At 35.7% G+C, this 57,671-nt stretch carries 51 protein-coding genes (1 of these 51 only partly in view); 25 read left to right on the top strand and 26 right to left on the bottom strand.

Going from position 1 to position 57,671, the window contains the following annotated elements:
- The 5 genes from ACP5P5_RS10310 to gldN form a co-directional block, all read left to right on the top strand.
- Positions 1-1,307 carry the 3' portion of a thioredoxin domain-containing protein gene (locus ACP5P5_RS10310; protein ID WP_428286026.1) on the top strand. The gene continues 736 nt to the left of window position 1, outside the view, so the window shows 1,307 of its 2,043 coding nt (coding positions 737-2,043); its start codon lies off the left edge, out of view; its stop codon occupies positions 1,305-1,307.
- Positions 1,308-1,474: 167 nt separating this feature from the next.
- Entirely contained in the window at positions 1,475-2,767 is a 1,293-nt protein-coding gene (locus ACP5P5_RS10305) for an SUMF1/EgtB/PvdO family nonheme iron enzyme (RefSeq protein WP_428286025.1), read from the top strand.
- A 126-nt stretch (positions 2,768-2,893) separates the two neighbouring features.
- Positions 2,894-3,661, top strand: coding sequence for a gliding motility protein GldL (gene gldL, locus ACP5P5_RS10300; protein ID WP_428286024.1), 768 nt, complete (start codon positions 2,894-2,896; stop codon positions 3,659-3,661).
- 56 nt (positions 3,662-3,717) lie between these two features.
- Positions 3,718-5,253: a gliding motility protein GldM gene (gldM, locus tag ACP5P5_RS10295; protein ID WP_428286023.1), complete on the top strand. Its 1,536-nt coding sequence runs from the start codon at positions 3,718-3,720 to the stop codon at positions 5,251-5,253.
- 11 nt (positions 5,254-5,264) lie between these two features.
- The gene (gldN, locus tag ACP5P5_RS10290; protein WP_428286022.1) at positions 5,265-6,416 is read left to right on the top strand and encodes a gliding motility protein GldN; all 1,152 of its coding nucleotides are present in this window, start codon (positions 5,265-5,267) and stop codon (positions 6,414-6,416) included.
- A 207-nt stretch (positions 6,417-6,623) separates the two neighbouring features.
- On the opposite strand, the gene uvrC is transcribed toward gldN, so the two are convergent.
- From uvrC to ACP5P5_RS10270, 4 genes are all read right to left on the bottom strand, one after another.
- Positions 6,624-8,447 (bottom strand): excinuclease ABC subunit UvrC, encoded by a 1,824-nt coding sequence (uvrC, locus tag ACP5P5_RS10285; protein ID WP_428286021.1) that lies wholly within the window; start codon positions 8,445-8,447, stop codon positions 6,624-6,626.
- A 1-nt stretch (position 8,448) separates the two neighbouring features.
- Entirely contained in the window at positions 8,449-9,039 is a 591-nt protein-coding gene (locus tag ACP5P5_RS10280) for a hypothetical protein (RefSeq protein WP_428286020.1), read from the bottom strand.
- 61 nt (positions 9,040-9,100) lie between these two features.
- The gene (locus ACP5P5_RS10275) at positions 9,101-10,561 is read right to left on the bottom strand and encodes an outer membrane beta-barrel protein (RefSeq protein WP_428286019.1); all 1,461 of its coding nucleotides are present in this window, start codon (positions 10,559-10,561) and stop codon (positions 9,101-9,103) included.
- Between the two features lie 11 nt (positions 10,562-10,572).
- Positions 10,573-11,121: an RNA polymerase sigma factor gene (locus tag ACP5P5_RS10270; protein WP_245898024.1), complete on the bottom strand. Its 549-nt coding sequence runs from the start codon at positions 11,119-11,121 to the stop codon at positions 10,573-10,575.
- Between the two features lie 216 nt (positions 11,122-11,337).
- Between ACP5P5_RS10270 and ACP5P5_RS10265 the strand changes: the two genes are divergently transcribed.
- Entirely contained in the window at positions 11,338-11,673 is a 336-nt protein-coding gene (locus tag ACP5P5_RS10265; RefSeq protein WP_428286018.1) for a hypothetical protein, read from the top strand.
- Between the two features lie 63 nt (positions 11,674-11,736).
- Positions 11,737-14,253, top strand: a complete 2,517-nt coding sequence (locus ACP5P5_RS10260; protein ID WP_428286017.1) for a TonB-dependent receptor — start codon at positions 11,737-11,739, stop codon at positions 14,251-14,253.
- Positions 14,254-14,330: 77 nt separating this feature from the next.
- Here ACP5P5_RS10260 and ACP5P5_RS10255 read toward each other — a convergent pair whose 3' ends face one another.
- The 9 genes from ACP5P5_RS10255 to ACP5P5_RS10215 form a co-directional block, all read right to left on the bottom strand.
- Positions 14,331-16,118, bottom strand: coding sequence for an ABC transporter ATP-binding protein (locus ACP5P5_RS10255; RefSeq protein ID WP_428286016.1), 1,788 nt, complete (start codon positions 16,116-16,118; stop codon positions 14,331-14,333).
- 115 nt (positions 16,119-16,233) lie between these two features.
- Positions 16,234-17,523, bottom strand: coding sequence for an amidohydrolase family protein (locus ACP5P5_RS10250; protein ID WP_428286015.1), 1,290 nt, complete (start codon positions 17,521-17,523; stop codon positions 16,234-16,236).
- A 94-nt stretch (positions 17,524-17,617) separates the two neighbouring features.
- Positions 17,618-18,538, bottom strand: a complete 921-nt coding sequence (locus ACP5P5_RS10245) for a transporter (RefSeq protein ID WP_428286014.1) — start codon at positions 18,536-18,538, stop codon at positions 17,618-17,620.
- Between the two features lie 11 nt (positions 18,539-18,549).
- Positions 18,550-19,572 carry a cytochrome-c peroxidase gene (locus ACP5P5_RS10240; protein WP_428286013.1) on the bottom strand — a complete coding sequence of 341 codons (1,023 nt, stop codon included), beginning with the start codon at positions 19,570-19,572 and terminating at the stop codon, positions 18,550-18,552.
- A 5-nt stretch (positions 19,573-19,577) separates the two neighbouring features.
- Entirely contained in the window at positions 19,578-20,372 is a 795-nt protein-coding gene (locus tag ACP5P5_RS10235; RefSeq protein ID WP_428286012.1) for an MbnP family protein, read from the bottom strand.
- A gap of 201 nt (positions 20,373-20,573) precedes the next feature.
- Complete coding sequence (locus ACP5P5_RS10230; protein ID WP_428286011.1) at positions 20,574-20,882, bottom strand: hypothetical protein; 309 nt, start codon at positions 20,880-20,882, stop codon at positions 20,574-20,576.
- Positions 20,883-21,027: 145 nt separating this feature from the next.
- Positions 21,028-22,578, bottom strand: coding sequence for a YifB family Mg chelatase-like AAA ATPase (locus tag ACP5P5_RS10225; RefSeq protein ID WP_428286010.1), 1,551 nt, complete (start codon positions 22,576-22,578; stop codon positions 21,028-21,030).
- 112 nt (positions 22,579-22,690) lie between these two features.
- Entirely contained in the window at positions 22,691-24,004 is a 1,314-nt protein-coding gene (locus ACP5P5_RS10220; protein ID WP_428286009.1) for a MutS-related protein, read from the bottom strand.
- A 39-nt stretch (positions 24,005-24,043) separates the two neighbouring features.
- On the bottom strand, positions 24,044-25,423 hold the full coding sequence (locus ACP5P5_RS10215) for a dihydroorotase (RefSeq protein ID WP_428286008.1): 1,380 nt from the start codon (positions 25,421-25,423) through the stop codon (positions 24,044-24,046).
- A 37-nt stretch (positions 25,424-25,460) separates the two neighbouring features.
- On the opposite strand from ACP5P5_RS10215, the gene ACP5P5_RS10210 reads away from it, so the two are divergent.
- Entirely contained in the window at positions 25,461-27,143 is a 1,683-nt protein-coding gene (locus ACP5P5_RS10210) for a hypothetical protein (protein WP_428286007.1), read from the top strand.
- Here the strand turns inward: ACP5P5_RS10210 and ACP5P5_RS10205 are convergent.
- Positions 27,140-27,859, bottom strand: coding sequence for an outer membrane beta-barrel protein (locus ACP5P5_RS10205; protein WP_428286006.1), 720 nt, complete (start codon positions 27,857-27,859; stop codon positions 27,140-27,142). The two genes, ACP5P5_RS10210 and ACP5P5_RS10205, sit on opposite strands and share 4 nt — an antisense overlap.
- The gene (gene ubiE, locus ACP5P5_RS10200; RefSeq protein WP_428286005.1) at positions 27,832-28,578 is read right to left on the bottom strand and encodes a bifunctional demethylmenaquinone methyltransferase/2-methoxy-6-polyprenyl-1,4-benzoquinol methylase UbiE; all 747 of its coding nucleotides are present in this window, start codon (positions 28,576-28,578) and stop codon (positions 27,832-27,834) included. The genes ACP5P5_RS10205 and ubiE overlap by 28 nt, the downstream gene beginning before the upstream one ends.
- 205 nt (positions 28,579-28,783) lie before the next feature.
- Here ubiE and ACP5P5_RS10195 point away from each other — a divergent pair, with 205 nt between their 5' ends.
- Genes ACP5P5_RS10195 through ACP5P5_RS10180 form a run of 4 tightly spaced genes read left to right on the top strand, consistent with a single transcriptional unit; the run spans position 28,784 to position 32,662 of the window.
- Positions 28,784-29,782 carry an AAA family ATPase gene (locus tag ACP5P5_RS10195; protein ID WP_428286004.1) on the top strand — a complete coding sequence of 333 codons (999 nt, stop codon included), beginning with the start codon at positions 28,784-28,786 and terminating at the stop codon, positions 29,780-29,782.
- A gap of 35 nt (positions 29,783-29,817) precedes the next feature.
- Positions 29,818-30,684, top strand: coding sequence for a DUF58 domain-containing protein (locus ACP5P5_RS10190; protein WP_428286003.1), 867 nt, complete (start codon positions 29,818-29,820; stop codon positions 30,682-30,684).
- Positions 30,681-31,655, top strand: coding sequence for a hypothetical protein (locus tag ACP5P5_RS10185; RefSeq protein WP_428286002.1), 975 nt, complete (start codon positions 30,681-30,683; stop codon positions 31,653-31,655). The genes ACP5P5_RS10190 and ACP5P5_RS10185 overlap by 4 nt, the downstream gene beginning before the upstream one ends.
- Before the next feature lie 2 nt (positions 31,656-31,657).
- Positions 31,658-32,662, top strand: a complete 1,005-nt coding sequence (locus ACP5P5_RS10180) for a vWA domain-containing protein (RefSeq protein ID WP_428286001.1) — start codon at positions 31,658-31,660, stop codon at positions 32,660-32,662.
- A 13-nt stretch (positions 32,663-32,675) separates the two neighbouring features.
- On the opposite strand, the gene ACP5P5_RS10175 is transcribed toward ACP5P5_RS10180, so the two are convergent.
- The 3 genes from ACP5P5_RS10175 to ACP5P5_RS10165 form a co-directional block, all read right to left on the bottom strand.
- The gene (locus ACP5P5_RS10175; protein ID WP_428286000.1) at positions 32,676-35,276 is read right to left on the bottom strand and encodes a hypothetical protein; all 2,601 of its coding nucleotides are present in this window, start codon (positions 35,274-35,276) and stop codon (positions 32,676-32,678) included.
- 70 nt (positions 35,277-35,346) lie between these two features.
- A complete protein-coding gene (locus ACP5P5_RS10170; RefSeq protein ID WP_428285999.1) occupies positions 35,347-36,162 on the bottom strand; it encodes a GLPGLI family protein in 816 nt (271 codons plus the stop codon).
- A 68-nt stretch (positions 36,163-36,230) separates the two neighbouring features.
- On the bottom strand, positions 36,231-36,548 hold the full coding sequence (locus ACP5P5_RS10165; RefSeq protein WP_428285998.1) for a hypothetical protein: 318 nt from the start codon (positions 36,546-36,548) through the stop codon (positions 36,231-36,233).
- Positions 36,549-37,015: 467 nt separating this feature from the next.
- Between ACP5P5_RS10165 and ACP5P5_RS10160 the strand changes: the two genes are divergently transcribed.
- Positions 37,016-37,579, top strand: a complete 564-nt coding sequence (locus ACP5P5_RS10160) for a response regulator (protein WP_428285997.1) — start codon at positions 37,016-37,018, stop codon at positions 37,577-37,579.
- A gap of 270 nt (positions 37,580-37,849) precedes the next feature.
- Complete coding sequence (gene rsgA, locus ACP5P5_RS10155) at positions 37,850-38,779, top strand: ribosome small subunit-dependent GTPase A (protein ID WP_428285996.1); 930 nt, start codon at positions 37,850-37,852, stop codon at positions 38,777-38,779.
- 1 nt (position 38,780) lies between these two features.
- Here rsgA and ACP5P5_RS10150 read toward each other — a convergent pair whose 3' ends face one another.
- Together ACP5P5_RS10150 and ACP5P5_RS10145 are read right to left on the bottom strand one after the other, a co-directional pair.
- Positions 38,781-38,990: a hypothetical protein gene (locus tag ACP5P5_RS10150; protein ID WP_428285995.1), complete on the bottom strand. Its 210-nt coding sequence runs from the start codon at positions 38,988-38,990 to the stop codon at positions 38,781-38,783.
- A 30-nt stretch (positions 38,991-39,020) separates the two neighbouring features.
- Positions 39,021-39,557: a gamma carbonic anhydrase family protein gene (locus ACP5P5_RS10145; RefSeq protein WP_428285994.1), complete on the bottom strand. Its 537-nt coding sequence runs from the start codon at positions 39,555-39,557 to the stop codon at positions 39,021-39,023.
- Positions 39,558-39,649: 92 nt separating this feature from the next.
- Here ACP5P5_RS10145 and ACP5P5_RS10140 point away from each other — a divergent pair, with 92 nt between their 5' ends.
- Positions 39,650-40,843, top strand: a complete 1,194-nt coding sequence (locus ACP5P5_RS10140) for an aspartate aminotransferase family protein (protein WP_428285993.1) — start codon at positions 39,650-39,652, stop codon at positions 40,841-40,843.
- Between the two features lie 120 nt (positions 40,844-40,963).
- Here the strand turns inward: ACP5P5_RS10140 and bshA are convergent, their stop codons facing one another.
- On the bottom strand, positions 40,964-42,130 hold the full coding sequence (bshA, locus tag ACP5P5_RS10135) for an N-acetyl-alpha-D-glucosaminyl L-malate synthase BshA (protein ID WP_428285992.1): 1,167 nt from the start codon (positions 42,128-42,130) through the stop codon (positions 40,964-40,966).
- A 344-nt stretch (positions 42,131-42,474) separates the two neighbouring features.
- Here bshA and ACP5P5_RS10130 point away from each other — a divergent pair, with 344 nt between their 5' ends.
- The 4 genes from ACP5P5_RS10130 (at position 42,475) to ACP5P5_RS10115 (ending at position 47,525) form a co-directional block, all read left to right on the top strand.
- The gene (locus ACP5P5_RS10130) at positions 42,475-43,845 is read left to right on the top strand and encodes a M20/M25/M40 family metallo-hydrolase (protein ID WP_428285991.1); all 1,371 of its coding nucleotides are present in this window, start codon (positions 42,475-42,477) and stop codon (positions 43,843-43,845) included.
- A 1-nt stretch (position 43,846) separates the two neighbouring features.
- Positions 43,847-44,239 (top strand): hypothetical protein, encoded by a 393-nt coding sequence (locus ACP5P5_RS10125; RefSeq protein ID WP_428285990.1) that lies wholly within the window; start codon positions 43,847-43,849, stop codon positions 44,237-44,239.
- 166 nt (positions 44,240-44,405) lie between these two features.
- Positions 44,406-46,748, top strand: a complete 2,343-nt coding sequence (locus ACP5P5_RS10120; protein ID WP_428285989.1) for a TonB-dependent receptor — start codon at positions 44,406-44,408, stop codon at positions 46,746-46,748.
- Positions 46,749-46,751: 3 nt separating this feature from the next.
- Positions 46,752-47,525, top strand: coding sequence for a DUF4249 domain-containing protein (locus ACP5P5_RS10115; protein WP_428285988.1), 774 nt, complete (start codon positions 46,752-46,754; stop codon positions 47,523-47,525).
- A 9-nt stretch (positions 47,526-47,534) separates the two neighbouring features.
- Here the strand turns inward: ACP5P5_RS10115 and ACP5P5_RS10110 are convergent, their stop codons facing one another.
- Both ACP5P5_RS10110 and ACP5P5_RS10105 read right to left on the bottom strand, forming a co-directional pair.
- The gene (locus ACP5P5_RS10110) at positions 47,535-48,236 is read right to left on the bottom strand and encodes an SAM-dependent methyltransferase (protein ID WP_428285987.1); all 702 of its coding nucleotides are present in this window, start codon (positions 48,234-48,236) and stop codon (positions 47,535-47,537) included.
- Positions 48,237-48,259: 23 nt separating this feature from the next.
- Complete coding sequence (locus ACP5P5_RS10105; protein ID WP_428285986.1) at positions 48,260-49,072, bottom strand: EI24 domain-containing protein; 813 nt, start codon at positions 49,070-49,072, stop codon at positions 48,260-48,262.
- Positions 49,073-49,191: 119 nt separating this feature from the next.
- Here ACP5P5_RS10105 and ACP5P5_RS10100 point away from each other — a divergent pair, with 119 nt between their 5' ends.
- Complete coding sequence (locus ACP5P5_RS10100; RefSeq protein WP_428285985.1) at positions 49,192-49,803, top strand: DNA-3-methyladenine glycosylase; 612 nt, start codon at positions 49,192-49,194, stop codon at positions 49,801-49,803.
- 21 nt (positions 49,804-49,824) lie between these two features.
- On the opposite strand, the gene ACP5P5_RS10095 is transcribed toward ACP5P5_RS10100, so the two are convergent.
- The 3 genes from ACP5P5_RS10095 to ACP5P5_RS10085 all read right to left on the bottom strand — a co-directional run bounded on the left by ACP5P5_RS10095 (position 49,825) and on the right by ACP5P5_RS10085 (position 52,510).
- Positions 49,825-50,829 (bottom strand): PorP/SprF family type IX secretion system membrane protein, encoded by a 1,005-nt coding sequence (locus tag ACP5P5_RS10095; RefSeq protein WP_428285984.1) that lies wholly within the window; start codon positions 50,827-50,829, stop codon positions 49,825-49,827.
- Positions 50,830-50,984: 155 nt separating this feature from the next.
- On the bottom strand, positions 50,985-51,638 hold the full coding sequence (gene upp, locus ACP5P5_RS10090; protein ID WP_428285983.1) for a uracil phosphoribosyltransferase: 654 nt from the start codon (positions 51,636-51,638) through the stop codon (positions 50,985-50,987).
- Between the two features lie 188 nt (positions 51,639-51,826).
- Positions 51,827-52,510 (bottom strand): response regulator, encoded by a 684-nt coding sequence (locus ACP5P5_RS10085; protein ID WP_428285982.1) that lies wholly within the window; start codon positions 52,508-52,510, stop codon positions 51,827-51,829.
- Between the two features lie 324 nt (positions 52,511-52,834).
- Here ACP5P5_RS10085 and ACP5P5_RS10080 point away from each other — a divergent pair, with 324 nt between their 5' ends.
- The 5 genes from ACP5P5_RS10080 to ACP5P5_RS10060 all read left to right on the top strand — a co-directional run.
- The gene (locus ACP5P5_RS10080; RefSeq protein ID WP_428285981.1) at positions 52,835-53,056 is read left to right on the top strand and encodes a hypothetical protein; all 222 of its coding nucleotides are present in this window, start codon (positions 52,835-52,837) and stop codon (positions 53,054-53,056) included.
- A gap of 68 nt (positions 53,057-53,124) precedes the next feature.
- Positions 53,125-53,358: a hypothetical protein gene (locus ACP5P5_RS10075; protein ID WP_428285980.1), complete on the top strand. Its 234-nt coding sequence runs from the start codon at positions 53,125-53,127 to the stop codon at positions 53,356-53,358.
- A 20-nt stretch (positions 53,359-53,378) separates the two neighbouring features.
- Positions 53,379-54,686 carry a radical SAM protein gene (locus ACP5P5_RS10070; protein ID WP_428285979.1) on the top strand — a complete coding sequence of 436 codons (1,308 nt, stop codon included), beginning with the start codon at positions 53,379-53,381 and terminating at the stop codon, positions 54,684-54,686.
- The gene (locus ACP5P5_RS10065; protein WP_428286061.1) at positions 54,664-56,880 is read left to right on the top strand and encodes a peptidase domain-containing ABC transporter; all 2,217 of its coding nucleotides are present in this window, start codon (positions 54,664-54,666) and stop codon (positions 56,878-56,880) included. The genes ACP5P5_RS10070 and ACP5P5_RS10065 overlap by 23 nt, the downstream gene beginning before the upstream one ends.
- A gap of 104 nt (positions 56,881-56,984) precedes the next feature.
- Positions 56,985-57,671 (top strand): carboxypeptidase regulatory-like domain-containing protein (locus tag ACP5P5_RS10060; protein ID WP_428285978.1); only part of this gene is annotated, 687 nt, incomplete at its 3' end.

Genomic DNA, 57,671 nt, shown 5'->3' with positions numbered 1-57,671 from the left:
GAATTTACGATCAAATTGCGGGTGGCTTTGCCAGATATAGTACCGATACGGAATGGTTAGTGCCCCATTTTGAAAAAATGTTATACGATAATGCTTTATTGGTTGAATTGCTGGCAGAAGCTTATCAAATTACACATAAATCAACCTATCGGCAGGCAATGGTCAATACCATTGAATGGATGGCAGAGAATTTAATGGATGCCAAAGGCGGTTTTTATAGTGCCTGGGATGCCGATAGTGAAGGGGTTGAGGGTAAATATTATGTTTGGAAAAAAGCGGAAATAGAAGCCTTATTAGGAGAAGATGCACCCATTTTCTGTCAATTTTATGGTGTAACACAGTCCGGAAACTGGGAATATGGTCACAATATTTTATGGATAAAAGAACCTATTGAAGTATTTGCAGAAAAAAATAACTTATCGGTTGAGGTTTTAGCCCCAATTTTGGAAAAAGGAAAGCAAAAATTATTAGCTGCCCGTTCCAAAAGGGTAAAACCAGGTTTGGACAATAAAATATTACCGGGCTGGAATGCTTTAATGATACAGGCTTTGGCAAAAGCATATGCTGCAACAGGTATGGAAGCCTTCAAAAAAAGAGCAATTGAAACCATGCAAGTTTTGGAAAATAAGTTTAAACAGGAACAACAATGGCTGCACCAATCCAATAACCACCGCCAGTCATTACCTGCTTTTTTGGATGATATTGCATTTATCATTCAGGCCTACATTGCATTACAAGAAATTACGGGAGATGCTACTTATTTAAATAAGGCAGAATCCTTAACCGAACAGGCAATACAAAATTATTCGGATGAAGAAAATTTGTTTTTTTACTTTACTTCAAAACAGCAACCGAATGTCCTTGTTCGTAAAAAAGAACTATATGATGGTGCTACCCCTAGTGGAAATGCTGTAATGGCGTTTAATCTGCTCTATTTAGACACAATATTAGATAAGCCCGAATGGGGGCAACGCAGCAGGAAGATGATAGCTTCGTTGATGAAGCCCATTGTCAATTATCCCACATCATTTGGCTATTGGACACTTGTTATTTTGCAACAAAGTTTTCCCATAAAAGAAGTAGTTTTTACAGGCGAGGAGGCTCAAAACTTTATCGCTCCCTTTCTAAAAAACTATATTCCGGACAAAATTTTTCAGGTTTCTCAAAATTTTAAGGAAGGTTTTCCATTATTAGAAGGGAAAGATTTTAATTGTAAATCAACCTTTTACGTTTGTGAGAACTACAGTTGCCAGAAACCGGAAACAAATTTTGGAAATTTTTTTTCTCAATTTCAATTAAACCATTAATTTGCATGCTCCCTGTTTATCCCTCCTGGAAAATAAATTAGTAAAAAGAACGTTAAGTAAATGCATCATTGAACTTTACTCAAAAAAAATTTAAAGTAAAACTAATTTAACAAAGTAGCATGATAGCTATTGAATGCTATATATTTGTCAAATTCTATTGAGCAATTATGAAGAAGTACCATTATAGTATCTTGTTGGTGTCGCTGGTTACTGTGGGTTTTACTGCTTGTTTTAAAGGAAAAAGCAAAAACCCCCTAGACGATGGCCAGTTACACGGAGTGGCCCCCGGTGGAGGTAAAAGCATGGGCAAACCTCGCGGCATGGTGTATATTCCCCCCGGAACCTTTCATATGGGTCCAAGTGATGAAGACATTAATTATAACTATACCGCCCGTAATCGTCAGGTATCCATAGCCGGTTTTTGGATGGATGCCACTGAAATTACCAATAACGATTATCGTCAGTTTGTTTACTGGGTGCGCGATTCTTTGGCTGCCAAGGAATTGGGGTATTACAAATCATCAGCCGGTGCTACAGGTGGCGATTCTGCCATTGCTATTGATTGGAATAAAGCTCGTACCATTAAATATGATGCTTCTAATTTAGAAAAGCTGGGTAATAAATTAATCTTGGCTCCGGATAATCGTTTATATGGCAAGCCCGATGTAGATCCTAACAAATTATTATATCAAGTAGAAACATTCAATCTATTTGAAGCTGCTAAACGCGAAAATGCAGGCCAACCTCGCAGTAAGTTTATTGTACGATACCAGGTTCCTATTTATCCCGATACATTAGTATGGATGCGAGATTTTTCTTATTCCTATAACGAACCAATGACCAAGCGCTATTTTGCTCATCCTGCTTTCGGTAATTATCCGGTAGTAGGGGTAAATTGGAAACAGGCTGTTGCATTCTGTCACTGGCGTACACATATTCAGAATGCTGCATTAGAAAGAAAGAAAATGGCAGTTGAAAGTGATTTTCGTTTACCAAGTGAGGCAGAATGGGAATATGCTGCAAGAGGTGGTAGAACCAATTCAATGTATCCTTGGGGTAACTATTATATTCGCAACAAGAAAGGATGTTTATTGGCTAACTTCAAACCTGGTCGTGGAAATTATGCGGAAGATGGTGGTTTTTATACAGTTCGTGTAGATGCTTATTGGCCTAATGATTACGGATTGTACAATATGTCTGGCAATGTGGCTGAATGGACTAATTCCTACTTCAATGAAAGTGCCTATAACTTTATGTCTGATATGAATCCAGATGTTCGCTATGAAGCCAAAGATTCTGATCCGCCTTTAATGCGCAGAAAGGTGGTGCGTGGCGGTAGTTGGAAAGATGTAGGTTATTTCTTACAAACCAGCACCCGTACATTTGAATACCAGGATAGTGCAAAATCTTACATTGGATTCAGATGTGTAATTGATTTAGCCCCTCGAATGAAAAAATAGAAAACCTAAACCTGCGAATTTCATTGATTAAAACTTTAATAAATTTTACGAATACTACCGGCGATAACCTTCGCAAGGCAGTATTTTATTAACCTAAACCCAGTAAAAATTTAAACTCACGTATTTATGGCAGCAAAAATTCCTCCTAAAGTTAGTAAATGGTTTGATGTTGGTGTATCTGTAGCAGCAGCAGTTGTTATTTTCGGTGCATTGCAGAAAATTTTGCATACTCCTATTGCAGATTTTATGTTGAAGGTAGGTTTAACTACTGAAGCTATCATTTTCTTAGGCTATGGTATTTTATATATTATTTACCCATATATGGATGATCATGAAGTGCATTTGCCAGGTCAAAAAGTACCTGCAGGCAACCCTGCTTTACAAACCATGGAAAAAATGTTATTAGAAGCAGATATTACACCTGCAAACTTGAGTAAGTTGAGTGCGGGTTTTCAAAAGTTAGGTTCTACTGTTGAAAAGATGGGTGAAATTGGTGATGTTGTTAAATCAACCGGCGATTTTAGCGCTAAAGCAAAAGAAGCTGCCGGTGCTTTAGGAACAGTAGCCGGAGCAGTAAATCAAACAACAGCTTCTTTATCTTCATTTAATGCTGCTGCTGAAAATACCAAGCAATTCCACACTCAGGTACAGGTATTAACTAAAAACCTAACTTCTTTAAATACTATTTACGAATTAGAGTTGCAGGAAAGCAATAATCATTTAAAAGTGTTGAATCAGTTTTATGGTAAGTTGGCTCAAACTTCTGAAGCTATGAATAATTCAGCAGGCGATGCATTAAAAGCGAAAGAACAAATTGCTTTATTGGCCAATAATTTGGGCAAATTAAATCAAGTTTATGGCAATATGTTAACTGCTATGCAGGGCCGTTCATAAAAAAATGGATAAAAACTTTCAACCCTAATTGTAAAAAAATAAACTGCACATAAACTATGGCATTACCTAAGGAGCCACGGCAGAAGATGATTAACCTGATGTACTTGGTGCTAACTGCATTGTTAGCGCTAAATGTATCGTCGGAAATTTTGAATGCCTTTAAAACGGTAAACAATAGCTTAGATACTTCCAATCAAATAATTGATCAAAAAAATCAAACGCTTTTTAAATCATTTCAGGAAAAACTGAATCAGGCAGACACAAAAGACAAAGCAGCGATTTGGTGGCCAAAAGCTCAAAAGGCACAACAGTTGGCTGATAATATGTACAATTACATTGAATCATTAAAGGAAGAATTAAAAAAAGCATCTGGTTATAATCCTCCTAAAGACACCACTTTTAAGGAAGATGATTTGGAAGCTACTTCCAGACTAATGGTAGAAGAGAAAAAAGGTAATGAGTTACAACAAAAATTAACTCAATTTAAAAATGATTTATTAGCCATTGATACAAGTTTTGCTGAACAATATGCATCAACGCTTCCGTTAGATGTATCAATACCTAAAACAGCTACTTCTGATGCTGCAAAAAAAGATTGGGCTTACGCTTATTTTAATATGACTCCCACCATTGCTGGTATTACCATATTAAGCAAGTTTCAAAATGATGTAAAAAACTCAGAAGCACGTGCGGTTGAATATTTTCACAGTAAAATTGGCGAGGTAAAAATGGTATTTGACACCTATGTACCTTTAATTGGACAAAGTGCTCAATATTTAATGCCGGGCCAAGAATTAGATGTTACTGCAGGTATTGGTGCATTTAATAAAGAATCGCGTCCTACCATTACTGTTGATGGTTCTTCTGTGCCTTTACAAGCAGATGGAACAGGGTTATATAAAACCACAGTTGGCGGTCCAGGTTCTTATGTAAAAAAATTACACATTAGTTACTTTAATCAGGCTACAGGTAAAGAAGAGTCTAAAGATATTGACATTAAATATACTGTTGGTTCTCCAACAGGTGCAAATGTTAGTGCTGATGCTACCCGTGTATTATACATTGGTGTTGCCAATCCTTTAACGGTTATCGGTGGAAGCGGAGTTGGTGATGAAAAGGTAAGTGTTTCTATCAGTCAGGGTTCATTAACTAAAACCGGCCCCGGCCACTATGAAGCACAGGTTACTACTCCCGGAGAAGCTACTATTTCTGTAAATGATGGTAAAAATGTTACACCATTTAAATTTAGGGTAAAAACAATTCCAGATCCGGTTGCCAAAGTGGGTAATAGTAAGGGAGGTAGAATGCCATTGAACGAGTTTAAGGCTATGGCAGGTGTTAGAGCAGATTTAGAAAACTTTATCTTCGAGAATTTAAAATACAATGTACTTAGTTATACCTTTATAGCAACAGGAAAGGCATTCTCAGAAAGACCAGGTATTTCTGTAAACAATGGAGCTGTATTTAGTGGTGAAACACGTGCTTTAATTGATAAATTAGGTCCTAATTCAACTGTGTTAATTGATATGATTAAAGTAGAAGGTCCAAACGGTGTAACTACTTTGCCACCCATCTCCTTCTATTTATACTAAAAATTTTAATTATGAAGAAAAACAGCATTCTATTAATTGTGTGTATGGTTGCCGCAGGCTTACTGCTGCTTGAAAGCAATGCTGCTTTAGCCCAGGCGAAAAAGCGCACTGCTCAAAGAAATACCAATACTACACCCGCCAAAACCTCGAATAATGCAAATAACCCTTATTTGCAGAATAGTGGCACTACTACTAGCGGATCAGGTAGTAATAGTTCTAACAATCCGTATTTGTCATCAGGTAATCAAACTAATACTAACACAACTGGAGCTAATGCTCAGACTACGGCCAACAATCAACCTAAAAACGGTTGTAAAGAGTATAGGCCACAACCAGGTGCTAGTGGAGGGTTATTTGATACCATAAAAGTTTCATTACGTCCTGATGATCCTACACGTAATTATGAAATGGTACGCGATAAAACTCCTTTAGCTTACGATTTTATTAGAGAAGATGATGCTGTTTTTAAGGAAAGAGTGTGGAGTGAAATTGATATTCGCGAAAAGATGAATCAGGTATTTGGTTATACTTCTAATGAAGATAACGGTAATCAACGCCTCATTTCCATTATTGTACAGGCGGTAATGAATGGTGATGTAACTGCATTTAATGCCGATGATGATCGCTTTACAACGCCCCTAACTAAAGATGATTTTGTTAAAACTTTGGGTGGAGGTTTCGATACAACGATGATGAGAGATATTGATGATAATGCAACTGGTATATGTAGAGTTGCACCTCGAGAAATTTCACCAGATTCTATCTATAAGTTTCGTATCAAAGAAGACTACATTTTTGATAAAGAAGCTTCTAGATTAGTACGTAGAATTATTGGTATTGCACCTATGATGAAGCGCTATTTATCTGACGGTTCTGCTGTTGGAGATGATTTATACCCTTTGTTTTGGGTTTATTACCCCGATATTAGACCCACTTTTGCCAAAGTACAAGTGTATAATCCAAAGAACAATGGTGCCAGAATGAGTTGGGACGATTTGTTTGAAAGCCATATGTATAGTAGCTATATTGTAAAAACCACGATGGATAACTTTAAAAATCAGTACTTTAAAGATTACATTAAAGATCCTTTATTCCGCTTATTGGCAGGTGAAAAAGTTAAAGAGAAAATATTTAACTACGAGCAGGATTTGTGGGCTTATTAACAATTAGTGACTACTACTCAAAAAGTCAGGCATTAAATTTGTGTAAATTATTTAAAATATTTTTTTAAGAAATTATTGTTATTTAAAAACTAATTAGTAATTTTATCTCGGTTTTTCATAGGATATTGGATTTTAAAGACGGGGCTGGATTTTTATCCTGGCCCTTTTTTATGCTCATAATTAACCCATTTCCTTTTTTAAGTAAGTTTATTGGTTTTCAGTGAAAGATAGTGCTTGGAAATAACTGCGTATTGCCGCTGCTTTTTTTTCACCCACTATGGGAATTAATGCATCTTCTGAAGCAGTTCTTAAATTCTTTACCGATTTGAATTGTTTTAATAGTTTATCAGCTGTAGCTTTTCCAATTCCGCTAATATTTTCCAGCTCGTTTTTAAAAGTACCTAACGAACGCTTGTTTCTATGAAAGGTGATGCCAAATCGGTGTACTTCATCTCTTATTCTTCTAATTAATAACAAACTTTCTGTATTCCAAGGAAGTTTTAATGACTCACTGTCTCCCGGGAAAAAAATTTCCTCTTCATTTTTGGCCAATCCTACAACAGTCAATTCGCCTAATAAATGAAGCGCATGAAGGGCCTCAATAGCAGCGTTTAATTGTCCTTTACCTCCATCAATTATTACTAATTGGGGAAGTGGTTGTTTTTCTACCTGTAATCGTTTGTAACGCCTATATACCACTTCATACATGGTAGCAAAATCGTTAATGCCTTTTACTGTTTTTACATTAAAACGGCGGTAATCTTTTTTGCTGGGTAATCCATTTTTAAAGCATACCATAGCCGAAACAGGGTAACTTCCTTGAAAATTTGAATTATCAAAACATTCTATGTGTAAAGGCGTTTGAGGCAAGTGTAACAATTGTTTCATTTCTTCTAATACCAACAGCATTTCTTCATTGCTTTTGCTTGTTAAATGCAGTGTTTTTTTTCTTCTTAGTTCTTCTTTAAAGTATGTAACATTTTTAGTGGCTAAATCCAGTAATTTCTTTTTGTCACCTGCTTTTGGTATGGTAATGCTAATATTCGCTTCAGAATAATCAATTTCAAATGGAACAATTATTTCTGTAGAGGTGCTATTAAATGTTTTTCTTATGTCAACAATCAGTAAGGGTAATATTTCAAATAGGGTTTCATCTAATTGCATTTCTACTTTTCGGGTATGCGTTTGTACAATAGTGCCGTTGTTTACCATTAAATAGCTAATAAAAGCTATATCATCTTCTTGTTCTATCGCAAATACATCTACGTTATTAACTTGTTTACTTACAATAACAGACTTAGCTTGATAATTTTCTAAATAGGCCAATTTGTTTTTAATGGCAGCAGCCTTTTCAAATTGTAAACCATTGGCATATTCCTGCATTTCATTTTTAAGTCTTTGGATTACAGGGCTTAAATTCCCTTTTAAAATTTCTTTAATTTGTTGAATTCCCTGATTATAGTCTTGCTCTGATTGTAGCCCTTCGCAAGGACCTTTGCAATTACCTAAATGATACTCAAGGCAAACTTTAAATTTATGCTTTTCAATATTTTGGGTATTTAAAGCAAGCTTACAGGTGCGTAGTGGTATGTATTGTTTAATAAAGTGCAATAATTCACGAACACTGCCTACCGAGCTATACGGGCCTAAATACTCTGACCCATCGTTTATTTTTTGACGGGTTAAAAATATTCTGGGGAAAGACTCATTTTTAATTACTATGTAAGGGTAAGTTTTATCATCTTTTAGATTAATATTATATTTTGGTTGGTATTGCTTAATGAGTGCATTTTCTAACAAAAGTGCATCTTGTTCAGAGTCAACTATTGTAAATTCAATATGCTCAATGCGTTTTACTAATTCAAAGGTTTTGTATCCGGTAAAATTTTTATTGAAATAAGAGCTTACACGTTTCCTTAAATCTTTTGCTTTTCCAACGTATAGCAATTGCTGTTCGGCGTCATAATACTTATAAATACCGGGTTTATGAGGAATAGTAGGTGCAATTTGTTGAAATGTTGTCGCGTTCATGTTAATGTTGCCAATTTACCAGTAATTTACTTTTGTTGATTACAGAATCTTTTAAAAGATATTTTTTATCGATGGTAAAATAGTTAGCCGGCTTCCAGTGTAGTGCTTCATCAATAACGGTATCGGAATTGTGTAGCATTTTGTGAATAAAAATATCTTTTAATGAATTATTGTTATCGTCATTCAATAATATAACAATTGATTTAATTGAAAGAGTATCATTATTAGATTTAGGGGTATATGTAAAGCTGTAACTATTGGTTGATAAGTCATGAAATACCGATTCGTTTAAATAGGGTTTTAAATCCTTACTGTTTAAATTAATTGATAAGAAAGGCTGAGCTAAAACTTCGAACTGTTGAGGATTTATAACAGAAGAATCTTTTTTTGTATGGATGTGGGTTTTAACTTGATACATGAAATAAGGTGTGTTTTTTACATCCTTCAATTCTTCTAACAATATTTCATGTAAGGGGTAAAAAGCAGTTGTATCATTAGTGGTAGTTGATTTATTGTTGTTCTGTTTTTGATGACAAGCATTTATGATTATAATTAAAGCCAATACAGTACAAAACAGTAATATTTTTTTCATGCTGCAAAATTATTTGAAACCCTACTAAAATGTGCAAAGTTGGGATTGTGCGAGTATTATTTTAACGAATAGGTTGTGTAAAGCCCACTTTTATACCATAATCCCATCTAAATTCTTTAATGGGATACAAGTCGTTATAGGTAGGGAAGTGTTGATAGCGAATTTGCGGACCAATAAACCAAGTACGGTTAGCTGTTTTGTAGGTAATATTTAAATCTAAACCGGTGTTGGCATTCCATTTTCTAAAAAAGGATGCACCATTCGCATAATATTTATAATCAGTAGAAAGAAGATAAACATTTTTGTTTAAAGTAAGTGTAGGTTGGAAAGTAATACCCGCATCAACACCAATTTTGCTATTGGGTAAGAAACTCCATTGTAATCCAATAGGCATTGATATTTGGTACAACTTATTATCTAATTTGGCATTTTGATAACCATTTGTATTGCTATAGGCCGATAGCATATTTACTGAATCTAACTGATGATTGCGGACATAAGCTATAGTAGCAATATTGAAGGGAGACCAATAAGCATCAATATAATATTGACGAATATTAAATTGAAGCCCGGTTTTAATTTGTAAATTTTTATTGAGTCGGTATAAAATAGCACCACCGGCTTCCATTCCTAATGCAGGCTTATGATGTACTACAGCATTCACATTACTGTTAACTAAATTATTGGTATTAACAGGACTATTCAATGCAAAAGTGCTGAGTTGAGCATAGTTTAAACGCTCCTGATTGTCTTCTAGGTTACGGTAGCTTATTGACGGTGTAATATATAACTGATAGGAAAATTTAGAAAGTTTCCATTCATTATTAATATGTTTACTGTTGTTATATGCAGTAGTTGTTACACTTTTTTTATACCCCACTTCTCTGATTTTCTGATTTAGCAAATTAAAGTTCGGATACAATACAAAACCTGTTCCTGCCATTTTTTGGATATTGCCGGTAGGATAACCATTGTTTTTAAAACTTTCTGTAGGTATTAATTCTGGTAAATCATTCTTTGCATTGATATGTTTGCTAATAATAGAAACATTTCGTAAAGTATTATTGAATGAATGTGCGGAAACAATTAAGTTTTTAGTTTCTTCTTCTTTTAATTGATGCAAAGCAGTGGCATGATTTTCGGTATATGCAGTAGCCTTAAGGGTTTGGTTAATTTTATTAATGGTTTTATTAGTTAAGGTAGAAGGATTGATACTTTGTTCCAACAAAGTACTCTTTTCATTCTTAACCACTTCGCTTTTAACAGAATTAAAATTGGCAATTGAAATTGGGATATATGTTTTGGTAAAAATATTTTTAGGCGGGTAATTATATATGGTAGTAATGCTGAGTGAAAGAATAATAAAGATGGCAATAAAAGTAAGTGCTTTCCATGAACCTTTTCCATGAATTTCAGTACGTATTTTATCCCATACTTGCTCAGAGGGATACATACGATGGTTCTTCACCTCGTCTTGCAAGAATTGTTCAAATTCATCATATTTACGAAAATTGCTTTCCATTATACCCGCACTTATTTACTAAAAACTGCCAGCCAGTTGTATTCCGGTTTCGGGCTGTCCACAATTTTTCGTTTTATTAATATATTTTCCAGCATAGTTTTGGCTCTGGTGTATTGGCTTCGGCTAGTACTTTCTTCAATATCCAGCATATCAGCAATTTCTTTATGGCTATACCCTTCAATCGCATATAAGTTTAAAACGGTTCTATAGCCAATAGGCAATTGCCTAATACATTCTATAATTTGTTTCCCTTGCAAAACAGAAGGAATCGTTTCCTCACGTGCTGAAAGATGCGTAGCATAATCCAATTCAACACTTTCATTAAATTTCTTATTCTTCTTTAAAAAATTAATGCAAGTGTGTACCATTATTCTTCTAATCCAGCCCTCAAAAGCACCTCTGTTTTGAAAAGAATGAATTTGGGTAAATATTTTAATAAAGCCTTCTTGCAACATATCCTCCGCATCCTGTTTATTATGCGCAAAACGGTAACACACAGATAACATTTTAGGGCTATATCTGTTATACAACTCACGCTGTGCAATAGGATCGTTTTGCATACATCCTTGTATTATTGCCTGTTCTGTCATTGCGGGGATAAATAGTTATCCTTAAATATAGGACATTTTGAAATGGTAAATGCTGCTTGTTGTATTTTTTTTGAAGGGTTGATTAATTCTACTAAACCGTTTATCCCATTTTTTTTTAAAAATGCTTGATTATGAGTAATTTTTGCTATTTACATTCTATATTTGCAACATTGTAACAAAAATTATTTGCGGAAAAAAAAATACATATCAGTTTTTACAGCATTTTTTTTAGCCCTGCTGCTATTGTTGGCTAATACACCTAAGCAGTGGTTACATAATTGGCTGGCAAAGCATACCGATATGCCCGCAGCGGTAGCTGTACCCAAAAATGGCCCAATCGTACATAACATAGGCTATAGTTGTGATGTAAATAATGTGGTAGTGGTAATGCCTTACCTTCCTTCAGTAACATTGCTTTCTGACCCTGCTGTATTTTATCATAATCCTCATCAAAACACATTTAAGGAGTCAATTATCAACAGCACGGTAAAGGTTGCTACTTCTCGTGGTCCCCCCAGATAAAACATTCTAACACTACTAATGCTTGCAGCAAAATGAATGTTTTATTGTTTTAATGAATTAAATATGATGCTAAAAATAAAAATATTGGCTTTGCCGATTTATGTACTTGCTATTTTATTGATACCTCAAATTTTGTTGGCTAATCATATTGATAATCCCAACCCATCTGTATTAACCGGAAAAGTAATAGATGCCAATACCCATAAACCTTTAGCCGGTGCAACTGTAACCATACCTGATTTAAAATTGGGTGTCATTACAAATGATAATGGTGACTATGAAATAAAAGGGTTGCCCATTGGTAATTTTTTGGTAGAAGTAAAATTTGTTGGTTATGCTACTGTAACAAAAAATGTGACGCTCAAAGGTAATGTAACTGCTAATTTTTCTTTGGATGAAAGTGCCGCTGAAATTGGTGAGGTTGTGGTAACAGGTACTTCTAAAGCCACACAAATAAAACGTAGTCCTGTACCGGTTGTTACTGTGAATCATAGTTATTTATTGTCGAATACAGCTACCAATGCTATTGATGCGATTGCAAAAATTCCGGGGGTGCAAACTGTAACAACTGGCCCTAATGTTTCAAAACCCATTATTCGTGGATTGGGTTATAATAGAATACTTACTTTGTACGATGGTGTTAGGCAAGAAGGCCAGCAATGGGGCGATGAACATGGTATTGAAATTGATCAATTTAGTGTTGATAGGGTAGAAGTAATTAAGGGCCCTGCCAGTTTATCCTATGGTTCTGATGCTTTAGCCGGTGTTGTAAATCTTATACCAACCCAACCTGCTCCTGAAGGTAAAATGATTGGTGATGTTTTATTGAACTATCAAACCAACAATAAGTTTATTGGTGGATCGGCTATGTTGGGTGCTACCAAAAATGGATTTGAATGGATGGCTCGGGTATCGCACAAACAGGCGGTTGATTACCAAAATAAAGTAGATGGTCGTGTGTTTGGTACTGCTTTTCGCGAAACAGATGCTAATGCATCTTTGGGCTTGCATCGCAAATGGGGATACTCGCATCTTAATTTAGTTTTATTCGATGATTTGCAAGAAATACCCGATGGAAGCCGCGATAGTGCTACTTGGAAATTTACCCGGCAAATTACTGAAATTGATACTGTTAGACAAATTGTTTCAGCGCATGATTTAAATAGTTATGCTATTGAGAAGTTACACCAACACGTGCAACATGCCCGTGTGTATTGGAGCAATAATTTTATTTTAGGTGAAAGCCGCTTAGATGTAAATCTTGGATTTCAAAACAGCCGAAGAAGAGAATATAGCCATCCGGAATTATTTACTATTCCCGGGCTTGACCTACAATTACAAACTTATACCTATGATGTGAAGTATCATTTTCCTTCATTGAATAATTGGGATTTAACTGCAGGGGTAAATGGCATGTATCAAAACAATACTGTTACTAACGGTACCGATTTTGTGATACCGAATTATCATCAATTTGATGTTGGTGGATTTATTTTAGGAAAGAAAACATTTGGCAAATTAGACATTGCAGGAGGGGCTAGAATAGATGGCCGTTCATTCAATAATCAGGCTTTGTATACAGATGCGAACCCGGTTACCGGTTTTGACATGGCTGTTTATGGTGCTGATACTGTTGGAGCACAAAAAGTATTTTCAGCTTACAAACATAATTTTTCCGGCTTTTCCGGTAGTATAGGTGCCACTTATAATTTTACGGAGAAACTGTCCGTAAAAGCCAATTTATCACGAGGGTATAGAGCACCCAATATTGCGGAACTATCGGCCAATGGAGTGCACCCGGGTACCAATATTTACCAAATAGGCAGTGATCAACTAAAGCCTGAATTTAGTTTGCAACAAGATGTTGGATTGGTTTATAGCTCTAAATATGCCGTTATACAAGTAAGCTTATTCAATAACGTTATTAATAACTATATCTATAACCAAAAGTTATCAAGCGTTAATGGTGGCGATTCTGTTATTGTGCAGGGTAATCAAACATTTAAATTTGTGGCATCTAAAGCCAACTTGTGGGGAGGTGAATTGAGCGTTGATTTACATCCAATTAAACAATTACATTTTGAAAATAGTTTATCTGTAGTAAATGCCATTAATAAAGGGGTGGATGGTAAAGCAGTTGCTGATTCCGAAAGATATTTGCCTTTAATACCACCTGCTCATGGCATATCGGAGTTGCGTTATAATTTTACATTACCCAAAATGAATATTAAAAATGCGTTTGTAAAAGTACAATTGGAATATTTTGCAACTCAAAATAGAATTTTCAGTGCTTATGGAACAGAAACACCTACACCCGGATATGCTTTATTAAATGGAGGCATTGGAGGAAGTGTTCTGAATAAAAAAGGCGAAGTACTTTTTAACTTATTTGTATTAGGCAATAACTTATTGAATTTGTCCTACTGGGATCATCTCAGCAGATTAAAATATTTTTATGGTGATTATAAAAATCCCGGTCCTAATGATAATCCCCGTGAACACGGAATTTATAATATGGGTAGGAATATCTCCATAAAAATTGATTTTCCTTTAAGTTATAATTTAAAGAAAAGTATTTAGCAGGTTTAGTTTTGGTAGAAAAAGGCCCTATTCCTTTACGGAGGGGCCTTTATGTTTGATAAACTTTAATTTTATTGTTACAATTGATGCATGATAGAGGGCTTTCTTTCGCCAATTTGTTGGCGCCACATAGCATAATATAAGCCTTTTAAAGCTACCAAATTTTCATGTGTGCCGGTCTCAACAATCTTTCCTTTCTCTAACACATAAATTCTATCGGCATGCATAATGGTACTTAAACGATGCGCAATTAAAACGGTAATTTGTGCTTTCTCATTAGATACCTGTTTAATGGTATTCGTAATTTCTTCTTCTGTTATTGAATCTAATGCGCTAGTAGCTTCATCAAACAATAATAAATGCGGCTTTCTAATTAATGCACGTGCAATGGAAATACGTTGTTTTTCACCTCCACTCAATTTTAACCCACTTTCACCAATCAGTGTATCAATTCCATTATCGGCTTTTGCCAATAATGGGTTGCAACTTGCTTTTTCTAATGCTTCAATAATTTCTTCATCTGTAGCATTCGGTTTTACAAATAACAAGTTTTCTTTAATGGTTCCTGCAAATAGTTGGGTGTCTTGTGTAACAATGCCAATTTGATTGCGCAGGTCATCGAAATTTAATTCGTTTCCATTAATGCCATTGTAATAAATGTTACCTTCTTTCGGCCTATATAATCCGGTTAGTAATTTCACCAATGTACTTTTACCTGCTCCACTTGGCCCTACAAAAGCAACGGTTTCCCCTTGGTGTACTTCAAATGAAATTCCATCAATAGCATTGTAATTAGCTGTTTGATGCTGAAAAATAACCTGTTCAAAATTTAGTGATTCAATATTTCCTATTTGCTGTGGGTTGGTAGGAATATGATCGGGCTCTTTACTCATTAAATTATGAAAATTATTAATTGATGCTTCAGCTTCCCGATAGCTTAATAGAATATTGCCAATTTCTTGTAAAGGTCCAAAAATAAAAAAGCTGTAAAACTGTAAGGTTATTTGTTGGCCGGTAGTAAGTATATCTTTAAAAATTAGCCACATTAATACCAGCATAATAATTTGCCGGAGCAAGTTTACAAATGTACCTTGTATAAAACCAATGGTGCGAATACTTTTTACTTTTTTTAATTCAAGTCCCAATATTTTATATGTATTGTTATTTAATCGCTTTATTTCCTGATCGGTTAATCCTAAGCTTTTTACCAATTCAATATTTCTTAAACTTTCAGTAGTAGCACCCGCCAAGGTAGTTGTTTCTCGTACAATACGTTTTTGGATAGTTTTAATTTTAGTACTTAGTTTGTTGGTTAGCCATGTTAAAATTGCAATGCCAATAACATAAGTGGGCATAATGCTCCAGTGTATGTGAAAAGCATAAACAGAAACAAAAATAACACCCACCAATATACCAAATAATACATTAATAAAATATCCAATAAATTTTTCACAGTCAGCTCTTGCTTTCGTTAAAATGGAAAGTGTTTCACCGCTACGTTGGTCTTCAAAATCTTGATAAGGTAGTCGCATGCTGTGTTTTAAACCATCAGTAAATAATGCTGCGCCAAATTTTTGAATAATTACATTCACCGCATAATCTTGAAACGATTTAGCAATTCTGCTTACCATGGCAGTACCCACCATTAAGCCTAAAAATCCTAGTACGCCATAAATATATTGCCATTCAGTGCGTGGTAATTTTTTTTCATGATCAAAAAAATGGGGATGATTAGAATATCGATCAATCAATTTACCAAACAGTAAAGGGTCGAACATTGAGAATACCTGGTTGATAGCAGCCAGCAGTAAGGCCAATGCAATTATCCATTTGTAAGGTTTAAGATATTGTAATAGTAATTTCATGAATGTGATGTTGTGCAATAAAAAATGTACGGTTAGTGTGTTAATGAATGTAAATAACTACACAAATAACAATAACCGTGCAATTTAGTTGCCATGCCGAAACGTCAGCAAATGCTTACTGCGATTTCCATATTTTACCATCTTTCATTACCCATTCTACTCGTTCAAGTATTTGGATATTGCTGAGTGGACTTCCCTTTACGGCAATAATATCAGCATAGGCACCGGGGGCAATTACGCCAATCTTACCATCTTGTTGTAAAAGTTCAGCAGCAGTGGTAGTAGCAGTTTGTATAGCTTGTAATGGGGTTAGCCCATATTTTACCATAAATTCAAAGTCTTTGGCTTCAGGTAAATTCCAATCATAACCGCCAATATCAGTTCCATAGGCAATTTTTACACCTGCTTTAAGTGCTGTTTGAAATATTTTAGGCGCAGCAGCCCTGAATTGCTGATTAATCATACTCCCTTCTTTAGCTCTTCCATCGGCCACATAATCATTCACAAATATGGTGGGACACCAGTATACACCTTTTTCGGCCATGGTTTTTGCACATTCTTCATCCATGCCACTTCCATGTTCTATACTTCTGCAACCGGCAGCAATTGCGGCTAAAATGCCATCTCTGGTCATAGCATGTGCAGCAAAATTTTTTCTGCTCTTTAAAGTCTCATCACCAATAGCTTCTATTTCTTCTTTGGTAAAATTGGGTAAACTTCTAAAACTGCCATCAGGTAATTGATAGTAACCTCTGTCTGCATAAATTTTAATCCAATCTGCACCATGTGCCAATTGTTCACGTACTGCTTTTCGGGCATCATCTGCGCCATTCACTTCTTGTATGCCTTTAGGTAAGTTTAATTCCCAGTTATATTCTTTAGGGCTAATGGGATAGTGTCCTACTGTGTTAATAGCACGTGTAGCTACAAACATTCTGGGGCCGGGAATTACCCCATTGTTAATGGCTTTTTTTACATCAACATCAGCATACATTGCCCCTTCCGTTTCTAAATCACGAATAGTAGTAAATCCATTATTCAAAGCAATGGCAGCACTGCGAGCTGCACGTAGTGTGCGGTAGGGTATAGATTCTTTTAATAATTGCGCAGCATAATCATCGCTGGTAATATCGCCTTGTAATAATACATGTGTATGGCAATCAATTAGTCCGGGTAAAACAAAATAGTTGGAAAGATTGATAACGCTATCTACTTTGTCTTTAAAGTCTGCTTTAGGAACAATTTTTTGAATAATATTATCCCGAACAACAATTACCTGATTATCACTAACGGTACCGGTTTTAACATCTAATAATTTTCCGCATTGTATGGCAGTAGTTCTTTGACTAAAGATAAAGCTTGTAAAAAGCAATACCATTAGCAGCAGTAAGTTTTTCTTAAGCATAATTTTGGTTTTATTGCCTAAGTTAATAAATTCTGCATATTAAAATGTATATGCCTTTATGCTTTTCTATAAATTGCTTTTTTGCAATTGGTATTTAAAACATTAAAGCAACGTGCATCATTATTCTGTTATTTGCTTTTACAAAACCATTTGCTAAGTTTTGTGTTAAGGCTGTTTGCCAGTTAGCGCCTAATGCAATCTTTTTTATGTTGGCTTCAACACCGACTGTTCCCAACAGTAATTTGCCACCCGATACATCAACTGAAAAATTTTGGTCGGTATCTAAGTTGCTGTTTTCATATTGAATACCTGAGTTGGGCGCTAATGTTAATTGATTGGCTATTTTAAATTTATAATATAGTTGCGCTGTTGTTGAAAATTTATTGCCATATTGGTATCCATATGCATTGGTAGTATTTATTTTATAATTGGCACTAATGTTTATGCCGGCATCTTGTAATCTGGCATCATACATCATATTCATGGTAAAATCTGTACTGCCGGTTCCTAATTGAAATAAGTTAGTGCTTTGTGTACTACTATTTTTATCTGCGGGATTGTATTGACCTGTTGGTAATTTAATACCTGTACCAACCCACAAGCTTTGTACGAATAAATGATGGTGTAATGTTTTTCGTTGCTGTATTAATGCATAATATAGCTGTAAACTCATGTCTCCCAATCCATTTTTTTGAATGCTAGTAGTAGCATTTTCTCTGCTATTAAAACTATAGGGTAGGGTAAACATTAAGCGCAAATTTTGATGTAAGTTCCATCCCCCCCATAATTCTCCTGTTGCATAGCTTTCTGTGTTGGTTAAGTAACTGGTAACTCCACCTACGCCAAGGTGGGTGCGTAAGCTATTGTATCTAAAGCGAAAGCCTATAATATGTTTTTGAAATTCCGGTAAAATACCTAAGTAGTTATTGCCTACGCCACAACCACATATATCGCAGCCATAGCTGAAAGAAAAGCTGAGTATCATCAATAAAAAACTAAGGGTAATTTTTTTCATTCTTAAAAAGTTTATTGTTCACTTAGCATTTTGTTTTCAACAAAATTTTTGTCGTTGAGTGTTTGAAGGAAAGCCAGTAATTGTTGCCTTTCCAGGTTTGATAAAGAGAAGCCCAAATGGCCATTTTGTTTAAGCAGCGGGTCTAAATTTGCTGCATCGGTAACATGGCCGGTATAAAAGTCAAGTACTCCATCTAACGTTAAAAATCGCCCATCGTGCATATATGGTGCAGTATAATAAAGATTGCGAAGCGATGGTACTTTGAATTTATAACGATCATTATCTTGTAAGGTAATGTCATATCTGCCAACATCATTTATATTATTGGGTGATAAGCCATTGTTACGGAAAGAATAATCAGTAAATAAAGGTTCTTTATGGCAGCCGGAACAATTATTTTTAAATATTGAATATCCGGCATTTTCAGCTTCTGTAAATGTTGCCTGATGCCGCATTACACTATCATATTTTGATTGATTACTGACACACATTAGCATGAATTGGGATAATGCTTTCAGTAAACGCGTTGTGGTAATTTCAGGTGTACCAAAGGCTTTTCGAAATAATTGCGGATATACAGGGGAATTACGTAATGTTTTTAAAACATTATCCATGGTATTACCCATTTCAACATGATTGGTAATAGGGGCAATGGGTTGTAAATCTAAATCAGCAATACCGCCGTCCCACATCAATGACGGACTCCAGGCTAAATTCATAATTGGTGGTGTATTGCGTGTACCCAAACTGTCGAAAATGCCATGGCTAACGCTATGCCCATGTTGTGTGAAAGCAGAAGTTTGTATATGACAAAAGCCGCAGCTTATGGTATTGTTTGCTGAAAGCGACGCATCATAAAATAATTTTCTTCCTAACACAAATCCATCCTCCGTTATAGGATTATTATTGAAATTATAAACCGGTGTTGGAAAATAATCCGGTGATGAAAACCCTGTAAATGCCTGTGTTATTTCTTTCTTGCAGGCAATAATACCTGCAAGAAAGAATACTAACCCAATAATTTTAAATTTCATACAGTTTAGTTTTCGGTATGATTGTGAGAAAACATATTTACATAGTTGTTTGCTATGTTAGCACTGAACGGACTCACCATTACTACCGCATTTTTTGCAATACTGATGTTGGTGGTTCCATTAAACACTTTTAAAACATCAACCAATAAATGAATATTAGCGGGCTTATTATTTTTTATTTTAGCCGTGCCACGTGCAGTTAAATCGAGTGTAATGGTTTTTAAGTTATTAATGGTGGGTGTGGTGTACCCGCCGAATAAACCTATATGGTATTGAAAAATATTTCCGTTTTGTGTAGAAGCAGGGGAAGTGCCTTCCATTTTAAAGAATATATAGCCGCTATTCCAACTCCAATACATACCTGCTGCTGTTCCCGCCGGGTCTAATACTCCCGTTCTTTTACTAATATCCATAGTATTTCTTAAACTATCAACACCAACCACAAAACTTAATTTGGTGTATTCGCCTTCAGGTACTTTTAATTTGGGAATGGTAGAGTTGGGAATACTTTCATCAATTAAAAAATAACAACTGTCTTGCGGTATGGTAACCGTTGTACCATCTGTTTTAGTTAATACAAAATTGCTGACAAAGTATTTCAACAAGGTTACTTTAAAACTTTCATTGCTGGCATTAGTGTAAGTGCCGGTATTGAGTTGTAAATCTTGATTGCCGACTACATTATCAAATTCTATGGATAGTTGTCCTGTAGCTGATGTATTGTATTCCGGTGCAACTTCTTTTTTACAGGATGTAATGATGAGTGTTAAAGCTGAAAATAGAAATAATATTTTTTTCATAAAATAATATGATATTTTATTTGATTAAAATAATGGGTATATGCTTTTTTATTAAAGCTTGACTGATACCTTATCATACATGGCTTTTAAGCAAAGTATTGCCATTACAAAAAATTCATCTTTGTTTGAACCTTTTTGATAAGTAAAAAGATACCTGACTCAATTTTTCAATTGAATACAGAAAGTAGTATGTGTGTGCTATTAGCCGGGTGGATGAAAAATTGCAAGGGCCATTTTAACAGGATGCCCGATTTGTGTTATGGAACAAAAATTTTGTTTTGTTGCAGTAGTATTTGGAATAGAAAGAGTTAAATGATGTTGATTGAAAATTGAAACTTCTTCTTTGTTATTGAGTTTTTGTTCAGGATTTTTTTGTTCGTTTTTTTCTGCTTTAGATAGTTGCTTCATCATTTGGCATTTACCATTACAATGCAGCATGGGCTTGTCTTTGTTTTCGCAGTGTATAGCAAAACTGTTGGTGTTTACATAATAGTCGGCAACAATGAGCAAACGATTAAATGTTTGTAGCAGGAAGGGTATTAAAAGTACTATAGTGCCAATTTGCCTCAACGGAATGCTTGATTTTTGGCAAAGTTATTATAAAATCATTTAAAAAATATGATTCAAAGCAGTATTTAAAAAATTTAATGTCATGTTATCCTGCCCACCCTTCTCGGTCTAAACTACGGTATTGTATTGCTTCTGCAATGTGCGATGCTTCTATATTTACACTGTTTTCCAAATCGGCAATGGTGCGTGCTACTTTAATAATTCTATCATATGCTCTTGCCGATAAATTTAATTTTTCCATTGCCTTTTTTATTAATGCTTCGCTTGTACTATTCAACGTACAAAATGTTCTTAATGCTTTAGTGTTCATTTGTGCATTGGCATAAATACCCGGGAAATTTTTATAACGTTCAGCCTGTATATTTCTTGCTTTCATTACACGTTGACGAATAGTGGCTGAATTTTCGGATGTATGGTTTTGTTGGCTTAATTCATTAAAGGCAACCGGTGTAACTTCTACATGCAAATCAATTCTATCTAATAAAGGTCCGGACACCTTGTTTAAATATTTTTGTACAACTCCCGGTGCACATGTACATTCCTTTTCCGGATGGTTATAGAATCCACAGGGACAAGGATTCATAGAGGCTATCAGCATAAAATTTGCAGGAAAATCAACTGCCATTTTTGCTCTTGAAATCGTTACTTTTCTTTCTTCCATTGGTTGACGCATTACTTCTAAAACTGTACGTTTAAATTCCGGTAATTCATCTAAAAACAATACCCCATTATGTGCCAATGAAATTTCGCCAGGTTGTGGATTTCCGCCGCCGCCCACCAAGGCAGCATCACTAACTGTATGGTGTGGTGAACGGAATGGCCTTTGCGCAATTAAAGATGCATGTTCAGGTAATTTGCCTGCAACACTATGTATTTTGGTAGTTTCTAAAGCTTCATGTAAAGTTAAAGGTGGCAATATAGTGGGTATACGTTTAGCCAACATGGTTTTTCCGGCACCGGGCGGACCAATTAATATCACATTGTGACCTCCGGCAGCAGCAATTTCTAATGCACGCTTAATATTTTCCTGACCTTTTACATCGCTAAAGTCAAATTCAAAATTATTTTGTTCTGTAAAGAAATCCTCTCTTGTATTTACCACTAGCGGTTGTGCATTGCTGTTTTCATTAAAAAAGTTTACTACTTCATTAATGTGTTGTACTCCATATACCTGTAAATTATTCACCATAGCCGCTTCCCGAGCATTGGCTAATGGAACAATTAGTCCTTTAAATCCTTCTTTTCTTGCTTGTATGGCAATGGGTAGGGCACCCTTAATGGGTTGAATAGTACCATCTAAACTTAATTCCCCCATTATAATATAATCTTTAAGAGCCTCGGGATTGATGATTTGTTCCGTAGCACCTAATACGCCAATGGCAATAGGTAAATCAAATGCTGCACCTGTTTTTTTAATATCGGCGGGGGCCATGTTTACTACCAAGCGCATGCGGGGCATTCTGTAATCGTTGGTTTTAATGGCGCTTTCAATACGTTGTAAGCTTTCTTTTACAGCGTTATCAGGTAAGCCCACAATAAAGTATTTTATTTCGCCGCTATTGCTAATGTTTACTTCAATGGTGATGGTTATGGCATCAACACCATAAACGGCGCTTCCATAGGTTTTTACCAGCATATACAACAGGGTATTGGTAGTGTTTTACGCAACTATAATTAATTGCTTCACACTATGTTTTCAATATATGTTAATTTTTCAGAAACTAATATAAAACAAAAATCAATACCTGTTACAACTTATTCAATAAATCAACAACTCCCTCTTTACGCATAATTAAATAGCCCAATCGGTCATTGCTAATTCCATCTTTTAACTGATAGCTAAAAATCAGTTGTTCATTTTCTATGCTGGTTTCAAAATATTTGAATTGAATGTTAGGATGTGTTTTAAGTTCTTGCCCAATTTCATATAGATGGGTGGATAATATAAAGAGGGAGTTATTGATTTTTCGGAGACCTTCTATTACTGAAATACTACACTTTACGGCATCTTGCTGGTTGGTGCCTTTAAACAATTCATCTATTAAAACCAGCCAGTTGTTCCCATCCGTAATTTTTTCAATAGTATTTTTTATGCGTTGCACTTCTTTAAAAAAGTAACTTTCTCCTTGTATAATGTTGTCTGTTAAATTAATGTTGCTGATTAATCCATTAAAGAAGCTGAGTTGCATTGACGAAGCCGGAACTGACATTCCTACATGCGCTAAATAAGCACATAAACCCACTGCCTTAATAAAAGTGCTTTTGCCGGCCATGTTGGCACCGGTTAAAAAAACAAAATTGCTTTGTGGAGTAATACTTACATTATAAGGTACCGGGGTTGGCAATTGTATATGAAATAAATCTGTAGCCTGAATAAAAGGTCCATTCATTGATTTAAATTCAGGAAAGTGTAATTGAAAACGTTGGGTAGCTATAGCTAAACTTAAGTAGGCATCTAACTGGCTATAAATTTCAATTAACTCATCTAAAGCATTTTTAAAATGGTGTTGCACAAAGTAACCGTAACTTAATATAGTTGCTTTTCCTAATGATTTTTCCTTATTATACAGCAACATTTCTTGTGCCATGGGTTTGCTAAGATGCAATGTAATTTTTTCTATCCATTTTTTTAATTGCTTGCTGTTAGCAGGTGATAATAAGGTAACAATTTGTTGAAGCCCTTGCAAAAAATGAATACTATGTTCAACAGAATATTTAATAAGGGAATAATCAGGTTTTTTGAAAGTGGCGTACATCCAGGCAGAAACAGCATCGGGTTTAGGATTAAAACTATCTACCTGAGTTTCAAAAAACTTTTCCAACACCATTATCGTTCCATTGGTAATGGTAGCAGGCCATTGTTTGTTAATTTCAACCAATTGTTGTATGGTTTTTTGTGTGTCCTGTATGGCATCAATACTTCTTAATGGTTGTTGTAAAATTTTTTTTAATAAAATTCTTCCTCCATCGGTGTGTGTAAAATTCAGTTGTTGCCAAATGGCTATGGTATCATTGTTACCTATGATACCTAAATCGCGTAGTGTTATATCGTCTACCTGCATAGGTGAAAGTTAGGAAAAGTTTTAGGTTTCCATGGCTTGTTATCGGTTAAATGCCAAACGCATGCCTTTTACAGATTCATCAATGCTGCCATTTGCATAAACCAAGTGTCCGTTTACAAAAGTTTTGTCTATTTGCATGGGGAAAGCGGTGCCTTCTAATGGGCTCCATCCGCATTTATACAACAAATTATCTTTTGTAACGGTAATGCCTTGTTGTGGGTTTATCAATACAACATCGGCAAAGTATCCTTCCCGTAAGTAGCCGCGTTCTTTAATTTGAAAACAGTCGGCTACTGCATGACTCATTTTTTCCACTACTTTTTCAATACTAATTTTTCCTTGCTGAACATAGTATAGCATTAGCAATAAACTATGTTGAACTAATGGCAAGCCGGCATGTGCATGCAAATAATCAGCATTATTGCAAACCAGCTTTCCGGTTTGTGCATCACGCATAAATCCTTTTTCTGCTAAAGTGTGTGGGGCATGGTCGGTAGCAATCACATCTAACCGATTATCTAATAATGCTTCCCATAAAGCTGATTTATTATGTGGTGCTTTAATAGCAGGGTTGCATTTAATTAAATTGCCCATTTGTTCATAATCATCATTAGTAAAATGCAAATGGTGTACACAAACTTCAGCCGTTATTCTCTTTTCTTTAAGCGGAATTAAATTGGTAAATAGTTGCAACTCTTTGGCTGTTGAAATATGTAGGATGTGTAATCTACTACCATGTTTTTGGGCATATTGTATGGCTTTCCATGATGATTCAAAACAAACTTCATCATTGCGAATAATAGGATGATCGGCTGCCGTAAGTGTTTTTTGTTGTTGCAAAGCCTGAAATCGCTCTTTTATCATTTTCTCCTCTTCGCAGTGGGTGGCTATTAATACCTCACAACCACTAAATATTTTTTCGAGGCTTAATGGATTATCTACCAACAAATTACCGGTTGATGAACCCATAAAAATTTTAATACCACAAATGGATTGCTTTTTTTCATTGGTTTTCATTACCTCATCATAATTATCGTTTGAGGTACCCATGAAAAAAGAATAATTGGCCAAAGCATGTTGACTGCCCATCAAGTATTTTTCCTCCAACAGTTCCTGTGTTAAAGCAGGGGGATAGGTATTCGGCATTTCCATAAAACTAGTAACACCGCCGGCCACGGCAGCGGTTGATTCCGTTTTTATATTCGCTTTATGGGTTAATCCCGGTTCCCGGAAATGCACCTGGTCGTCAATGCATCCCGGTAAAACGTATAAGCCTTCCGCATTAATTTCTTTTACGGAAAGCTTCGTATCTATGTTTGGAGCTATTTTTTCAATTCTTCCGTCTTTAATCAATAAATCGGCATAATATTTTCTGCCTTCATTAATAATATAGCCGTTTTTAATAAGGTATGTGTGCATGTTCCATTATTTTTGTTTCAAATAATTCAGCAAGATTATGAAATGTTTGCGTTATGTAGCCCTGCCCCTTCTATTGATGTGTGTTATCAATGCTTGGTCGCAATCCGATTATGTTCCCTTGGGTAGCCGTCAATACGATTTGTTAACCCGCTTAGAATTAAAATTACGTACCGATTCAGTTTTAAACTTTTCGGCCGTAAAACCTTTTGAACGCAAAACCGTTACCGATAGATTATATTATATTCAAGCGTTAGCTGCTGCCGGAAAAATTCACTTATCTAAGGTAGATAAATATAATTTAAACCTGGTACTAAAAGATAATTTCGATTGGCGTCCCGGCTTAGTTGATACAACAATTCCACTCAAAAACTTGTTCACTTCTTCCATTAAAAATAATCCTGCTTATATAGGGGTGAAGCGGGGCGATTTTTCTGCATACATTTCTCCTTTATTAGATTTAGAACTAGGCCACGATAACAATTTAAATCATCCATTATTCATGAATAGGCGTGGTTTTTATTTGCGTGGTACGCTTTCAAAAGGTATTGGTTATTATTCTTATTTTACCACCAATCAGGAACGCGATCCTTTGTATGTGCAGCAATATGCACAAAAATACCAGGCTGTGCCCGGTGCCGGTTATTATAAAAATTATCAAACCGATGGGTTCGATTATTTTGATGCACGTGGGGGTATTATGTTTAAAGCCGGTAAATCCATCGATTTTCAATTTGCATACGATAAAGTATTTATAGGCAATGGTATTCGCAGTTTAATTTTAAGTGATGGTAGCAACGATATGCTATTCTTAAAAATCAATACCCGTTTCTGGAAATTCCAATACTATAATTTGTTTGCACAACTTGTTTCCAGTTACCAGCGTGGTCCTGATTATTTGCGTCCACAGAAGTATATGACTTTGCACTACTTAGATTTTCAAGCTACCAAATGGTTAAATATTGGGTTGTTTGAAGATGTAATGTTTGGTCGTTCTTCGGGCTTCGATTTGAATTATTTGAACCCTATTATTTTTTATCGTTCTGTCGAGCAACAGTTGGGTAGCCCCGATAAGGTTACTTTGGGTGGAAACATTAAGGCCAATGTATTTAAAAACACTCAATTGTATAGCCAAATCATTATTAATGAATTTGTAATGAAGGAAGTGTTAAGGTATAGGGATGGTTACTATGCCAATAAACAAGCATTGCAATTAGGCTTTAAATCAATTGATGTGTTTGGAATAAAAAATTTAGATGTACAGGGCGAGGTAAATTTAATTAGGCCATTTGTGTATTCGCATTACGATTCAGTTGGTTCTTTTACACATTACAATCAGCCACTGGCACATCCTTTAGGTGCCAATTTGCGTGAGTTTTTAGGGGTTATTAAATATCAACCCATTAATCGTTTACAACTTACTGCCAAAGCCATGTATATTGAACAGGGCTTGGATTCTGCAGGTTATAACTTTGGTGCTAATCCCTTTGAATTTTATACCTCCAATCGTATTAGCGATTATGGTTTCCACATTGGTAGTGGTTTATTGGCCAAAACTGCTATGGTTTCTGCAACGGTTACATATGAGTTAATTCCCAATTTGTTTTTTGATGTTACCGGCACTATTAGAAAGTACAAAGTTGTGAACCAACCCGATTTTACTTCAAACATCATAATGCTGGGCATGCGTTGGAATTTAGCCCGACGAACATTCGATTTTTAATCCTCAAAATGAATGGAGAAAACAATCATGCGTGATTGCAGTTGTTGAAAAACGCTGGCATATTTTAGGTTGGGGTCCGGAATCAGCAAATTGGTTAAGCCATAGCTGAATTTTATTTCGGGCGATATGGTAACAAAGGGCAAAAAGAAATTAAAACCTAAACCGCCTTCCAACCCAAAATCATTTTTTCGCAGTTTAATAATATCGGGCACATTGCGCAGTGCAGAGTTGCTCGATAAATCCGTGTCGAACTTAACGCCAAATAATAAATAAGTTCTGAAATTATCAATACGGTCAGAGTTAAACTTAAAATGTAACGGCATACTTACTATGGTGGTAGGAAGGGTTTGTTTTTGTTCCTTTGCTTCGTTAGGTTGCGTACTGCCTAATGTGTAGGAAAAATAACGTGACCCCCCCAAAAAAAGTGTTGGGTTAAATCGAATTTGAAAGTGGTCGCTAAGGCGGCCTGTGGCCAGCAAGCCCAATGAAATACCGCCGGTTGAACCTTGTTCAGCGGTTAACACACTATCATTCGCCATGAAGTGGCTTGATTTTAATTGATGAAGGTAAGAAGAATTATAGCCCAACGTTAAACCAAAATAATAGGGCATATCATCGTGGTAAGGACGATAAATTTCCCTTTGGGCCGAAGCCTGTAAAACAAAGAAAACCGGCAGAAAATAAAAAATTATTTTGAACCGCAATAAATGGTGCATATACCTAAACTAAGGGGTTTTAAATACGTTTGGGTAAATCCTGCTTCATGCATAATGGTTAAAAATTGTTTACCTTCCGGAAAGGCTCGAACACTATTGTTCAGGTATTTGTACGCTTTTTTATTTTTCGAAAATAATTGTGCAAATGTTGGTGCTATTGTGCTAAGATATAAATTATAAATTATTTGAAAAGGTTTCCACCGGGGTTTTGAAAATTCCAATATTACAATTTTACCGCCAGGTTTTAATACCCGGTGCATTTCCTGTAAACCTTTTAACAAATTTTCAAAATTGCGTACCCCAAACGAAACGGTAATGGCATCAAAGCTATTATCTTCAAAATCAATATGTTCACTATCGCCTTGTTGTAGAATAATGTTATTGGAAAGGCCGGCTTTTTCAATTTTTTGTTTGCCCAGGTTTAACATTCCCTCACTTATGTCAATCCCTATAATTTTTTGGGGTTTCAGTCTTGCATAGGTCATTAAAGCCACATCGGCAGTGCCGGTTGCTACATCTAAAATAGTTTGAGGTTGCAGGGCTTTTAATTGTTGAATGGCTTTTTTACGCCAAATAATATCAATTCCACCACTTAAAAAACGGTTCAGAAAGTCATATTTCCCCGCAATATTGTTAAACATTTCAGCTACCTGTTCTTTTTTATGCAGGGTACTTTGCTGGTCGGGAACAATCTTGTCGTGCGCAAATTCAGTAGGCATAGGCTGCGAAGATATTTAATTATTCATGTGTTTATGAAATAGTATACAACCTTAACAAATGGCATGATTTTTATGTTTGATGCATGCCTATTTACAGTTAAATTTGAAGCCAATGTACCGTATTGCCCTAAAATATTCACAATTAAAAATAGGAATTATGCCCTTACGCGGGGCAGTTTGTATTTTCACCTCATAAAAATAGCCCATGCACACACCCGAATCCATTCAGGAAATGAATCAGCAAATTGAATTACACGCCCAATTTATCGATCGTATAAAAGTAGAACTGGCAAAAGTGATTGTGGGCCAACAATATATGGTTGACCGACTATTGATTGGCTTACTCAGCAATGGTCATGTGTTGTTAGAAGGTGTTCCCGGCCTGGCCAAAACCCTTACCATCAAGTCGCTGGCACAAGCGGTAAATGGCCAGTTTAGCCGCATACAATTTACCCCCGATCTTTTACCTGCCGATGTTATTGGCACCATGATTTATAACCAACCCAAAAATGAATTCCTGGTTCGCAAAGGGCCCATATTTGCCAATTTTATTTTGGCCGATGAAATTAACCGCGCCCCGGCTAAAGTGCAAAGTGCTTTGTTAGAGGCCATGCAGGAAAAGCAGGTAACCATTGGCGAAACAACATATCCACTGCCATCGCCTTTTTTGGTGTTGGCTACTCAAAATCCGTTAGAGCAAGAAGGTACCTATGCTTTACCCGAAGCCCAGGTTGACCGCTTTATGTTGAAGGTAATGGTGGGTTACCCCGATAAACAGGAAGAACAACTTATTATACGCCAACAAGTGCAAGGCATGGAACTACCTGGTATTCAACCGGTGGTAGATGTTTCAGAAATATTAACTGCTCGCAACTTAGTTCGGAAGGTTTATATGGATGAAAAAATAGAAAATTACATTCTCGATTTAGTGTTTGCTACCCGTTATCCCGAACAATATGGCTTAAGTAAATTAAAACCCATGATTGGTTATGGTGGTTCGCCACGTGCCAGCATCAATTTAGCATTAGCGGCTAAGGCTGTTGCCTTTTTACACAAGCGCAGTTACGTTATTCCCGATGATATTAAAGCAATTGCTAAAGATGTGTTGCGGCATCGTATAGGACTAACCTACGAAGCTGAAGCCGAAAACACTACTACTGAGTCAGTAATTGATATGCTTTTAGCTACTATTCAGGTGCCTTAGTATATATACCCTTATCTAGTTGTTAAATATTGTATATGGAAGCAGCCGAATTATTAAAAAAAGTACGTGAACTGGAAATAAAAAGTAAGCGATTAACCAATCGCTTATTTACGGGTGAATACCATTCGGCATTTAAAGGCAGAGGAATGGCTTTTAAAGAAGTGAAAGAATACAGTGCAGGCGATGATATTCGGTTTATTGATTGGAATGTTAGTGCCCGTATGAATGATACATTTACTAAAGTTTTTGAAGAAGAACGGGAACTAGAAGTTTTTATTCTGGTAGATGCCAGTGCCAGTAACTTAATGGGCACACAACAGCAGTTTAAAAAAGATTTAATTACCGAAATGGCTGCTGTATTGGCTTTTAGTGCATTGAACAATAATGATAAAACAGGATTATTATTTTTTACCGATAGGGTAGAAAAGTTTATTCCCTCTAAAAAAGGACGTCAACATGCATTATTCATGGTTCGCGAATTGGTGTCATTACAACCCATGCATAAACAAACCAATATTGTAAAAGCCTTGCAATATTTAAACAATATAGCGCGCCACAAAAGCATTGTTTTTTTATTAAGCGATTTTGCTGATGAGGGTTATGAAGAGGCTTTACGTATCGCTTCACGCCGGCACGATGTAATTGGGATACAAGTATATGATGCATTGGATGTAGCCTTGCCCAACATGGGATTAGTAGTGGTTGAAGACCCCGAAACAGGCGAACAATTATGGTTAGATACAGCCAGTAAAGCCGTTCGTCAACAATATGCCGCACAGTTTGCTAAAATACAACACGATGTAAAAAAAGTATTCAAAACCGCCGGTGCCGATTTGCTGCAAATAGCTACCGGACAAGATTACGTTAAAATTCTGCAGCAATTCTTTATTCAAAGGGCATGAGTCAATTTTATTATTATATACAGCAAGTGTGTACCGCTATTAACCACATCTCATTGTTCAAACATAAACAATGGCTTGGCTTGCTGCTGTTTTGTTTGCCCATACTAACATTTAGCCAACAAATTACAGTAAAGCTGAACCCCGATAAAATCTTAATCGGCAATCAGGCGCAATTAACTATTCAAGTTGAAAATGTTCAAAAAAACAGCAGTGGCATTCAGCAATGGTTACAAATGCCTGATACATTTGGGCATATACAAGTGGTGAAGCGGGAGCCCATTGATACTTTTACTGTTGATGGCAATACTATTTTTTCACAGAAAATAACCATTACCTCATTCGATTCGGGCAGTTGGAAGATACCTGCACTAACGGTTGTGTTTAACAACAAACAAATAGTAACCAATAAAAACACACCTGTTTTAACAGTTTTGCCGGCTAATGTATTGGGCATGAATGATTACAATGGTTTTACGGATATTATTTCAGTTACCCCACCGCCTAAACCATTTCCCTGGTGGATAATTGCAGCAGCCATTACCGCAGTAGTTTTAGCATTCATCATTATACAATGGGCACGAAAGCTTAGAAAACAGAAGTCCGTTACCGTTAGTCCGCCAAAAACGAAAGAACAAATATTTGAGGCCTTAACACAATTAAAAGAAAAGTACCCTTATGCATCCGGTAACGACCGGCTTCTATTTACTGAATTAGTTGAATTGTGTAGAAGCTTTACAGATATATGCTATCAGCAAAACACCCAAAGTTATACTACAGATGAGTATATGATTATTATTAAAAATAAAATTGGCAACGAGTCGGTCCAAAATACTTATTTTCAAATGCTTCGTTTGGCCGATGCCGTTAAGTTTGCACAATATAAACCTACGGAAAATGAAGTAAATGCAGCCATTGATGCCGGTAAGCAAATGGCTAAAACCGTACAACAATTTTCAATACAACCCAAGTAAACATGCTGTCATCGTGGCTTCAACATACTGAATTTGCTTATCCATGGGTGTTGCCCCTGTTACTCATTATCCCGTATTTGGTATATTGGTATATAAAAACTTTCCATCGTCAAATACCTGCCGTTCGTATAACTACTACGCATTTTTTAAAGGGAACAGCCGGTATAAAATCTAATTTAAAACATCTACCTTTTGTTTTACGCTTATTAGCGCTCAGTGCTATTATTATTGCTTTAGCACGTCCACGACAACAGTTTACCAAACAACAAATTAATGGGAAAGGTATTGATATAATATTGTGTATTGATATTAGTGGTAGTATGACGGAGCAAGACTTTGTACCTAACCGATTAGAGGCTGCTAAAAAAGTAGCTGCCGAGTTTGTTGAAAACAGACCCGGTGATGAAATAGGGGTAGTAATTTTTAGTAGTCAAAGTTTTACTTTATGCCCCTTAACAGTTGATCATAATGCAGTATTAAGCCAAATTAACAATATTCAAAACGGATATTTGCAGGAAGAAGGAACGGCTATTGGTTCGGGATTAGCTACCAGTGTTGATAGATTACGCAATAGTAATAATAAAAGTAAAGTAATTATTTTATTAACCGATGGAGTGGATTTTGGCGGACAAATACCGCCGGATGTAGCCCTTAATATGGCAAAATTATATGGCATTAAAGTTTATACAATAGGCGTAGGCAGTAATACCAATCGGGTAGATGATAACCATAATATCATTAATAACAATAATTCCGGTCCGTTAGATTTTAATGAAGAATTATTAAAACAACTGGCTGCCGAAACCGGCGGGCAATATTATCATGCTACCAATAACGCTGCCTTACAAAATATTTATAAAAGTATTGATGGGTTAGAAAAAAGTAATATTACCGTTACAACCTATAAACGGTATACCGAGCAATTTCAATGGTTTGTATTGGCTGCATTGGTATTGGTGGTGTTAGAAGCATTGCTGCGCTTAACACTCTTACGAAAATTTCCATAATGTAATACCAGCCTTAAAATGCAAATCGAATAGCAGCAGTAACTTGCCTGGGACGCATAAACATACCCGATTGTACCGTATAGTATCCATTAATATTGGTGCTAACCAAATAATTGTTGTTGAATAGATTGCGTACACCCAATTCAACATCTGTTTTGTTTTTTAATTGTTTTCTTAGTAATAAATCAGCAAAAAATGTGTTTTGTTGATTTACAGAGCCATTGTTATAATAGTGTTCCAGTTGTGTAAGAATGTTTATATCCGCAGGCAAAGTATGGTTGTATTTTAAAATTTGGCTATAAAGAAAGGTAGTATTCGGGTTATTGTTTTTAATGGAAAGCATTAGCCATTGTGGGTTTATTTGATAATCAACTGTTCCCCATTTTGCAAAAATCCCGTTGTAGCTCACTCGTGTATTAATTAACCAATTGGTGGTGGGTGTAAGTATTTGATTAATGTATTGTTTAAATTGTCCAATATTAATATCGGTAGCAATGGCAAAACTGCTGTGCCATTCGTAAATTGTTTTGCTATAACGGATATTAAATATATGTTGCTGTATGGTATTGCTTATTGGTATTGCCGTACTTTGCTGACTACCATTTAATGCAATACTGGTATTAAGTATATAGGGTTGAGTGATGTTTGAGTAAGTATATAGAATATTAAAAAATGATGCATGTAAGGTACTTCTATATATGAGTGCTGTAGTTGCATTCAATGTTTTTACAATGCCTAAGGGGTATGGGTTCGATTGTAAGTTTCGATAGCTTTTTAGTATATAACCATAATAAATATTCAGATAATTATCAATTTTTTGTTGATAGCTCACACTACTATTCCACTGCCATAAGTTATTTAAATTATATCTTATGTAAAATTCAGGATTTAAGGTGAGCATATTTTTTTCATTCATCAAGTATTGCAGTGTATCTTTTAAATTCACTTGCATATATTGTATGGGCAATTTTATGCCCATATTACCTTGCCTTATTTTTTTATTCCATTCCTGAGTAATATAGGTATTTAGTGATTGAATTTGAATATTATTCTTAAAAGGTAAAGGCAATGCAACGGAGTCATTTATTTCAATAGAAGTATTGTTTTGTTGTTGAATGGTATTTAATCCTGCCCGAAAATTAACTGTATATGCTTTTATTTGTTTGATTAACTCAGCAGCTTGTTGAGTTTTAAAAAAATATTGTTTAAAATGTTGTATGGTGTTTAGGTAACTTACATTGTTATTTAATATATTACTATAAACCCCGGGAATTACTGTTAATGTATTGTACTGCTGATGATAATTAATGATAGAATGTAAGGAGACTAATTGTTTACGAATGGGTACTATAGTTTTAAAGTTATTGGAAAATGCCAGGAAATTATTTTTAGTATATTGTTGAATAGGTTTGCTTTGCGTGAATGTATTGCCATTTTGTTCATCCCAATTCCCTTTAAAGCGTAATGTGTTTTTGTAGAAAATATTGTTTTTGTTTTTTTGAATGACCAAACTATTTTCTGTACGGCAGGTGTTGAATGTATTTTCTATTTGTTCATTCAATATTATGTTGCCATTTTCTAAAGAATAGGTAGTGCTATTGTTGCCCTGTTGCGTTTGGTGGTCATTTATATAAGCAAGACTTAATTTTATTTCTAAACCATTGTTGTTTTTGGTTAAATATTGCAGTGTAGGCATTTGCAAACGATTAAATAAATATTGCCTGCTATTAATGGAAGGCTTTGGCAATGCAACAATATTCAAAGGATTGGTAGGTTCGTCTCTATCATTTAACTGATTGGTAAGTTCTTCAATGCTTAAAGTATTTAATTGTTGCGAAGCATCATTGCCCGAATTATTTAATTGGTAAGAAGCAATGAGTTGTTCCTTCTTTTTAAATAGCATTGGTGTAATATTACCTTCGTACAATAAAGGTGACAGCCCTGCCATGGCATATACTGTTCCGGTAGTTGTAGTATTTTTTTTAAGTTTTATGTTTAAGGAAGCTTTATCGGATGGGCTAATGCTATCAAGTATTTTTATGGGTTGATGATTTTCTAAAATTTGTACGCTACTAACTGCATCATAGGGTAAATTTTTATTGGCTAAATTATATTTCCCCTCCAGTAAATCCATTCCTTCAATATAATATTTGTCAATGGGTTTACCTAAGTAGTAAATTTTCCCATCAGGACCTATTTCAATACCAGGCATTCTTGCAATAACATCACCTATACTTCTATCATTTAATTGTGCAAATGCATCTACCCGATAACTTATTGTATCATTTCTTTTACTAATTGGGCCGCTTTTAACAGTAACTTCTTTTATTTCTGTAATTGCATGCTGTAAAGTAATTATTAATGGAGAACTTATGGAATGCAGTGTCTTTTGATAAATTTTAAAATTTAATGCTTTTGCCTGAACTACCATGGGTAAAGTATTGCCGGTAATATTTATTTCGAAATATCCTTGCTCGTTAGAAATACCATACGCTAAGGTTTTATGCATGGCACTGTCATGTAGCGTAACCATTACATTTTCCACCGGTTTATACTGTAAACTATCTTGTATATAACCTTTTAATATGTTTTGGCCAATTACAATATTTAGCATTAAAGGAAAAACAACAAAAAAACAGCACAATTTTTTCAGAATCAAATTGCATTAATTTTAAAGTTTAGTATCAAAATTTTTCAATCAGGTTATTTTCTTTTTTTAATTTTTCCGATGCAGTATTTTTAGCAGATTCGTCGATATTTATTTTAAGAGCAGCTAAAGTGTTATTCATTGCCATGGATGGATTGGCTTTGTACTTTTTCAAGGTTTCTAAAAAAACAGATTTGGTAACCTGTGTATAGTTTTGTTGGCTAGGTGTTATTATATAGTTGTCTGCTAATTTTTTAAATCCGGTAAGTATAAATTGTACTTGATGCGCACTATCTTCTACTGCTACTATAAATCCCGGTAATCCAAAAAATTTGTATGGGCCTGTAGGTATGGGTATTTCATCGGTAAACCAGGCTGTATAATTTCTTCCCCCATAATTGCAGGTAGCCGACTGGCAACGATATCCTGCTATGGTAGTATCATTACTGCCCAATTGCCAATTAAAATCGGGGGTTTCTGTATATTGAAAGCGTTCAGTCATTATTTGATCGCGATAAATAACTTGGTGGTTGTATTGATAAATTTCAAATAAAAATTTTGTTTTAGGTATTTTCCCCAACTGAAGTTGCGTTATTGTTTTGTTGGGTTGAGTATTATCATTATATAGCAATGAATCACGTAACATTTTATTAGCCGACTCAAATTTGGTAAGTTGTTTACCAATTAACAAAATTGCTTGCTCATGTACCAACGATGTAGGATTGGTGCTATCAGTTTGAAATGTAATTTCAAAACTAGCTTGGTATACTGCTTTATCTTGTTTGGGCAATACTTGTGCAGTTAATACACTATAACACAATACGATTATTGCCGTTAATTTCCATTTTAACATAGGTGATTAAGTTTTATTTATAAAAAAAAGATGCTGCCTTTTTTAATTTAAGACAGCATCTTGTTGCACTAGGGACAAATTATATCATCCACTATTAATAATGCCTCTATAAGTGTACCCAAATCGCCTTCATATCCGCAAATTGTAGCAACCGGACCACATGAGAAATGAACTTCTATACAATCACTGTTTGCATTTGGCTCTAAATTCATATGCCTGCTATCATAATAACTAGCATTAGTATTATTAAACTTAGGTATAAAAGCTTTCTCCATTTTTTTGTCAATTGAAAAAGTCGTACTGTTGAAGTTTGCAGATTCTGCATTAGCTGCAGACAATGTAAAGCCTACAATCAGGCATAATATTTTAACAAATAGATGTTTCATATTTATTTTTTATTTGTAATCTCATCTGTCTAACGCCATGATGAGAATTTTCAGCGGATTTTTGAATGACTTAACTGTCATATATAAGTGGATAGCAGTTGGCCTAACTGAATATCCACACTGTGTATCGTACAGCAACGAAGTAGTTAATAAAGTATTAACCACTTTATAATTTTAAGCTTAAAATTTAATTAAAATTAATGCATTGTTTTAAATACATCTTTAGTAATTTTCCTAAATATTCTACGTAGTTTTACGCTATTTTTAAAAAAACGCTTCTTCCTATCCAATTGTACCCGATATAATTTAATTTTATTCAAATTGTTCCTTTTATGACTTCCGCCATCAATTTGGTATTAGTAGACGCTAAGCCGGATTATCTATTAAAACTTCAAAAAATGTTGAATGGCATACCATTTGTCAACATTTTTGTTTACGGCTAATAGTGGTGCTGATTATTTAAAAAGTTGCAGCAGGTTAAAACAGAGCCGGATGTAATAATAACCGATTTGCTAATGCCGGCAATAGATGGTATGGGGCTTGCAGCCATTTTACTTTATTCCTGGCCTGCTTTACCCATTATTGTATTGTCTGAGCTACTTTCTGAATATGAAATAGCGGAGTTAATGGATATAGGCGTAAAGGGTTTTTTAAGTAAAAAAAAGCTTACCCGTGTTATTCTGGAACAGGCTATTAATTGTGTAAGTTATCGACAGGATTTTATTGATGAAGCTGCGTTTAATCCGGAACAAATTGATAAAGCGTTACATCATCTGAAAAGGCTGCCCTATGAAAAAAATATTACGCAACAATTAACTAACAAGGAATTTTTGTATTTACAATTGTTAGTAACAATGGAGGATGAAGTAGAAATAGCGGAAGTGATGCATGTTTCTTTGAAAACACTACAATACTATGCCACCGGTTTGCGTAAAAAAACTGATACACATTCTAAATCGGCCTTACTATTATTTGCCATAAGAAACAGATGGGTAAAAGTTTATAAGGCTTATGTTAATAGCAATTATTAATTAAACACTTTGATAGATTATGAATTGTAATGGTGTGAATGCTATTGAATGGTTCTTTGTGTAAGCAATTCCATTTTTTTATTGACGGGCTATATGAAACTTAAAAAATAAAATAATATAATCGCAATTCTATAGTCCAAACTTTATTTTCTTTTCCGCTAATCCATCGCTGAACAAACATGATTACTTTATAACCTACTGCCTTAGCTTCAACACATTCTCCTCAAAAAATTTCTCAGTTCTCTTTATCTTACAGCCTTATTCTATTGCATGAAGGCAACTGTATATAAATCAACCGGTAGCTGGTACCAGGTAAAAGCGGAAGATGGCCAGTTTTATGCTGCCCGCATAAAAGGGGTGTTTAAAATTGAGGGGTTTACCTCTACCAACCCCATTGCCGTTGGCGATTTGGTTGAAATAGCCATTGAGCCCGGCCCTGAACAGCATGCCATTATTGAAGCCATTGAGCCTCGCCATAATTATGTTATTCGTCAAAGTCCGCACCACCGCAAACATCACCATATTATTGCTGCTAATATTGATCAAAGTATTTTATTCATCACCCTTAAACAGCCCCGCACATCGCAAGGGTTTATTGACCGGTTTTTGGTAGCCTGCGAAATGTATCATGTGCCCGCTATTTTAATATTTAATAAAGCAGATATATATCGGGAAAAAGAAATGCAACAGTTTCAGCAATTAGAGGCTTTGTATACGCAAATAGGGTACCGTGTGTTGTTGTGCAGTATGGTAACACAACAAAATATAGCCGAGTTAAAAGCATTGCTGCTGCAAAAAATAAGTTTAATCAGTGGGCATAGTGGGGTGGGTAAATCTACTTTTATTCAACAGCTTTTTCCCGATTTGTCGCTTAAAACATTGGCCGTAAGTGAATGGAGTGGTAAAGGTATGCACAGCACCACTTTTGCCGAAATGTTCGATTTGCCGGATGGCGGTAAGATCATTGATACACCCGGTATTAGAGAATTGGCATTGGTGGATATTAATAAACAGGAATTGTCGCACTATTTTCCCGAAATGCGTGAACGATTAATGGAATGTCAATTTAATAATTGCTTGCACATGTATGAACCCGGTTGTGCCGTTAAAGCAGCTGTTGAAAATGGCGAAATTGCCGAAGAACGCTATTTTAGTTATTTAAAATTATTAGAAGAGATTGACGAAAATACCTGGGCCTAAATTAATTACCCCCTACATTTTTATCGGCCTTGAATTTAGGCGCTTTACTGGCTGCTTTCATGGCCTTAGGATCACCGGCAGCTAATTTGCCGGCATCTACATTCTTCCCGTTCGATGGGCAGCCATTGCGATTGGCATGGTTAAATAAACTGCATGATGCGAAAGCCATAACAATACCCATCAATACTAAAATATGTTTGCTGTGTTTCATGTGCTTATTACAACGTTTTAAGGTATTCAATTATTGCTTAGGACATTCATTGGCATTGGCAAACCACCCTGCATAAAAAGTATAATTATGGGCAATGCGATTAATTTCGCCTTCTAACAATTCCTGTGATACTTCTTTTACTTTTTTGGCAGGCACACCGGCATATACACAACCGGCTTCTACCACTGTTCCTTCTAATACTACAGCACCGGCAGCAATAATGGAATTGCTATGTACGATACATCTATCCATAACAATGGCTCCCATACCAATCAACACATTATCATGTACGGTGCAGCCATGAACAATAGCATGGTGTCCTATCGACACATTATTGCCAATTGCGGTAGCGTTTTTTTGATAAGTGCAATGAATAACGGCACCATCTTGCACATTCACCCTATTTCCCATGGTAATATTGTTCACATCGCCGCGAATAACTGCATTAAACCAAACACTGCAATCATTACCCATTATTACCTTGCCTACAATAGTGGCATTGGGGGCAACAAAGCAATTTTGCCCAAATTGCGGATGTATATTTTCAACCGGAAGAATAATGGCCATAATATTTTGTTAGATAACTTTTTTTTATACATTATTTCATTAGCCGAATGTATAACTTCGTTTTCTATTTTCAAAGCTATTGAAATCCCCGTATGAATTACAGACAACTTTTTTTGCAACATATTGCACAAACATCTCCTGCTCCTATAGGATTGCACATGCAACGAGCGCACGGTATTTATTTGTTCGATGTAAATGGCAAAGAATACATTGATGGTATTTCGGGTTTCAGTGTTGCCAATATTGGCCATAGTCATCCCAAAGTGGTGAATGCCGTTCAGCAGCAGGCCTCAGAATATATGCATTTAATTGTGTATGGTGAATTTATTCAACAACCACAAGTGGCTTATGCCAAATTATTAGCCGACCATTTACCCGCTACTTTAAATTGTGTATATTTTACGAATAGTGGTGCCGAAGCCGCTGAGGGTGCTATGAAATTAGCCAAACGCATAACGGGGCGTACTAAAATTATAGCCTTTCATAATGCATACCATGGCAGTACGCAAGGGGCTTTAAGCATAATGGGGAATGAATATTGGCGCAATGCCTACCGCCCATTGTTACCCGAAGTGTATCATTATGAATATGGCAGTGCAGAAGCCTTGCAGGCCATTGATGCACAAACGGCTTGTGTTATGGTTGAAATGGTGCAAGCAGAAGCAGGCATAGTAAAAACATCGAATGATTGGTTACGTGCACTACGTGAGCAATGCACCGCAAAAGGTGTTTTATTAATTGCCGATGAAATACAATCAGGCTTTGGCCGAACCGGTACGCTATGGGCTTTTGAACAAACCGGCATTGTGCCCGATGTGTTGTTGTTGGGTAAAGCCTTAGGCGGTGGTATGCCATTGGGTGCTTTTATCGCTTCGCGAAAAAATATGCATGCACTTACCCATCATCCGGTGTTGGGGCATATTACTACTTTTGGCGGGCATCCGGTTTCTTGTGCGGCAGGTAAAGCTGCTTTGGAAGTATTACTCGATCAACATTGGATGAAAGAAGTAAAAGAAAAAGAAACATTTTTAAAAGAGCAACTGCACCATAAAGCCATTAAAGCCATTCGTAGTGCCGGTTTGTGGATGGCTATTGAATTTGATAGTTTTGAAACCAATCAAAAAGTTATTCATCATTGTATTCAACAAGGTTTAATTACCGATTGGTTTTTATTCAACCCACAGTCTATGCGCATAGCACCGCCGCTGTGTATTCAAAAAAAAGAATTAAAGAAAATGGCCGATATTATTTTGCAAAGTATTGACGATGCAGCCATTCATTCCTAACTATTCAAATGCTTGGTTCGCATGCCCTGCACACAAACGGGGCAATACCAAAGCTGTAATAATTGATGGTTACAAATTGTTCCAATAAAAAATAGATAAGCAAAAAGGTAGATTATTTCTTTATTCCTGTACAGCCTGTTTTTCTTCCGGTTCTTTAATTTTCATTCTGCAAAAGCGACTGTACAATTTTTCGTATTGTGGAATAATGTTGGCTATATCAAAATGCTTGGCCTGTTCATAAGCAGCCAGTTTCATTTGCTTTAGTTTGTGCTCGTCTTTCAATATGGTTATGGCAAATTCACTCATTGCAGCCACATCACCCACATTGGCCATAAAGCCTGTTTTGCCTTGTATATTTATCTCAGGCAAGCCACCTGCGTTGGTGCTGATAACTACATTTTTTGCTGCCATAGCTTCTAATGCGGCCAATCCAAAACTTTCATATTCACTGGGTAATAAAAACACATCACTCACGGCTAAAATTTCCTCTATCTGTTCTTGTTTACCTACAAAACGAACGTCATCCAATAGACCTAAAACCCGCACCAATTCTTCCATTGCAGGTCTTTCCGGTCCATCGCCCACCATGAGTAGTTTGGCGGGAATATATTTTCTAACCTCGGCAAATACTTTAATTACATCCTGCACTCTTTTTACTTTTCTGAAGTTAGAAGCATGCACTAAAATTTTTTCACCCATAGGGGCAATTACTTTTTTAAATGCATCGAAAGGTTTTTTATGAAAACGTTGCACATCAACAAAGTTGGTAATTACCTCAATGTTTTTGGTTATGGCAAAGTTTTTAAAGGTTTCTTCTTTCAAGTTTTGCGATACAGCAGTAATGGCATCGCTTTCGTTAATGGAAAAAGTTACTACCGGCTCATAGGTTTTATCTCGGCCTACCAAAGTAATATCCGTTCCATGTAAGGTGGTAATAACGGGTATATTGCGGCCATTTTTACTTTTTACAATTTGTTTGGCCATATAAGCTGCCGATGCATGCGGAATGGCATAATGCACATGCAGTAAATCTAAATCGTGGTTCATTATCACATCAACCATGGTACTGGCCAATGCTACTTCGTAAGGAGGATAATCGAACAAGGGGTAAGTGGGTACCCTTACTTCATGGTAAAAAATATTGGTATTAAACACATTTAACCGAACGGGTTGCTGATAAGTTATAAAATGTACCTGATGGCCTTCATCGGCTAAAGCTTTTCCCAGTTCTGTAGCCAAAACACCGCTCCCACCAAAGGTGGGATAACATACAATACCAATACGCATAGCTAATTCTTTCTGCTAAGTAACAACTATTTGGGCTTTCTGTTCAATGAAAATGGTTAACCGGCAAGATTTTATGGAACAAATGTTTGCAAGGGTACTTAGAACACGGGTTACTGTCTTTTTGGCATTGTATGAATGGTTAAGCATACACAATTGGGCTTTTAAGTATGGTATTCCTTCGGCCCTGCTTCGATACTGCTTCGGGTCAACAGCGTTGCGTAACGCTGTTGATTGCCTTGTGTATGGGCAATGGGTAGCATAATGACCAAATTGGCAGGCTTTACCTTATCTTTATACCTATAACTTGTATAGTACCTAATGATATACCCAAACCCTGATTGTTTATGCGGAAAAAAATATTTTTTGCCTTTTTATTGTTCCCCTTTTTAACCCGGGCACAACAAGCCACCGATAGTACTTTTTTAAAACAGTTAGCCGATAATGTGTTAACCGAAGGGCAAGCCTATACCTTATTGCACCAGTTAACCAAACAAATAGGAGGGCGTTTGGCCGGTTCGCCGCAATTTATGCAGGCCGTTTTGTGGGGCGAAAAGGTAATGAAAGCTGCCGGTGCCGATTCTGTGTATTTGCAGCCCTGTAAGGTGCCCCATTGGGTAAGAGGTGGAAAAGATAAAGCGGTAATAACGCAAATGGGTAGCCGTAAAGTGCAAAAAAGTTTGTCGGTTTCAGCCTTGGGTAACTCATTAGGAACTCCCAAAGGGGGCATAACGGCATCGGTATTAGCCGTTAAAAATTTTGAGGAATTAGAGGCACGAAAAAATGAGGCAAAGGGTAAAATTGTATTTTTTAATTATCCTTTCAATCCAACTTATATAGTACCCGGCAGGGCTTATGGCGAAACGGGTGCCTATCGCCGCAATGGGGCATCTATAGCCGCTAAATACGGTGCAGTGGGTGTGGTTATTCGTTCGTTAAGCGGCTCAACCGATAACAATGCACATACCGGCGTAATGGCTTATAATGATTCCTTTCCTAAAATTCCGGCTGCTGCTTTGGGGTTAATTGATGCGGATAGTTTGTATGCCTGGTGTAAACGCATGCCCGTTCAATTACACTTAGAAACCTATGGACACTTTTTGCCGGATACCGTTGGGTATAATGTAGTAGGTGTTTTAAGGGGTACAGAATTGCCACATCAATACATTACCGTTGGTGGCCACTTAGATAGTTGGGATGAAGGCGAAGGTGCCCACGATGATGGTGCCGGCATAGTACAAACCATTGAAGTATTAAGAGTATTTAAAGCATTGGGCTATCGCCCGAAACATAGTATGCATTTTGTGTTATTTGCCAATGAAGAAAATGGTTTGAGGGGAGGCAATGAATATGCCCGAGTTGCCGCTGAGCAAAGTGATGAGCCTATTTTTGCTTTGGAAAGTGATGAAGGCGGCTTTACGCCGCGGGGCTTTGGATGCAGTACCAATACCGAAAAATTAGCATTAATCAGAAGCTGGATTCCCTTGCTGCAGCCTTATGGCACCGACATGATAAATGCCGGAGGTGGTGGCGCCGATATTGGTCCGTTGGTTCGGCATTTTCATATTCCTGCTTGTGGCTTAATGCCCGATAATCAACGCTATTTTGATATTCACCATACCAAAGCCGATGTGTTTGAAGCGGTGAATAAAAGAGAATTGTTGTTGGGGGCTATAAATATGGCAGGACTGGTGTATCTTGTAGACAAATATTTTTAATATGAAAGCAAGAAAATGGCTGCGTAATACCATTATTATTCTCCTTATTATTGCTGCCGGCTGGTTTTACTGGCAATTTTATTTTGTATTTGCAACGGGCACCAAAGCCGGTGTGTTGAATACATTTCAGCACAAGGGAGTTATTTTTAAAACCTGGGAAGGAAAAATTATACAAAGTGGTTTTAAAGCCAATGTGCAAAGCAATGAGTTTTCATTCAGTGTAACCAATCCTAAAGTAGCAGCTATATTAGAACAAAATTCGGGGCGTGATATGAATTTGCATTATAAACTGTACATGGGTGCATTGCCCTGGCGCGGTATGCAGAAATTTATTGTAGATAGTGTAATTGAAATACGCGGCAATGGTGGTGTTGGCACCATTGAATCCCAATAATCAATCACTCAATACACAAATATTATTTTTTCATTATTTTTATTTCCCTGCATGTTTTTGTTCATACAAATGCATGATTTGCTATTATTTTATCCTGCATCTTTGCGCATGCAGCAACTAAATGCACAATTATTTGTTGTAATCACTACAAAAAATGAAGGGTATTATGCAGAAAACCGGCTTTGAGCGTATTTTCCTATGGTTATTATTCGTGGTAGCAGCATTCACTGCGCAGGCACAAAACAAGTTTACATTAAATGGAGTGGTTCGCGATAAAACATCGGGTGAATTATTAATTGGTGCTGTTATTCAATTAAAAGAAATACCGGGTATTGGTGTTACTACCAATGCTTATGGATTTTATTCTATTACTATTAAACCCGGTACTTATACCGTTATGGTGAGTTATGCGGGTTATGTAACCATTAATGAAAAAATTAATTTCAATAGTAACCGCGAACAAAATTTTAATATGGTTCCATTAACCAATACTTTGCAAGAAGTAGTGGTTTCTTCTAAAAAGAAAAACGAAAATGTAGCCAAGCCTTTAATGGGGGTTGATAAGCTGAATATGCGTGAAGTGAATCAGTTGCCGGTTTTATTAGGGGAACGCGATGTATTAAAATCCATACAATTATTACCGGGTATTAAATCGGCCGGTGATGGTAACAGCGGCTTTTTTGTAAGAGGGGGTGGTGCCGATCAAAACTTAATTTTATTGGATGAAGCCCCGGTGTATAATGCTTCGCACTTATTAGGGTTTTTTTCTACTTTTAATTCCGATGCAATTAAAGATGTTACCGTTTATAAAGGAGGTATGCCGGCGCAATATGGTGGCAGATTAAGTAGTGTGGTGGATATTAAAATGAAGGATGGTAATGATAAGGCATACCATGTGGATGGCGGTGTTGGCTTAATTGCCTCACGATTAACCGTGGAAGGGCCTATTGTAAAAAATAAAGGTTCATTTATTATTAGTGGTCGCAGAACCTATGCCGACTTGTTTTTAAAACTTTCGCCCGATTCAGCCATTAATACCAACACCCTATATTTTTACGACTTGAATTTAAAAGCCAACTATACCTTAAATAATAAAAATCATTTGTATTTATCCGGTTATTTTGGTCGCGATGTGTTGGGTTTTGGCCAAACTTTTGGCAGCGATTGGGGTAATGCAACCGGAACCTTGCGTTGGAACCATATTGTAAGTAATAAGCTGTTTTCAAACACTTCATTAATCTTCAGTAATTACAATTATGTTATTCGCATTAAATCGGGTACCGACCAGTTTAAAATAACTTCTAAAATTCAAGACTGGAATTTGAAGCAGGATTTTGATTACTTCATTAACAATAACAACAAAATAAAATTTGGAGGGAACATTATACACCATACTGTTTCTCCGGGTGCTATTACTGCCAGTGCTACTTCAAATTTAAAAAGTGCTACCATACAAAATCGCTATTCATATGAAAGTGCATTGTATGTATCGCACGAATTAAGTTTTAACGATAAACTGAATATTGTTTATGGATTGCGCCTTTCTAATTTATCGGCAGTAGGGCCGGGCAATTATTATCAGTACGATAGTAATGGCAATACTATTGATACCCTGCATGTACCTAAAGGGAAGGCCGTTGCCAGCTACTGGAATTTAGAACCTCGTTTCAGTGCCAGCTATTTGTTGAATACCAACGCCTCTTTAAAATTTTCCTACAATCGCAATGTGCAAAACTTGCATTTGCTCAGCAATTCAACCGTAGGGGCACCTACCGATTTATGGTTGCCCAGTACCAATAATGTAAAACCTGAAATAGCCGATCAGGTGGCCATAGGGTACTATAAAAATTCAAAAAATCAGGTATATGAATTTTCGGTAGAAACCTACTATAAATGGTTGCAAAATCAAATTGATTATAGAAATGGAGCCGACCTGCAAGCCAATGACAATGTAGAAAGTGAATTGATTTATGGTATTGGACGTGCTTATGGTATTGAGTTTTTTGCCAAGAAAAAAGTAGGAAAATTAACGGGTTGGATAGGTTACACTTTATCAAGAACGGAAAGGAAGTTTCCGGGTATTAACAACAATCAATATTTTCCGGCTCGGCAAGATCAAACACATGCTATTACCGTGGTAGGTATTTACCAGGTAAACCAGCGGTGGAGCCTTTCTGCAAACTGGGTGTACAATACCGGTAATGCCGTTACCTATCCCAGTGGCAAATACAGGGTAAACGACCAAACCGTGTTTCTGTATACTGAGCGGAATGGCTACCGTATGCCTGCTTACCATCGGTTAGATATTGCTGCTACTGTTCAAAATAAACACAACCCTTACCGTAAATACCAAAGCAGTTTAACTTTTGGTGTGTATAATGTGTATGGAAGAGAAAATCCTTATTTCATAACGTTTATTGATGATCCGAATAATCCCAATAAAACTGTAGCACAACAAACCTCATTATTCCGTTTTATTCCCAGCATTACCTGGAACTTTAAATTTTAACCTATGCGTGTAGTTGTATATATAGCATTGCTTTTTTTGTCAGTACTTTTCTCCTGCAAAAAAATTATCAATATTGATTTGAAAAATGTAGCCCCACAGTTGGTAATAGAAGGCACTGTAACGAATAGCTCTCCTGCCCAAGTATTGTTATCGAAAACGGTTAATTTTAGTGCTGATAATGTTTTTCCGCCTGTTACAGATGCAACAGTTACGATAAGTGATTTACATGGTAACGTATATCCATTGCTGCAAACTTCCCCGGGTACTTATACCAACAATAATTTAATAGGCACACCGGGTACTACTTATCGGTTGCAGGTAGTGCAGGGTGGGAATACTTATACTGCTTCCTCAACCATGCCGCAGCAAGTTAATTTAGATGCATTGCTAACGGATAATATTGTATTTGCAGGAAAAATAATTCCTATAATTCAACCGCAATACACCGACCCTGCCGATGTTGCCAACTACTATTGGTTTATTGAATACATCAATGGCGTTGAAAACAAGCGCATTTTTGTTTGGGATGATAATTTAACCAATGGTGGTGTTTCAACACGCCCTTTAATTGAGCCCGATAGTACCATTAATACCGGTGATACCATTATGGTAGAAATGCGTTGTATTGATAAACCCATTTATCAATATGTACGGGGTTTGCAAGATTTACAAAATAATGCTGCCACACCGGCTAATCCTACCAGCAATATCAGTGGGGGCGTATTGGGCTATTTTAGTGCTCATACGCGGCAACGTAAATCGGTTGTTATTCCATAATAATCGGTTTTAAGCTTGCAGTAAAAAAATAGCCGGACGTTTATGTAATGGCAACCGGGTGTACTTCCATTCGGCAATTGTTTGGGTAATAATTTGTTCGGTAGGGGCCGTAATATCAACTGCTATACAAAGCAGTGTATTAGCTTTGCAAACCTGCAGTATATCTTGTAACAAAGCCTGATTGCGATAAGGCGTTTCAATAAATATTTGCGTGCTGTTGTGTTGTTTAGATAATTGCTCTAATGTTTTCAATTTTTGTTTTCGTTCAACAGCATCAATTGGTAAATACCCTTCAAACGCAAATTGTTGTCCGTTCATGCCGCTTGCCATTAATGCCAAAATAATGGAATTAGGTCCTACCAAAGGGTGTACCGTTACCTTCAATTGTTGTGCAGTAGCTACTAAAATTTGTCCGGGGTCGGCTATGCCGGGGCAACCTGCTTCACTAACAATACCAATATTTTTTCCTTGCAGCAACAGTTGTTTAAAATGGGCAAGCACATCGCCCTCGGCTTTATGAATGGTAAACCAAGCATAATCATCAATTACCATTTCTTTCCATAGCAATTTAAAATAGCGCCGGGTGGTCTTTTCATTTTCTACAAAAAAAGCCTGGCATTGCTGAATAGCAGGTAAAAGATACCGGGGTAATGCAGTTAGTGCGTTATTGTATAAAGGAGCCGGAATTAAAAAAACGTTGCCTGGTTTCATGCCAAAGGAATAAAGTAATTGGTTTAATTTTTTTTGTGGGTTATGGAAGGTTTTCCGGGCACATAAATTTTAGGTGGTTCATCTTCATGTAATGGATACAATGCCAGTGTTGCTGCCACTACTGCATAAGCCGGAGCCAATACCCACCCTATAAACGGTAAAAAATGCATTAAGTAAAACACTAAACCATTGCCTATAGCAATTCCCCTGTGCGTTCCAATGTAATAAGCACTTTCACTCATATTTTTTTGGTGGCGTTCCATGCTATAGTCCAGCATAGAAAATCCGTAGTAATATGCTTCAATAAATAGGGCAATAATAGGTGTAATTAATCCGAATAAAGGTATAATGCTTAAAAACATCAATGCAATTAGATAAATGCTTTGCCATACCGCATTGCGAATGGCCAACCGAATACCCCTCCACATATCGGCACCTAATTGACGAAAGCTGAAGGGGTACTCCTGATGATTCATAATGGCTTCTGTTTTTTCGCTTAAGTAAGCAAATACCGGAGAGCCGACAATCAGGTAAAAATATTTGAAGAAGGAAAAGTAAAACAACATTTGCAAAAGCAATAAGCCTAAACTGGATAGGGTAAATAAAAATCCCAGCCAGGTACTTTGCATTTTATCTAACCAGTTTTTTAAACCTGTTTTTAAACTTAACCATTCAATAACGCCGCTGGTGGTGTGTAAAAAAAAGCCCATACTAAACACAAACAGCAAGGCGTATAAAATACCCGGTATAATAATCCACTTCCACAATTGGTGTTGTTTAATAAACCGATGTGCTTTGAAATAAGCCTGTACTGCTATAATAATTTCTTTCAGCAATGGGGGTTTTTATTACGAAAATAGCAGTTTCATTTTATTTATGCCATAAATGAATGCTAAAACATGGGCTAAATGGTTCAATGCCCTTAATACACTAAATTGTCAATGAATTGGTTATTATGGATATGCAAGTACTGCCACTTTCATTTTATTGGAATATGCATGTTACCGATGTGGCTAAAAGTTTATTGGGAAAGTTGCTGATTACTCATTTTCACCAACAACTTACTATTGGCCGTATTGTGGAAACAGAGGCCTATAATGGGGTGGAAGATAGGGCTTCACACGCCTTTGGAGGGCGCTATACGCCGCGTACCAAAACCATGTATGCACAGGGAGGTTGTGCCTATGTGTATTTGTGTTATGGCATTCATGAAATGTTTAATGTAGTTACCGGAAATGAAAATACCCCACATGCTATTCTTATCAGAGCCATTGAGCCGATAGCCGGATTGGCTATCATGCAGCAAAGAATGAAAAAAAATAAGGCTGATTATTCCATAGGTCGTGGACCGGGTAATGTTACCAAAGCCTTGGGTATAAACCGGCAACACAATGGTTGGCTATTAACAGGAAAGGATTTGTACATAGCCGATGATGGGTTTAAAGTTATGCCGGATGATATTATGGTTACACAACGGATAGGGGTTGACTATGCAGGGGAAGATGCTCTGTTACCCTATCGGTTTTTCCTGAAAAATAATCCTTATGTAAGTGGAAAGCAACGATGAGCCGATAAACTGATGAATGGTTTAAAACTTAGGACAACTAATGGGTTTGGCATCGCTGCGTTTTTGAATATAAATCAGCGATACTTCAATGCCACCTACACCTTGTGAAGCGGTTTTTAAAGAAGAGGTATTTACATCGTAGGAAGCACCCAATCGAAAGCTGCCATATTCTACCCCTACATACGGAATAATAGCATCTTTTAAACGCATCCATGCACCGGCATATACGCTAACATCCTGTTCTAAATTAAGGGTAGGGGTAAATTGAAAAGCCCCACCGATAACTGTTTCGGAAGCCCCGCCCTGAAAGCTTTGTAAAGCACTTAGGTGCAAAGTAGTATTATCACTAATGGGAAAATAGGTACCTGCATGAATGGTAGCCCTAGGGTTTAATGAATAGGTGGCACCGGTAAATGATTGCTGCGGACGTGTTATATGGTATAAACTAACACCTAGATAATAATTATTTCTTTCGCCGGTACTGCCATTGTATAATATACCGGCATTCACATCCATGTAATTCGATTTTAGGGTAGCTCCATTAAATACTTCGCTGGTAACACCGGTAAAGCCATTGCTGGTAAGTTGGTCTTCAAAAGTAAGCCCGGCCGTATTAATCATCATGTTGGCATAGGTTAATTGCACACCCAGGCCAATAGTATTGTTGCCATCTTCATCTAATCCTTTATGGTAAGCAGTAGAAACCGTTGCATAATTAAACTTTACGGCACCGTTGGCACTGTTATCATTATAGGCCATAAAGCCCAAGCCCCAAACATCGTTAGGTGCAATTTTATTTTGCATAATATGAAAATCAACAGAAGCAGTACCGGTTGTAAAGGCATTATTAATGGTAGGCCATTGGTTACGGTAATTACCGGCTACACGTAAGTTGCCATCAAACTTACCGGTAAAGGCAGGACTAAGGGTAAGCGGCGAAGAAAAAAACTGTGAAAAATGCGGGTCTTGTGCCCACAATTGCAGACATCCTAACAGCAGTAAGGTAAATAGTACAATTTTTTTCATGGGTACAGTGGCCAATGGATGAACAATTTAAACATAGCATGTTATAAAATGCAGTAACCCATCCTTGCCATTTATAAGTGATGAAAAACAGATATACAAAATACAAGAAATGCTGTATATCTTTTTATTTTGTTGAACAATTTAACAAAAAAAAGTTAGGATTGGTCTTTATATCCATAAGCCAAATCGCCGGCATCACCCAGTCCGGGCACTATATATCCTTTTGCCGTTAATTCGTCATCAATATCGGCACACCATAAATGGATGTTGGTGCCGCATTCTCTTTGTACAAATTCAATACCTACGGTGCAGGCAATGGCGGCCACTACATGTATGGCAGCCGGTGTATATTCCTGTTGAATGAATTGAATGGTTTTCACCAATGAGGCCCCTGTAGCCAGCATGGGGTCGGTAATAATAATGGTTTTATTGTCTAATGATGGGCAGCTCATGTATTCCAAGTTAATTTCAAAACTGCCATCGTGGTGGTGTTTACGGTAGGCTGAAACAAAAGCATTATCTGCTTTGTCAAAATAATTCAACATACCCTGGTGCATGGGTAAACCTGCCCGTAAAATGGTGGCTAATACCGGCTGTTCTAATAAAACTTTACTATTGTGAATACCCAATGGGGTAGGTGTTTCCACTTCATGCCAAGGCAATTGTTTACTAATTTCATACGCAGCAATTTCGCCAATGCGCTCTAAGTTGCGGCGAAAGCGCATACGGTCGGTTTGAACATGAATATTTCTGATTTCCGCCGTAAAATTACTTACCAAACTATGGGTATCACTTAAATTAACAATCATAGATAACAGTGCATTTAGGGTACTAAAATGCTGTAAAATAAAGGTAAAAAATTGGAAATGAAGGCATTTGCATTAGTTGCCTATGCCATTGCCTTAGATTTTATTGAAAATAGAGTGAATAAATAGTTAATGCACCTATTATTTTTTGGAAAAAGTGAATGCAGAAACCAGGTAAAGTATACTGAAAATTAGCCACGGAATACGCGGATAAGAAAGTTTTTAATACCATAGGCAATGATTTGCGCCTTATTAGTTGTATCGGCTTTTTCTGCTATTTTTTTTATATGGGTTTCAACGGTACGGTGCGATAAGTGCATAAGTTGGGCAATGGATTTGTATTGATGATGGGTAGCCAATAATTGTATTATTTTTTGTTCATGTTCAGAGAAATGGGGTGTGTGCCGGTGTTCTTTTTTTTCTTGTAACTGGCTTAATAATTTTTGTACGAGTGATTCCTCCCAAAAAGGGTCAATAAAAATTTTATTTTGTGTAACTGCATTAATAGCCATTTGTAAAGTAATGTTTTTTGGTATTTGCAATGAACCTTTTGCAATAACGGCGCTGGCACCAATATCTAATAATTCGGCCACATCTGCTTCTAACAATAAACCGGAAACAACAATTGTTTGAATGGAAGGGAAAAACAGTTTTATTAAACGGGTTAATGCCATACCATCAATTTCGGGCATTTGGCAATCGGTAATAACAATATCGGGTAAATAGGGGGTGGTATTTAAATGTTCAAAAAAATGATTGGGGTTAGTACTGGTATAAATACTGCCACACTCCTTTATTTTTTGGAGATGGTTTTTCACTAATTCCAAATCACGCAAACGATCATCAACAATGGCTGCGGAAAAAGGGGTAGCCATACAGGAATATATTTAATATTCCAATATTATGTAAAAGCAAATGAATTACAAAATTTTGTTTAGGGTTTTTAAAATAACGCAGAAATACGTATAAAATAGCGTAAAACTACGTACGTTTTTGTGGTTTTGAGTGATTATTTTTATCTCATATGTTTGGATGTACACCCATCATACCATTTACCGGTAAAAAAAGGGAAAACTGTTTGTTACAAAGGCCATGCAATAAACAGGTATTAGCCCCTTGCAGACAAGCAGGTAAAAAATCCGCTGAAGATCTGACCCCATGAGTGTTAGGCAGGGGAGGGGAAAATAAATATTAACAAAATGAAAAATACCAATGAACAAAAAAAATCTAAGCAATTGGATTTAAATGCCATTGAAGTATTATATGAAACTGAAAATGGGACCTTAATGGGTGGCTTTTCATTAGCTGCTTCCTTTAATCAGTTATCAATGTCAGATCCGGTTACAAATAATTGTAATGGAGGTAATTGTGTAAAAGGATGCCATCAGACAAATATAATTGCATGTGGCACGCATTTATAAAAAATGCCATTTTAGCACTGTCATTATTTTTTTTGATGACAGTGCTTTAAATATTTAAAATTAATTTTATGATAATTCATATTGAACAACTTACCACCAAAGAAAATGGACAATTAATAGGTGGTTTTTCATCTGCCCTTGAATGTACAAGTGGTTTAACGGATAATAATTTAATGAGTAATAATTGTAATAGCGGGAACTGTAAAGTTAATTGTTACAATAAAAAAACAACGAAACCTGCCACCGGAACCAATACAAATTGTAAAGGAAATTGTGTAAAGGGTTGTGGAAAACGACATTAAATAAAATAAATTATTTTTTTATGAAATTTAGTAAGTATAATAGTATTATACCTTATAATGATAAGTTTGCAATTTATAATGCCTTTTATCAAAAAGTAATTTTTGTAGAAAGTTTTTTGAAAGAATTATTAGAGGCTGCTATCTTAGAAGGAATAGAGGGATTGAAAGAAATACATCCAACATTTTATGAGTATTTAATAAATGAATCATTTATAGTAAACGAATCGGTAGATGAATTGCAACTGGTAAAAGACTTACGTTATAAAGTAGACTACAATCCTGAATTATTTTTTTTAACAATCAACCCAAGCATGAATTGCAACTTTAAATGCTGGTATTGTTATGAAACGCATGTAAAAGGTTCATCTCTTAACGAAACAATGATTGACAGTATAAATAAATTTTGCACGAAAATATTGCAAAAAAAGGCTTTAAGGCATTTTACATTGTCTTTTTTTGGTGGCGAGCCACTATTGTACTTTAAAAGAGATGTGATTCCCATCATAAATCATTTTTTACATGAAGTAAAGCAAACAAATATTGAGTATGATATTGGATTTACAACCAATGGTTATTTGGTTAGCCAGGAGTTTATTGATTATTTTAAAAAAAATAAAATAAGTTGTGGTTTGCAAATTACTTTAGATGGGTACAAAGAAAAGCATGATATGGTTCGTTTTGTAAGCGCATTAAAAGGTTCATATAGTAAAATAATTGAAAATATAAAACTTCTACTTAACAATCATTTTTTTGTACGCCTTCGTATAAATTACACTGATAAAAACATACATGATATATATAGAATTGCAGAAGAGTTTGACGATATTGAACAGGAAATTAAGGATAAATATCTGATATTTGATTTTCATAGAGTATGGCAAAATGAAGCATTAGATGATACAGATATTCATTTGGCAGATAATGTTAAACGTATCCGCAATAAAAAAATGAATGCAACCACCAAAAATTCACCCAATAATGTACATGCTTCCTGTTATGCTGATAAGCTGAATAGTGCAGTTATTAATTATAATGGTGATATATTTAAATGTACTGCACGTGATTTTACAAGCCAAAACAGGGCGGGCTATTTAAGTCGTGAAGGCGATTTAGTTTGGGAAGACGGTTATTTAGAAAAAAGAATGAACTCAAAATTCCAAAATAAACCCTGTCTTTCTTGCAGGATACTGCCCCTTTGCAATGGAGGTTGCTCACAGCATGCTTTAGAGGCTTTAGAAAATGAAGAATATTGTGTTTATAATGGCGATGAAAATCAAAAAAACAATGTTATAAAAGAGAAAATTGATGAAATTTTGGCGATTCAATAGTAACAAAATCAAGTTTGTTCATCAACTGGAAAGTGTTGATTGCGGTCCGGCTTGCCTTGCAATGATTGCACTTTATTATAATCAAAAGATTCCGATACAACATATTAAAAAGGCTTGTGAAATCACTCGAATGGGTGTTTCAGTTCAAGATATTATTAATGGGGCATTAAAAATTGGGTTTAATGCTAAGGGAATTAGATTGACCATTGAACAATTGATAGATATATCAATACCCTTAATTTTATTTTGGAAACAGGAACACTTTGTTGTTTTGTATAGGATTAAACAAAAAAAGAATGGTAATTATGAATTTTACTTAGCAGATCCAGCATATGGGAAAATTCGAATAGATCAGGAAGCTTTTCAATCTGAGTGGCAGGGAACAAATTTAAAAGGCGTTGCTATTTATGTAGAAGATAAAAAATATAGTAAAAAAATCAATTTTTCAAAGTTAGTAAATGCTAAGAGTAAAGAATTTAATTATAATATTAAAAACTTTTTACTTCTTAATAAAGGGAAATATTTATTAGCTGCAATTTTATTAATTCTTGGTTTACTTGCTAACTGGGCAATGCCGTTTTTTTTTCAGAAAACAATTGATAAAGGTATTTTAGGTAAATCAGTTTCCTTAGTCTGGATACTGCTTATAGCACAATTTATTTTATTTTTTAGTAATTTTTTAGGTGAGTTATTCAGTGATTTGATTTTAACAAAAATGAATTATAACCTTTCTATTCAGTTAAAAGAAAACTTTTTGTACAAATTATTAAAATTGCCTATTCAGTATTTTGATACCAGACTTAATTCAGATACGCTTATTAGGATAAATGAACACTCAAAAATTCAATCATTTATTACTTGGAAAGGGTTAGGTTTTTTAATTGACATATTAAATTTCATAATTTTTTCTGTTATTCTTTTTTTTATCAATCCATTGGTGTTTTTTCTTTTTTTTGCTTTCAGCTTTTTCTCTGTATTGTGGATCAGCTTTTTTCTCAATAATCGAAAAATATTAGAGTATGCAATGTTTTTGAAGCAATCTGAAATGAATAATTTTTTGTATGAATTTATCATGAATATGCCAGAAATTAAAGTATTTTCTGCTCAAAATACTAAAATAAAAAAAATTACATATTTACAGGAAAAATTAAATCATTTGAATTTAAAGTCATTATTTTTAAATATGTATCAGCTAATAGGTGCCAATTTTTTTTCTAAAATAAAAGAACTATTGATAATAGGGCTTTGCGCATATTTAATAATACATAACAAAATGACGGTTGGTTCTTTATTAAGTATTACCTATATACTTGGTCAACTAAATGGCCCTGTAATGAACTTTACAAATGATGTAAAAGAATTTCAGGACACAATAATCGCTAAAGAAAGAATTGAGGAAGTATATTCTGAATCGGAGGAAGCATACACGGAAAAAGAAACATCACCTTCGGCTATTGCATCAATCAATCTGGAAAATGTTTCATTTAAATATCCGGGAAGCTTTAATCCGTTTGTCCTTCATAATATTAATTTACAGATACCTTCAAATAAAATTACTGCTATTGTTGGGAATAGTGGAAGTGGTAAAACTACCTTATTAAAACTACTTTTAGGTTACTATAAACCAACAAATGGTAATATATTTTTGAATAATTTAGATTTATCTGAATTAAATGGAAATGAATGGCGATTGCGATGCGGTAGTGTGCTACAAGATGGACATATTTTTGCCGGCACCATTGCACAAAATATAGCAATAGCTGATGAAAATATCGATATTGAAAAAATCATTGAAGCATCGCGTATAGCATGCATTTACGACTTTGTTTTGAGCCTGCCTATGAAATTTGATACTAAGGTTGGTTCTGTAGGGATGCAATTAAGTGGTGGTCAGAAACAGCGTATACTAATTGCAAGAGCTATTTACAAAAATCCGGAATTTATTTTTTTTGATGAAGCCACTAGTTCTTTAGATGCAAACAATGAAAGAGAAATAATGGATAATTTGAATAAATTCTTTCATGGAAAAACTGTTGTTATTATTGCGCATAGGTTGAGTACTGTAAAAAATGCAGATAAAATTATTGTTTTAAATAACGGAAGAATTATAGAACAAGGCAATCATGAAAAATTAGTATATAATAAAAGCCATTATTTTCAATTAATAAAGAACCAGTTAGAATTAGGCAATTGAAATGAATAAATTTTAACTAAAAATGCAATATGGATTGTTTAATTAATTTTTTTCTCAAAAAAGTACTCTATATTTTACTATTTTCAATTTGTTCAATACCAGCTTTGAGTCAGTATTCTATTCATGGCAATATAAAAAATGCTGTTGATAAGCCTATCCTATTAGCTACGATTCTTGTTCAAAAAGATAGTGTATTAATAGGTGCGGGGGTATCAGACAGTTTAGGTAATTTCTCTGTTCCATCTTTACCTAAAGGTCGGTATTTGCTGGTTTGTAAAAGCCTTAACTACAATACTTTTATGCAAACTATTACACTAAATAGTGATGCCCATTTGCAAATTACGCTTGTTGATTCTGTGCATACATTAAAAGATGTTTCAGTTAATGCTAAAAAACCGCTTTTTGTAAAAAGGGGCGATCGTTTTGTTTTTACACCCAATAAATGGGTGGCAGCCGGTATCAATGGATTACAGTTAATGCGTTATGTACCATTGGTAATTTATAATGAAAATGATGACTTTTTTTCAATTATTAATAAAACTAATACTACTGTGTATATTAATAATAGAAAAAGCAATTTGCCAAGGCAAACAATCATTGCTATGTTAAAAGCGCTTCCTGCTGAAAATATTAAAAATATCGAAATAATTACCAATCCTGGAAGTGAATATAATGCTGATATTACAGGAGGAATCATCAATATAAATATTTCCAGAAATTTAAATGAAGGATGGATGGGCAATATTCAGTTAAACACGCAGCAAAGTGTTTATAATACTTCTCAATTAAAT

Origin of the sequence: Hydrotalea sp. (assembly GCF_049968455.1) — a bacterium.
GTDB lineage: Bacteria > Bacteroidota > Bacteroidia > Chitinophagales > Chitinophagaceae > Hydrotalea.
The sequence above is the reverse complement of the archived record's forward strand: the minus strand, read 5'-3'. Positions and strand labels throughout refer to the sequence as shown.

Excerpts from the sequence above, each read along its gene's own strand:
- ACP5P5_RS10305 (WP_428286025.1), top strand. The coding sequence starts at position 1,475 with ATGAAGAAGTACCATTATAGTATCTTGTTGGTGTCGCTGGTTACTGTG.
- gldL (WP_428286024.1), top strand. The coding sequence starts at position 2,894 with ATGGCAGCAAAAATTCCTCCTAAAGTTAGTAAATGGTTTGATGTTGGT.
- gldM (WP_428286023.1), top strand. The coding sequence starts at position 3,718 with ATGGCATTACCTAAGGAGCCACGGCAGAAGATGATTAACCTGATGTAC.
- gldN (WP_428286022.1), top strand. The coding sequence starts at position 5,265 with ATGAAGAAAAACAGCATTCTATTAATTGTGTGTATGGTTGCCGCAGGC.
- uvrC (WP_428286021.1), bottom strand. The coding sequence starts at position 8,447 with ATGAACGCGACAACATTTCAACAAATTGCACCTACTATTCCTCATAAA.
- ACP5P5_RS10280 (WP_428286020.1), bottom strand. The coding sequence starts at position 9,039 with ATGAAAAAAATATTACTGTTTTGTACTGTATTGGCTTTAATTATAATC.
- ACP5P5_RS10275 (WP_428286019.1), bottom strand. The coding sequence starts at position 10,561 with ATGGAAAGCAATTTTCGTAAATATGATGAATTTGAACAATTCTTGCAA.
- ACP5P5_RS10270 (WP_245898024.1), bottom strand. The coding sequence starts at position 11,121 with ATGCAAAACGATCCTATTGCACAGCGTGAGTTGTATAACAGATATAGC.
- ACP5P5_RS10260 (WP_428286017.1), top strand. The coding sequence starts at position 11,737 with ATGATGCTAAAAATAAAAATATTGGCTTTGCCGATTTATGTACTTGCT.
- ACP5P5_RS10255 (WP_428286016.1), bottom strand. The coding sequence starts at position 16,118 with ATGAAATTACTATTACAATATCTTAAACCTTACAAATGGATAATTGCA.
- ACP5P5_RS10250 (WP_428286015.1), bottom strand. The coding sequence starts at position 17,523 with ATGCTTAAGAAAAACTTACTGCTGCTAATGGTATTGCTTTTTACAAGC.
- ACP5P5_RS10245 (WP_428286014.1), bottom strand. The coding sequence starts at position 18,538 with ATGAAAAAAATTACCCTTAGTTTTTTATTGATGATACTCAGCTTTTCT.
- ACP5P5_RS10240 (WP_428286013.1), bottom strand. The coding sequence starts at position 19,572 with ATGAAATTTAAAATTATTGGGTTAGTATTCTTTCTTGCAGGTATTATT.
- ACP5P5_RS10235 (WP_428286012.1), bottom strand. The coding sequence starts at position 20,372 with ATGAAAAAAATATTATTTCTATTTTCAGCTTTAACACTCATCATTACA.
- ACP5P5_RS10225 (WP_428286010.1), bottom strand. The coding sequence starts at position 22,578 with ATGCTGGTAAAAACCTATGGAAGCGCCGTTTATGGTGTTGATGCCATA.
- ACP5P5_RS10220 (WP_428286009.1), bottom strand. The coding sequence starts at position 24,004 with ATGCAGGTAGACGATATAACACTACGCGATTTAGGTATCATAGGTAAC.
- ACP5P5_RS10215 (WP_428286008.1), bottom strand. The coding sequence starts at position 25,423 with ATGCACACATACCTTATTAAAAACGGCTATATTATTAATGAAGGCAGA.
- ACP5P5_RS10210 (WP_428286007.1), top strand. The coding sequence starts at position 25,461 with ATGAAATGTTTGCGTTATGTAGCCCTGCCCCTTCTATTGATGTGTGTT.
- ACP5P5_RS10205 (WP_428286006.1), bottom strand. The coding sequence starts at position 27,859 with ATGCACCATTTATTGCGGTTCAAAATAATTTTTTATTTTCTGCCGGTT.
- ubiE (WP_428286005.1), bottom strand. The coding sequence starts at position 28,578 with ATGCCTACTGAATTTGCGCACGACAAGATTGTTCCCGACCAGCAAAGT.
- ACP5P5_RS10195 (WP_428286004.1), top strand. The coding sequence starts at position 28,784 with ATGCACACACCCGAATCCATTCAGGAAATGAATCAGCAAATTGAATTA.
- ACP5P5_RS10190 (WP_428286003.1), top strand. The coding sequence starts at position 29,818 with ATGGAAGCAGCCGAATTATTAAAAAAAGTACGTGAACTGGAAATAAAA.
- ACP5P5_RS10185 (WP_428286002.1), top strand. The coding sequence starts at position 30,681 with ATGAGTCAATTTTATTATTATATACAGCAAGTGTGTACCGCTATTAAC.
- ACP5P5_RS10180 (WP_428286001.1), top strand. The coding sequence starts at position 31,658 with ATGCTGTCATCGTGGCTTCAACATACTGAATTTGCTTATCCATGGGTG.
- ACP5P5_RS10175 (WP_428286000.1), bottom strand. The coding sequence starts at position 35,276 with ATGCTAAATATTGTAATTGGCCAAAACATATTAAAAGGTTATATACAA.
- ACP5P5_RS10170 (WP_428285999.1), bottom strand. The coding sequence starts at position 36,162 with ATGTTAAAATGGAAATTAACGGCAATAATCGTATTGTGTTATAGTGTA.
- ACP5P5_RS10165 (WP_428285998.1), bottom strand. The coding sequence starts at position 36,548 with ATGAAACATCTATTTGTTAAAATATTATGCCTGATTGTAGGCTTTACA.
- rsgA (WP_428285996.1), top strand. The coding sequence starts at position 37,850 with ATGAAGGCAACTGTATATAAATCAACCGGTAGCTGGTACCAGGTAAAA.
- ACP5P5_RS10150 (WP_428285995.1), bottom strand. The coding sequence starts at position 38,990 with ATGAAACACAGCAAACATATTTTAGTATTGATGGGTATTGTTATGGCT.
- ACP5P5_RS10145 (WP_428285994.1), bottom strand. The coding sequence starts at position 39,557 with ATGGCCATTATTCTTCCGGTTGAAAATATACATCCGCAATTTGGGCAA.
- ACP5P5_RS10140 (WP_428285993.1), top strand. The coding sequence starts at position 39,650 with ATGAATTACAGACAACTTTTTTTGCAACATATTGCACAAACATCTCCT.
- bshA (WP_428285992.1), bottom strand. The coding sequence starts at position 42,130 with ATGCGTATTGGTATTGTATGTTATCCCACCTTTGGTGGGAGCGGTGTT.
- ACP5P5_RS10130 (WP_428285991.1), top strand. The coding sequence starts at position 42,475 with ATGCGGAAAAAAATATTTTTTGCCTTTTTATTGTTCCCCTTTTTAACC.
- ACP5P5_RS10125 (WP_428285990.1), top strand. The coding sequence starts at position 43,847 with ATGAAAGCAAGAAAATGGCTGCGTAATACCATTATTATTCTCCTTATT.
- ACP5P5_RS10120 (WP_428285989.1), top strand. The coding sequence starts at position 44,406 with ATGCAGAAAACCGGCTTTGAGCGTATTTTCCTATGGTTATTATTCGTG.
- ACP5P5_RS10115 (WP_428285988.1), top strand. The coding sequence starts at position 46,752 with ATGCGTGTAGTTGTATATATAGCATTGCTTTTTTTGTCAGTACTTTTC.
- ACP5P5_RS10110 (WP_428285987.1), bottom strand. The coding sequence starts at position 48,236 with ATGAAACCAGGCAACGTTTTTTTAATTCCGGCTCCTTTATACAATAAC.
- ACP5P5_RS10100 (WP_428285985.1), top strand. The coding sequence starts at position 49,192 with ATGGATATGCAAGTACTGCCACTTTCATTTTATTGGAATATGCATGTT.
- ACP5P5_RS10095 (WP_428285984.1), bottom strand. The coding sequence starts at position 50,829 with ATGAAAAAAATTGTACTATTTACCTTACTGCTGTTAGGATGTCTGCAA.
- upp (WP_428285983.1), bottom strand. The coding sequence starts at position 51,638 with ATGATTGTTAATTTAAGTGATACCCATAGTTTGGTAAGTAATTTTACG.
- ACP5P5_RS10085 (WP_428285982.1), bottom strand. The coding sequence starts at position 52,510 with ATGGCTACCCCTTTTTCCGCAGCCATTGTTGATGATCGTTTGCGTGAT.
- ACP5P5_RS10080 (WP_428285981.1), top strand. The coding sequence starts at position 52,835 with ATGAAAAATACCAATGAACAAAAAAAATCTAAGCAATTGGATTTAAAT.
- ACP5P5_RS10075 (WP_428285980.1), top strand. The coding sequence starts at position 53,125 with ATGATAATTCATATTGAACAACTTACCACCAAAGAAAATGGACAATTA.
- ACP5P5_RS10070 (WP_428285979.1), top strand. The coding sequence starts at position 53,379 with ATGAAATTTAGTAAGTATAATAGTATTATACCTTATAATGATAAGTTT.
- ACP5P5_RS10065 (WP_428286061.1), top strand. The coding sequence starts at position 54,664 with ATGAAATTTTGGCGATTCAATAGTAACAAAATCAAGTTTGTTCATCAA.